Below are 54,081 nucleotides of genomic sequence, written 5' to 3' on the forward strand. Positions count from 1 at the left end.
TGGTGGGCGGGGTCGTGGTCGGCGGCGGAGTGGTGGGCTCCTCGCACCCCGGCTCCGGCTCCTCGCCCGGCTCCGGCTCCTCGCACTCGCCCGGGGGCTCGTCCGGATTCGTGGGCGGGGTCCACGGCGGAGAGGTGGGCGGAGTGGTCGGCGGAGTCGTGGTGGGCGGGGTCGTGGTCGGCGGCGGAGTGGTGGGCTCCTCGCACCCCGGCTCCGGCTCCTCGCCCGGCTCCGGCTCCTCGCACTCGCCCGGGGGGTAGGTCGGAGGAGTGGTGGTGGGCGGGGTGGTCGTGGGCGGAGTCGTGGTGGGCGGGGTGGTCGTGGGCGGAGTCGTGGTGGGCGGGGTGGTGGTGGGCGGAGTCGTGGGAGGCTCCGTCGGCGGGTGGGTCGGCGGGTGCGTGGGCGGCTGGGTCGGCGGGTGCGTGGGCTCCTCGCCGTAGCCGCCGTCGGGTTCCTCCGTCGCGTGGGCGCAGAGGTCTCCGACGGCCGACGCCACGTAGCCGCCCAGGTCCATGCCGGCACCGCAGACTTCCGGCGAGAGGGGGGCGTGGGCCTGGCCGTTGCCGGGCCCGGGGGTGTCGCCCGTACCGGGGTGCGCGTTCGCGGCCAGGGCGAAGCCGCCGGTCAGCGACAGCAGACCGGTCGCTGCCGCCGCGGTGAGTACTTTCCTGCTGATGATGGACCGCATACCGCTCTTCCTCGGGAGAAAGGGAGAGACCGGCGAGGATCCCCCCTCGCTCCGTCCGGCCGTGTCCCCCGCGGACGTTCGCGTGGGACGGTCCCGAGAGTAGGGAGCGGCACACCGTGTGGTGTCCAGGCCACACGGCGACCGGTCAGAAAATCATTCGATCAGCCGCCGAGCGGGTTGACCGGGAGGCCGCCGACCAGCGGGAGCCCCTTGCCGGTCTGGTTCAGCTGGGTCGCGGTGTCGGTGACGGACTTGACCGGGGAGCCCTCGGTGGTGCTGCTCAGCACGTCCGACTTCAGCCCGTTGGCGGCGATCGCCTCCAGGCCGCCGTTCAGGCTGGTCGGCGTCAGCGCCTGCTGGGCCATGGCGGGGGCGGCGGCACCCAGGGCCATGAGGGAACCGGCGACGACCGCGGCGACCTTGGTGGGCTTCATGGGGAGAATCCTTCCTCTGCTCTTTCAACTCACGTTCCGCACAGGCTTCTTGGGGAATTCCCGTACGTCGTTCCGTCTTCTGTAACGAGAGGTTCGCTCCCCGGAAACTCCAGGAGGAAGGATTTCTCGACACTGCACCCGATCGAAGGGGACCGGTGCTATTTCCGGATGACCGGGCGCACACGTGCCCGTACCGGCCAGGCGGGGAGGCCGGACCGGTACGGGGCGGGGTGGTGCGGGCGGGTCAGCGGACCGGCAGCGGCGGCTTCACCGGCAGCTCGGGCGCGGCCACCGGCGGCTTCACCGGCGCGTCGACCGGCAGGTCCGGCGCCTCGACCGGCGGGTCGACGGGCAGCGGCGGGGCCTCGACCGGCAGTGCCGGGAGCGCGGGCAGGCCCGCCAGGTCCGGCGCGGGCAGGCCGCTGCCGAGCACGGTGGCGACGGCGAGGTTGACCAGCGAGGTCAGCGTGGCCGTGACCTGAGGGACGACACCGGCGGCGTCCCCGGAGGTGACGGCGGCCAGCAGTCCGGCGACGGCCTTCTCCACGGAGGCGAGGGCGTCGTCCACGAGGTCCTCGGGCGCGGCCTTCCCCGCCTTGGCGGCCGCGGCCCCGGCCGCGACGGGCAGGGTGACCGGCGGCTTCACGGGAAGCCCGGCCGGAGTCTCCACGGCGGGCGGGGCGACCGGAGCCCCCACGGCCGGCGGGGCGACCGGGGCGTCGACGGCCGGCGGCGTCACGGGGGCGTCCACGGCGGGCGGGGCGACCGGCGGCTCCGGGAGGGCCGGGGTCTCCGGCACCGGGGCGGGGGCGGCCTCCTTGGCCCGGTCGACGGCGGCCTGGATCTTGCCCTTCAGGGCCTCGGCGTCGGCGGCGGGGACCTGGCCGCCGTCGGCCCGGAGGGCCGCCGTGACGAGTTCGGTCACGGGGGTGGTCACCCCGCCGACGTCCGCGAGGGCCTTGGTCTGGGCCAGTAGGGCGGCCGCGTCGGGAAGCGGGGCGTGAGCGGCCCGGTCGGCCGCGGGGGACGGGTGGAGCTCGCCGGCGACGGCGGGTCCCGCCGTGCCGAGGGTGAGGGCGGCGGATATCGCCAGGGCGGTGAGGCGGCGTGAAGCCAGGGGACGCATATGTGTTCCTTTTCCTTATGCGTCGGACAACTGCCCTCCCACGGTGCCTGCGGGTATAGCCCTCCGCAACCGCTGCGCTACGGAGCGCCACGTCTCCGTTCGGGTGAATCCGTCCTCCCGGCTGCCCCTCCTGGGGGCGTACGCCGTTGCACCGGACGGCGCACAGGCGTGCGCCCGAACGAGTACCGCCCCAGTGACCACAAGGAAAAAGCCGGTGCGCCCACCCTCGGGGTGGGCGCACCGGCTTCGGAAGGACCGACCCGACGTGCGAGATCAGGCGTTGACGCAGGCGTTGCCGAAGGCCGGGTTCAGCGCGCCGATGACGCTCACGGTGTTGCCGCAGACGTTGACCGGGACGTGGACCGGGACCTGCACGACGTTGCCGGAGCCGACACCGGGGGACTTCACGGCGGCGGCCTCGGCGCCGGCGTCGGCGAAGGCGGCACCGGCGGCACCGGCGACCGCGGCGGCGGCACCCACGGTCAGAACGGCGGCCTTGGCGATACGGGACATGGAGAAGTTCTCCTCGATCGATTTCCAACTCGGACTGCGCGGACTGTTCGGCCCGGCTCCCTCAACAACGCCCCGGATTTTCATCGGTTGCTCTCCCGAACGGGTGACGTTCAACCGATCTTTGGGCCACCCGGGGGTCATTCGAGCGCCGGGCCGAAGAAAGGCGCAACACGCTCAACGAGGAACCGGCCGCGCGGATACGGGAGTTAGCGTTTCCGGGCATCTAATGCTTACTATCGCCCGGCGCCGGGGTTATAACGTTCCCGAGCGTTGCTTCCGGGCCCGCCGCGCGTTCACCCATTTCGTGCGGACGACACCTCCCCCTGCCCCGGTCTTCACGGGTCTTCCCTTCCTTCTCTCATCAAAGCGGAGAACCTGTATGCGGAATTCAGCGGTTCTTGCTGTGCGTCGCAGCGTGTGGTGCGCCCTTTCGTGCGCGGTTCTGTCCGCCGCGCCGCTCGCCGCCGCCGCCGCGCCGCCCGCGCCGGGGGAGGCGGCCCGCGTCCCCTTCGCCGCGCGCTACCAGGCCGAACTCCACGGCGGGATCGTGCGCGCCGCCAACACCGCGGCGAAGGGCGCCCGGGGCACCGAGACGGCCAACGACGGGGCGGCGATCGCCTACGTCGACGTGGACGACGACCCCCGCACGTACAACTCCAGCCGTGCCGAACTGCGCGTGCCGGCCGGGGCCCGGATCGCCTGGGCCCGCCTGTACTGGGGCGGGAACCTGCGGGTGGGCGAGCAGAAGCCGCCGGAGGACAGCGGCCGGGTGCTGGTCGCGGAGCCCGGCGGGCGGTACAAGGCGGTCCTCGCCGACACCCTGGTCGGCCACCGCGCGGGGGACGGCGCCGACGCCTTCCAGGCCTCCGCCGACGTCACCGAGCTGGTCCGGTGGGCCGCGCCGGGGCAGTGGACGGTCGCGCAGGTGAACGTCGCCATGGGCCGCAGCGCGGTGGGCGGCTGGGGCGGCTGGACGCTGGTCGCCGCGTACGAGAAGGACGACGAGCCGCTGCGCCGGCTGAGCGTCTGGGACGGGTTCGAGACGGCCGGCCCGCGCTCCGGCGAGCTGCGCGTCGCACTCGACGGGCACCGTTATCCGAAGGGCGCCGAGGGACGGCTCGGAGTGATCGCCTATGACGGCGACCGGGGAACTCGCGGTGATTACCTGGAGGTGCGGACGAGCCGCGGGAAGTCCACTCCGATCGGCGATTCCGCCAATTCCGTGAACGACGTCCTGAACTCCAGCATCACCGAATTCGGCAAGGCCGGGACCACGCGCTTCCCCGCCGCCGGGAACACCCTGGGGTACGACTCCGACGTCTTCGATCTGCGGGGGGCGCTGCGCAGCGGGGCCGACGGTGTCCATGTCCGGCTCGGCAGCCGTCAGGACACCGTCTGGCTCGGTGCGCTCTTCCTGCAGGCGGACGTACGGCGCTGACGTGCGGGCCCCGATCGAGGCGGACCCCGGGTCCGTCACCGTCCTGCACGCGGTCCAGCCCGGCGACGGCGGCGTCGCCCGGGTCGTCGTGGACCTGGTGCGCGCCCAGCGCGCGGACGGGCTGCGTCCCGTCGTCGCCTGCCCGCCCGGCACGGAACTCGCCGCGGAACTGCGCGCCGGGGGCGCGGAGGTCCGCGACTGGCGGGCCGGCCGCGACCCCGGTCCGGCGCTGTTCCGGGAGACCCGCGACCTGGCCCGGGTGGTGCGCGCCGTCCGGCCCGGGCTCGTCCACGCGCACTCGGCGAAGGCGGGCCTGTGCGCCCGACTCGCGGTGCGCGGGCGGGTCCCGACCGTCTACCAGCCGCACGCCTGGTCCTTCGAGGCCGTGACCGGCACCACCGCCGGGCTCGCCCGCCGCTGGGAGCGGTTCGGCGCCCGCTGGGCCGACCGGATCCTCTGCGTGAGCGAGGCGGAGCGGCGTACCGGCGAGGCGGCCGGGGTCGAGGCGGCCTGGTCGGTGGTGCGCAACGGCGTGGACGTGGCGCGTTTCGCGACCGACGGGCCCGCCGGGAATCCGGCGCCGACCGTGGTGTGCGTGGGCCGGCTCTGCCGGCAGAAGGGCCAGGACGTGCTGCTCGCCGCCTGGCCCGCGGTCCTCGCCGAGGTGCCGGACGCGCGCCTCGTGCTGGTCGGCGACGGGCCGGACGGCGAGCGGCTGCGGGCCGCCGCCGGTCCTTCGGTGCGGTTCACCGGCGCCGTCGGCGACACCGTCCCCTGGTACCGGGCGGCGGACGTCGTCGTGCTGCCGTCCCGCTGGGAGGGCATGGCGCTGGCGCCGCTGGAGGCGATGGCGGCGGGCCGGCCGGTCGTCGTCACCGACGTCGACGGGGCCCGCGAGAGCCTGCCGCCCGGCCACGAAGCCCCGTGCCTGGTCCCCTCCGAGGACCCGGCCGCCCTCGCCGCCGCTCTCGGCCGCCTCCTCGGCCGGCCGGAGCTGCGGCACCGCCTGGGCCGTGAGGCCCACGAGCACGTCCTCAGCAGTTTCGATGTGCGGCGCACCGGCGCGGCCGTCGCGGAGATCTACCGCGAGCTGGCCGGAGTGCGGGGCACCGAGCACAGAGAGCCGATTGCGCAGTGACCACGGAAAGTACGAGCGTTCCCTCCTCACCCGGCCCGTGGCCGGTCGCGGGTCCGGCCTTCGGGCCGGCCTCGCTCGCCCCCCGGCGGCGGCTGCCCGGCCGGCTCGCGCTGCCGCGCCACCGGGCGCACGCACGGCCGGGCCCCCGGGCGGGCGCGCTGCGGGCGGTCGACTGCCTGGCCGTGCTGGCCGGCGGCGCGCTGCTCGCCCCCGTCCACCAGGACCCGCGGCTGCTGCTGCCGGTCGCCGCGCTGCTGCTCGTCCTCGACGGGCGCGGCGGGCTGTACCGGCCGCCGATGCACGTGCGGCTGCTGGACGAGCTGCCCGTGCTGGCCTCCCGGGCCGGGGTGGTGTGGTGCGTGGCGGCGGCCGGGGCCGCGGCCTGGTCGCCGGAGCTGGCGATCGGTCCGCTGCGGCTGTGCGGGGCGTACGCGGCGCACGTCGGGGTCGCGGCCGTGGTGCGGGCGGTGCTGCTCGCGCGCGGGCGGCGGATCGCCCGGGAGCGGCCGCGGTCGGCTCTGGTGGTGGGCCCGCCGGCGGCGGCCCGCCGGTTCGCGGCGGCGGCCCTGCAGCACCCCGAGTACGGGATGCGGCCGGTCGGCGTGGTGGGGCTGCCGGACGGGACGGTCGGTGAGCAGCGGCCGCTGGAGCCGGGGCTGCCGCTGCTGACGACGGCGGAGGAGATCCGCCGGGCGGTCATCCAGAACACGGTCCGCGAGGCGGTGTTCCTCGTCGACGAGCCGGAGCTGGTGACGCTCTTCCAGCACTACGGCTGTACGACCTGGCGGGTCGGCGGGGAGCGGCACGGGGGGCCGATGGGCGAGCACGTGTGGGGGTACGCCCGGCGCCGGCTGGTCCCGGCGACCGAGCGGCGCGGGGCGCGGGCCAAGCGGGCGCTGGACATCGCGCTGGCGGGTCCGGCGCTGGCGCTGGCGCTGCCGGTGCTCGCGCTGTGCGCGCTGGCGGTGCGGATCTCGGACGGGCCCGGCGTGCTGTTCCGGCAGGAGCGGGTGGGCCAGCACGGTCGGCACTTCACGCTGCTGAAGTTCCGCACGCTGCGGCCGTCCGACGAGACGGAGTCGGCGACCCGGTGGAACGTGGCCGGGGACCAGCGGATGAGCGCGGCCGGCGGCTTCCTGCGGAAGTCCTCGCTGGACGAGCTGCCGCAGTTGTGGAACGTGCTCCGCGGTGACATGAGCCTGGTGGGGCCGCGGCCCGAACGTCCTTACTTCGTCGCCCAGTTCAGCAAGATCCACGCGGGGTACGCGGCCCGCCACCGGATGCCGGTCGGGCTGACCGGCCTGGCGCAGGTGCACGGGCTGCGGGGCGACACCTCGATCGAGGACCGCTGCCGCTTCGACAACCACTACATCGACCACTGGTCGCTCTGGCAGGACGTCTGCATCCTGGTCCGCACGGCGGCCGGTCTCGTCCGACCGACGGGGAGCTGAGGATGGCCACGGCCGTGACGACGGCGCCGGTCCTCGCGGGGACGCCGGGCGCCCGGGACTGGGCCCGGCGGGCCGGGGCGCTGTCCCCGGTGCTCGCGGTGATCGCGCTGCTGCTGGTGCCGGGGCCGGACGGGGCGGGGGGCGGGACGGGGGGCACCGGCACGGTCGCCGACGCGGCCTCGGGCCTGCTGGTGCTGGTCTGTCTCGTGCGGGTCCTGCGCGACGGGGCGCGGCCGCTGACCCGGACCGCCGCGGTGGTCCTCGGGCTGCCGGTGTTCGGGGTCTGCCTGGCGGCGGTCACCTCGAACGACCCGGCGTCGAGCCTTCCGGGCGTGGCCCGTTACGTGCAGGTGTTCGTGCTGGTCCCGGCGGCGGTGCTGCTGATGATCCGCGACCGGCGGGACTTCGCGGTGGTGGCGTGGGGGCTGGTGGGGCTGGCGCTGCTCCAGGGCGCGGTGGGCGTCGGGCAGTACCTGACGGGGACGGGGGCGTCGTACCAGGGCGAGGACGTCCGGGCGGTGGGCACCTTCGGGGCGACCGACGTGATGGGCATGGCGACGGTGGTCGCGTACGGGCTGGTGATCGTCACCGGGATCGCGCTCGGTTCGCCGGCCGGCCGGACGCGGACCGTCGCGCTGGTCTGCGTCGGGCTGCTCGTGGTGCCGCTGCTGCTGTCGTTCAGTCGGGGCGCGTGGATCGCGACGGTGCTGGCCTGCGGGATCCAGCTGCTGCTCGGCGGGGTGCGCCGGGCGGCGCGGGTGGTGCTCGCGGTGGGGGCGCTGGCGGTGGTGCTGGTCGGCGGCCTCGGGCTCGGTTCGCAGATGGTGGAGGAGCGGGTCACGAGCATCACGCGGGTGACGGCGGCGCCGGACCAGTCGGTGACGGACCGGTACACGATGTGGGCGGCGGCCGGGCGGATGTGGCGCTCCGAGCCGCTGACCGGGATCGGCCTGAAGGGCTTCCCGCACTACCGGGACTCGCACGCCTCGGTGGCGCTCTCCTCCGGCAGCGACACGGCCGGCGCGGGCGCGGGCTTCCAGCGGCAGCCGCTGCTCTCGCCGCACAACATGTACCTGCTGGTCCTCGCCGAGCAGGGACTGATCGGGCTGCTCGCGCTGGCGGGGAGCTGGCTGGCGCTGCTGGTGGGCGCGCTGCGGCGGAGGCGGGCGGGTGCGGAGTGCGCGCTGGTGGCGAGCGGGCTGCTCGCCTGGCAGCTGATCGACTTCTTCTACGCGGACATCGGCGGCCCGTCGACGGTGCTGATGTCGGTGGTCTTCGGCCTGGCGGCCTGGTGGGCGCTCTCGCCCGGCCCGGAGGCGCCGGCGGGGGTGCGCGGTGCGTGACCCGTGGGCCGGTCCGCCGGATCCCACGGACGCGTACGCCGCGCCGCCGGGGCCCGGCGGTCCCGCCGCCCCGCCGTGTCCCCCGCGCGGCGAGCCCCTGACCGACCCCTGGTCCCCCATGCCTCCGGACGCCACGGACTCCCCGTGCGCCCCGGAGGCCGCCGTGCTGCCGGGGGGCGGTGCGGCGGGGGCGTCCCCGGCGGGTCTCACCGGGGCCCGGCGGATCGCCGTCCACCGTCCGGTGGGCCACACCCCGACGGCCGACGTGTGGGCGCCCGCCCCGGTCGCCACGGTCACGGCGCCGCCCCGGGCGGTCACGGCCGTCTCCGCGCCCCCGCGGACCGGGCGGCGGGCGCACGCCCGGGTCAGGGCGCGGGCGGCGGGCGGCCAGGGGCGCGGGTTCCTCGCCAGGGCGGCGGCGGTGACGGCGGCGCTCACGGCCGTCGGGGCGGTGCTCGGGCTCGTACGGGACCAGATCCTGGCCGGGTACTTCGGCGCCGGTGCGGAGACGGACGCCTTCCTGGTGGCGTGGACGGTGCCGGAGTTCGCGTCGACGCTGCTCATCGAGGACGCGATGGCGCTGATCCTGGTGCCGGCCTTCTCGCGGGCGCTCGCCCGCCGTTCGGGGTCGCTCTCGGGGGATCCCGTACGGGACCTGGTCCGGGGGACGCTGCCCCGGCTCGCCCTGACGGTGGGGGTCGCCGCGGCGGTGCTGGTCGCGGCCGCCCCGGCGGTGGTCTCGCTGCTCGCGCCGGGGCTCTCCGATCCGGGGCTCGCGGTGGACTGCACCCGGCTCACCGCGACCTGTGTGCTCACCTTCGCGCTGGTCGGTTACTGCTCGGCGGCCCTGCGGGCCCACCACGTCTTCCTGCCGCCGGCCGCGATCTACGTGGCGTACAACGTCGGCATCATCGGCACGATGGTGCTCCTGCGCGACCCGTGGGGGGTGCGGTCGGCCGCCGCCGGCGTGGCGGTGGGCGGGGTGTTCATGGTGCTGGTGCAGGCGCCGTCGCTGCTGCGGGCGCTGCGGGCGCGGCCGGTGCCGTCGCGGGAGCCGGAGGCGCCGGCGGCGGCACCGGGCGGGGACGGCCGGCTGATCGTGCTCGGGCTGATCGCGCCGGTGGTCGCCTTCTCGCTGACCCGGCAGTCGCAGACGCTGATCGAGCGGTTCCTCGCCGCGCCGCTGCCGTCCGGGGCGATCTCGCACCTGAACTACGCGCAGAAGATCGCGCAGATGCCGATGATCCTCTCGCTGATGCTGTGCACGGTCAGTTTCCCGGTGGTCGCGCGGGCGCTGGCCGCGGGCGATCCGGAGGGGGCGCGGCGGCGGGTCGAGCGGGACCTGCTGCTGGCGGCCGTGGTGGTCCTGGTGGGGGCCTCGGTGGTGATCGCCGCAGCCCCGAAGATCGTCGAACTACTGTTCCAGCGAGGTGAGTTCGACCGCGGGGACACCGTCGCCACGGCCGCCGTCATGCGGGTCTACGCGCTCGGGCTGCTCGGCCAGACCATGGTCGGCGCCCTCGTGCGCTGCTACTTCTCCGCCGCCCGCCCCCTCTGGTACCCGGCCGCCGCGATGGCCGCCGGCCTCGCCGCCACCGCCGCCGCCGGAGTGCCGGGCGCGGCGGCCTGGGGCGCCGTCGGCATCGCCGCCGCCAACGCCCTCGGCATCACCCTGACCGCCGTGCTGCTGCTGCGCGGCGCCCACCGGCAGACCGTCCCGGTCCGGTCCGACCGGCTCGGCGAGGGCCTGCTGCGGCTCGCCGCGGCGGCGGCCGGGGCGACCGGCGCGGGCTGGCTCTGCTCGGTGCCGATCGGCCCGCCGGCGCTCTCCCTCACCGTCGCGTGCCTCGTCGTCGCCGGCGTCTTCCTGACCTTCATCGCCTGCGCCGCCAAGGCGCCGGAGATCCCTCCCCTCCCCCACCGCTCACTCCGACGCCGAAGGACCGCCCATGCCCGCCCCCACCGCGCTGCGCCGTCTGCTGCCGAAGCCTCCCCTGTGGGCGAAGCCGCCCCTGTGGGTGGCGATGTACCACTCGATCACGGACACCGCTGACGATCCGTACCGGGTGACCGTCTCCCCCGTCCGCTTCGCCCGCCAGCTCCACTGGCTCGGCGACCGGGGCCTGCGCGGGGTGTCGGTGCGGGAGCTGCTCGCCGCGACCGCCGAGGGGCGCGCGAAGGGGCTCGTCGGCCTCACCTTCGACGACGGCTACGCCGACTTCCTCGACTCGGCGCTGCCGCTGCTGCGCCGGCACGGCTTCACCGCCACCGTGTACGTCCTGCCGGGGCGGCTCGGCGGCGTCAACGACTGGGACGCCGAGGGCCCGCGCAAGGAGCTGCTCACCGAGGAGGGCATCGAGCGGATCGTCGGCGCCGGGATGGAGATCGGCTCGCACGGCCTGACCCACCGCCGGCTGACGGAGGCCGACGACGCCACCCTCGCCGACGAGACCCGGCGCTCCCGGGCCCTCCTGGAGGAGATCACCGGCGGCCCGGTGGACGGCTTCTGCTACCCGTACGGGGCGGTCGACCCGCGGGTGGTCCGCGCCGTGCGCAAGGCCGGGTACGGCTACGCCTGCGGCATCGACCCCGGCCCGCTGACCTGCGCGTACGCCCTGCCCCGTATCCACATCGGCGAGGACGACACCTCGTGGCGGCTCACCGCGAAGCGGGCCCTGCACCCGCTGCGCCGCCGCCACCCCGCCGAGCTGCTCCCCGCCCAGGCGGCCCCGGCCGCGGCGGTGCTGGGATGAGCGGGCCGAAGGTGCTGCACGTCATCACGGGCCTCGGCATCGGCGGCGCCGAGCAGCAGCTGCGGCTCCTGCTGCGCCACCTCCCCGTCCAGGGACGGGTGGTGACCCTCACCAACCCGGGCCCGGTCGCGGTCGGCATCGAGGCCGACGGCACCCCCGTCACCCACCTCGGCATGACCGGGAACCGGGACCTCGGCGCGCTGCCCCGGCTCGCCCGGATGATCCGCGAGGGCGGCTACGACCTCGTCCACACCCACCTCTACCGGGCCTGCGTCTACGGCCGGCTCGCCGCCCGGCTCGGCGGGGTCCGCCGGGTCATCGCCACCGAGCACTCGCTGGGCACCTCGCAGATCGAGGGCCGCCCCCTGTCGGCGGGCACCCGCGCCCTCTACCTGGCGTCGGAACGGCTGGGCACCTCCACGGTCGCGGTGTCGGCGAGCGTGGCCCGCAGGCTCGCCGAGTGGGGGGTGGCGCCGGACCGGATCGAGGTCGTGCCGAACGGCATCGAGACCGGCCGCTTCGCCTTCGTCCCCCGCGCCCGCCGCCTCACCCGCGGGGTCCTCGGCATCCCCGAGGACGCGTTCGTGGTCGGCGGCGTCGGGCGGCTCGCGCCCGGGAAGCGCTTCGACCGGCTGATCCGGGCCGTGGCCGCGGTGCCCGGCGCCCGGCTCCTCCTCGTCGGCGACGGCGAGCGGCGCGAGGAGCTGCGCGCGGTGGCCCGCGAGTGCGGCGCCGCCGGCCGCGTGCTGTTCTTCGGCGCCTGCGAGGACCCGCCGGCGGACGGGCCCGCCGGGCCGATGCTCCCCGAACTCCTCGCCGCCATGGACGTCTTCGTCTCCACCTCGCCGGACGAGACCTTCGGCCTCGCGGTCGTCGAGGCGCTCGCCGCGGGACTGCCCGTGCTGTACGTGGCGTGCCCGGCCGTCGAGGACCTGCCGGCGGACGCGGCGCCGGGCGCCCGCCGGATCGGGGAGTCCGTGCCCGAGCTGATCGGCGCCCTGCGCGCGCTGCGGGCCGGGCACGGCCCCCGGCCCGTACGCCTGCCCGCCCCGGCCGCCGCCCGCCACTACGACATCGCGCACAGCGCCGACCGGCTGATGACCCTCTACGACCAGGCCCTGCACGGCCGCCCCGCCCCGTGAACACCTCCCCGAAGCCCCTGCCCGTCCCAGCGAGAGAGCCCGTCATGACCCCCACCCCACCCCGCGCCGTCCGCCTGCCCGCCCGACTGCGCTCCCCCGGACGCTGGGCGGTGCTGCCCGCCGCCGTGGCCGCCGGGGCCGCCCTCGGCGGCGGCTACGGGGCCCTGAAGACCCCAGAGTACGCCGCCACCAGCCACGTCATCGTCGTGCCCGGCGAGAAGTCCGACCCGGCGGCCGCGCTCGGCTTCGCCCAGGCGTACGGACGGGTCGCCACCGACCTCGCGGTGACCGGCGACGCCCAGGTGTGGGCGGGCGTCAGCGCCGCCACGCTCCGCGAGAGCGTGCAGGCGGAGACCTCCCCGGACGCGCCGATGATCTCCCTCACCGCCCGCGCCGCGAAGCCCGCGCAGGCGGTGGCGATCGCCGACGGGGTGGCCCGCGCGCTGGTCCTCAACTCCACGCACGTGGCGGGCAGCACGGGCGTGAAGGTCGTCCAGTTCTCCCGCGCGACCAAGCCGGCCGCCCCGGTGTCGCCGTCCGCGCCGCTCTCCGCCCTGGTCGGCGCCTGCGCCGGCGGGCTGCTCGGCGGGCTCGCGCTGCTCGTCCGGCCGAAGCGGGCCGGCGGACGCGGCGAGGGCCGCCACTCCCGCCCCGGGACGGCCGCCGGCGCCTCCGTGCCCGCGCCCGCCGCCCACCAGCCGGAACCGGAGGCGGTGTGACCACGGGAAGAACACTGCGGACCGAACTCTGCCGTGACACAAGCGACTTCGGGCGGCTGGCGGCCGAGTGGACGGCGCTGTACGGGCGCTGCTCCTCGGCCACGCCGTTCCAGTCCCACTCCTGGCTGCACTCCTGGTGGCTCTCGTACGGACGCCCCGGCGCGCTGCGGGTGGTGCTCGTACGGGACGGGGACGGCACGCTCCTGGCGGCTGCGCCCCTGATGCGGGCGCGCGGGCCGCTGCCGGTGCTGACCCAGCTCGGCGGCGCCATCACCGACTTCACCGACGTCCTCCTCGACGACGGGCGCCCCGAGGCGGCGGCCGCGCTCGCCGGCGCCGTCGCCCGCGCGGCCCGGGGCGCGGTCGTCGACCTGCGGGAGGTGCGGCCCGGCGCCGCCGCGGAACGGGTCTTCGCGCACTGGCGCGGCCCGCGCCGCCGGCTCCCCGACTCGCTCTGCCTGGAGCTGCCCGCCGTCCCCATGGAGGGCCTGCTCGAACGGATCCCCTCAGGGAAGGCCCAGCGGGTCCGGGCCAAGCTGCGCAAGCTCGACGCGCTCGGCATCGACGCGCACGTGGTGACCGGCCCCGACGTGCCGGCCGCCCTCGACCGGCTGCTGGCCCTCCACCAGCTCCAGTGGCGGGGCCGCGGGGTCACCGCCGAGCACACCAGCGAGCGGTTCGCCCAGCACCTGACCCGGGCGGTCCGGCCCATGGTGGAGCGCGGCGACGCGATGGTCACCGAGTTCCGGCTCGGCGGGGACGTGGTCGCCGCCGACCTCACCCTGATGTCCCCGCGCCTCGCCGGCGGCTATCTGTACGGCGCCGACCCGGTGCTGCGGGAGCGGAAGGTCGACGTCGCCGCGATGCTGCTGCGGCACGGGGCCCGCGAGACCAGCGCGGGCGGGCGGGCCACGCTGAGCATGCTGCGGGGCAGCGAGCCGTACAAGCAGCACTGGCGGCCGGAGCCGGTCCGCAACCGGCGGCTGCTGCTCACCGGCCGCGGCACGGCCCCGCTGCTCTGGCTCCACGCCGGCGCGGCCGACGCGCGCCGCTGGGCGGCCCGGCAGGCGCGGGAGCGGGCCTGGGCCGGCCGGCTCCTCGCCCGCCTCCCGGGCCGCGCGCCCGCGTCCGCACCGGGCGGCTGACCGTCAGAACGGCCAGACGCCGTTCAGCGTCCCCTTCCAGTCCAGGCCGAGGCCGAGGCCGGGCTTCGGCTCGGCCTTCCACCCCGTCTCCTTCGGCACGCACACCGGCCCGCCGATCCAGCTCTCCACCCAGTCCCCGAGCTCGACCTTCCAACAGTCGGGCTTGGGTTCCGGCTTGGGCTCGGGCTTCGGTTCCGGCTTCGGTTCCGGCTTGGGCTCGGGCTTCGGTTCCGGCTTGGGTTCCGGCTTGGGCTCGGGCTTCGGTTCCGGCTTGGGTTCCGGCTTCGGCTCGGGCTTCGGCTCAGGCTTCGGTTCCGGCTTGGGCTCCGGCTTCGGCTCAGGCTTCGGCTCAGGCTTGGGCTCGGGCTTCGGCTCGGGCTTCGGCTCGGGCTTGGGCTCAGGCTTCGGTTCCGGCTTGGGCTCAGGCTTCGGTTCCGGCTTGGGCTCCGGCTTCGGTTCCGGCTTGGGCTCAGGCTTCGGTTCCGGCTTGGGCTCCGGCTTCGGCTCAGGGACAGTCGGATCCACCGGGTCAACCGGGTCGACCGGGTCAACCGGGTCAACCGGATCCACCGGATCCACCGGATCCACCGGATCCACCGGATCCACCGGATCCACCGGCACCGACGGCTCCGCCCCGTACAGCATTTCGCGGAACACCCGTGAGGACTGCGGATTGTCGTCGCACTGCCAGACGCCGTGCGGGCAGTAGTCCGTGATGGTGTGGTAGAGCGGTTTGTGCTGCCGGATCCATTCCAGCATGCGCCGCATGTACGTCGGATTGTCGCCGTTCCGGAAGAGCCCCCATTCCGGATAGGAGATCTGCTTTCCGTGCTCGGCGGCGAAATCGACCTGCTTCTGGAGCCCGTACGGCTCGTTCACGTGCCGGTCGAAGTCGGCGCCGGGCGGCTGGTCGTAGGAGTCCATGCCGATGATGTCGACGACGTCGTCGCCCGGGTAGCACTCGGTCCACGGCACCGCGTCCCGGCCCCGGCTCGGGTTGAAGTCGAAGCGGAACTTCCCGCCGGGCACGGACCGCATGGTCGTGACGATCCGGTTCCAGTACTTCTTCCACGCGTCGGGGTCGGGCCCGCACCGGTGGGTGTACGTGGTGCCGTTCATCTCCCAGCCGAGGACCACGATGGTGTCCAGCGCGCCGGCCTCGACGAGCCGGCGGGCGAGCGTGCGGAAGTGGTGGTCGTAGTAGCCCGCGGCGCCGAGCTGGAGCCGGCGGCGTACCTCCTGGTCGGGGACCCCGGCCTCGTTCCGCTCCAGCATGGGGACGTTGAGGACGAACATCCGGTCGCGCTTGGCGTTGCGCCAGTCGGCCCACGCGTCGAGGAAGCCGGGCGGGCCCTCGATGTTGGACCAGAGGTCGCCGGGCAGGTACGTGTGGCCGACGCGGAGTTCACGGCCCCCGAGCCAGCGCTCCAGCTGGCCGATCCGGGTCACCCCGAGCGAACCGGAATCGAGGAAGGCCCCCATGGCCGTGGCGGCGGGGAGAGTCGGGCCGGGGTCCTCGGACGTCGGCGGCGCGGCGGCGTGGGCGGGTGCCGACAGCACGACCGAACCCGAGACGAGGAGGCCGGCGGTGATCACCCCCAGCCATGTACGTCTTCTTCTTCTCGGTGTTCCTCCGACAGATTCCATGGCCGCTCCTTCGCACGCACGCCATTTGATGCCCAGTCAATCCGATACTCCGAAAGTATTCCTAATGAGCCGACCGTGAACTCGGCTTCCCTCCGCTCCATAGTCCATTAGAGGATTTCATCGCCCAGTTGGGGCACCCGAGATGAAGGGGCCATGCCCGTGCCGCCTTTCGACACCCGCGTACCCGCAGTCCTCGTACGGCTCGACCGGAACCCCTTCCACCACGGAACCCTGGGCGCGGCCCGCTCCCTGGGCCGCGCGGGGATCCCCGTCCACGCGGTCGTCGAGGCGGACGACAGCCCCGTCGCCCGCTCGCGGTACGTCCGCTCGGTCCGCCCCCGGCCCGCCTCCGCGGCCTCCACGGAGCTGGCCGCGCTGCTGCTCCGGACCGCCGGGGAGATCACCGACGCTCCGTCAGATCCCGTGCTGGCCGTGCCGCTGGACGACGTCAGCGCCCTCGCGCTGGCCCGCCGCCGCACCGAACTGGCGGGCAGGATCCTGCTGCCCGCGCAGACCGAGGAGCAGCTGCTTCGGGTCGCGGACAAGGCCGCGCTCGCCGTGACCTGCGCCGAGCTGGGCCTGCCCCACCCCCGTACCGAGATCCCCACCAGCGCCGACGAGGCCGCCGCCATGGCGTGGGCGCTCGGGCTGCCGGTGATCGCCAAGTGGAGTCGCCCCTGGCTGCTGCCGGCCGGGGCCGGGCTGCGCAGCACGGCGGTCCTCCGCTCCCTCGCCGAGGTGCGGGAGCTGTACGGCCGCACCCCGCAGGCCGGCAGCCGGCTGCTGCTCCAGGAACGGCTGCCGCCGGGCCGGGACCTCGACTGGTTCTTCCACGGGTACGCGGACTCCGCGGGCCGCTGCGCCGTCGGAGCCACCGGCCGCAAGGAGCGGTCCTGGCCGGACGCGGCCGGGCTCACCGCCGTCGGCCGCTGGGCGCCCAACCCGGAGGTGGACCGGATCTCCCGCGAGCTGCTCGACGCCCTCGGCCACCGGGGCGTGTGCGACCTCGACTTCCGGCTCGACCGGGCCACCGGCGCCTACCACCTGCTCGACTTCAACCCGCGCCCCGGCGCCCAGTTCCGGCTCTTCGCCGACCGGCAGGGGCTCGACGTGGTGCGCGCCCTGCACCTGGACCTCACCGGGCGGCCGGTGCCGCCGCACTCCCCCGCGTACGGCCGCCGGTTCGTCGTCGAGAACTACGCGGCGCTCTCGCTGCTCGCCTCCCCGGGCCGCCGGTACGCCCCCGGGCCGGGCGACGGGCGGCAGCCCGCCGAGCGCGCCTGGTTCGCCGCCGACGACCCGGCGCCCGCTCTCGCGATGGGCCGCGCCTGGCTCGCCCACCTGCTGCGCCGGGCCCTGGCGGCGCTCCGCCGGCGGCTCGCGGCCGGCCGCCCCCGGCACCCGGCCGCCCTGCCGGGCCAGGCGACCCGCACCTCCTCCACCCAGCTCACCCGGCGATGAAGACGGAAGACAGGACGGCGAACGCGATGGCGAAGACGAATCGGCTGCTCGACCTGGTGGTCGTCGGGGCCGGCCCCTACGGCCTGTCGGTGGCCGCGCACGCGGCGGCCGGCGGCCTCGGCCCGGTCACCTTCGGCCGGCCCATGGAGTCCTGGCACGCCATGCCCTCCGGGATGTTCCTGAAGTCCGAGCCGTGGGCCTCGCACCTCTCCGACCCGGCGGGGTCGTACGGGCTCGACGCCTACGCCGCCGCCCGGGGGGTGCGCGCCGAGCACGGCGTGCCGCTCCCGGTCTCCTTCTTCGCCGCCTACGGCGAGTGGTTCGCCCGGCGGGCCGTCCCCGGCGTCGACGAGCGGCTGATCGTCTCGGTGGCGCCCGCCCCGGAGGGCTTCGCCGTCACCACCGAGGACGGCGAGTCGCTGCGGACCCGCACGGTCGCCCTCGCCGTCGGGGTGCTCCCCTTCCTGGAGGTCCCCGGCCCGCTCCGGCACCTCCCCCGCCGGTACGTCACCCACTCCAGCCACCACGGCGGGCTCGACGCCCTCGCCGGGCGGGACGTCACCGTCGTCGGCGCCGGGCAGGCCGCCCTGGAGACCGCCGCGCTGCTCGCCGAGGCCGGGGCCGGGGCCGTACGGATCGTGACCCGGGCGGACCGGCTCCGCTGGAACACCCTGCCGCCCGCCCTCCACCGGGGCCCGTGGGCCGCTCTGCGCGCCCCGCACACCGGGCTCGGCTGCGGCTGGACCAACAAGCTGTACGCCGACGCCCCGGGCGCCTTCCGGCGGCTGCCCGCCGCCACCCGGGCCCGGCTCTTCGACTCGGCGCTCGGCCCGGCCGGCGCCTGGTGGCTGCGCGAACGGTTCGCCGCCGTCACCGACGTCCGGCTCGGGCACCGGATCGCCGCGGCGGCCGTCACCGGCGACGGGCGCCTCCGGCTGGACGTCGAGGGCCCGGACGGGGCCGGGGTCCTGGAGACCGACCACGTGGTCGCGGCCACCGGCTTCGTCCCCTCCCTCGACCGGGCCGGGGTCCTGGACCCGGCGCTGCGGTCCGCGCTGCGCACGGTCGGCCCGGCGGGCGCCCCCGAGACCGGCGCCCTCTTCGAGTCGTCCTGGCCTGGCCTCTTCCTGGCCGGTCTGCTCACCGCCCCCTCGTACGGCCCGTCCATGCGCTTCGTGTTCGGCGCGAAGTACACGGCGGACCGCCTGGTGCGCGGGGTGCGGCGGCGGCTGCGCGCCGGGACCGGCGGGGGTGGCGCGGTGGGGCGGCCGCGCAGCGGCGGACGGGCGGCCGGGGTGCGGGCGTAGACGGCTCCGGCCCCGGGGAGCGATGCGCTCCCCGGGGCCGGGTGCTGCCGCCCTCGCGGTCGCGGCGACCCGCGTCAGTCGTTGACGCAGACGTTGCCGAAGGCCGGGTTCAGCGCGCCGATGACGTTGATGCTGTTGCCGCAGGCGTTGATCGGGATGTGGATCGGGATCTGAACGACGTTGCCCGAGAGGACACCCGGCGAACCGATGGCGGCACCGTGCGCGTCGGCGTCGGCGAAGGCGGGGGTGGCCGCGCCCATGGCCATGATGACTCCGGCGATGACGGCGGCGGCCTTCTTGCAGTTCATTTCGTCTGGCTCCTATTCCGCGGCGGAAGATCGGCTTCCGCCACACACACGGACAACGACACCCTCCCTCGGAGGAAACCGGGAATTCCGTCCCGCGCCCGGCATTCACTCCGTTGCGCGCACGACACAGGGCCGGAGGAAGGAAATTCCTCCGGCCCTGCGGTGCGCTGCGGGATCAGCTGTTGCCGATGCCGTTCCCGGAGAGGACCGGGATGTCCTCCAGGACGTGCGACAGCGGCTCGTCGCCCTTGGCCTGGGTCGAGTTCTCCGCGCACTGCTGGTTCTGCGGGGAGGACAGGACGTTGACGTCCTGGACCGCGACCGGCACGAGGACGCCGATGACCGAGCCGACGTTGCCCTTGACCGGGGCGCCCAGGCAGAGCTTGTTCAGCGAGCCCTGGACGGCGGAGAACTGCGGGCTCATGTTGCCGGCGGTGGTGGAGTTGCCGAACGCCTGGTGGGCGCCGTTCCCGGAGAGGGAGGTCGTGCCGCCGTCGTTGGCGATGGCCATCGCGGGGGCGGCGGCCGCGGCGGCGACGCCGACGGCCGAAGCGGTGACGGCCGCGGCCGCCATCATCTTCTTGATCACGGTGAATCCGTTCTGTTCCCACCAATCGACGTGATTGATGCGACCGGATCAACTGCGGCCGGGAGGGGAGGTTCCGGCGCTTCACCCGATCGACTGGGAACCGCGGCGAGCGCTGCCGCGTGCGCTCCGCCATCGGGGTGACAGGGCGGAACCCGTGGCTCCGGGGCGAGTTGACCAGGGGGCTCCCTGCACGGAGCCGGTTCTAGAAGGGAACTACCGTGATCAAGAAGGTCATGGCCACCGCGGCCGCCGCCGCCTCGATCGTCGGCGCCTCCGCCGCCGCGGCCACCCCCGCCCTCGCCATCGCCGACGACGGCGGCACCACCTCCAAGAGCGGCAACTTCGCCCACCAGGAGTACGGCAACTCCGCCACCTACGGGAACATGAGCCCGCAGTTCGCGCTCGTCCAGGGCTCCCTGAACAAGCCCTGCATCGGCCTGCCGGCGAAGCTCAACGCCGGTTCGCTCGTGGGCCTGATCCCGATCAGCGTCCAGGACGTCAACGTCCTGTCCTCCCCGCAGAACCAGCAGTGCGTCGAGAACTCGACCCAGGCCAAGGGCGACGAGCCGCTGTCGCACCTGCTGGAGGACATCCCGGTGCTGTCGGGCAACGGCGTGGCCAACGGCTGACGTTCCGCCTCCCCGGCGACGCGTCCGCACGCCGAGGGGCCGCCCCGCCGGGGCGGCCCCTTCGCGCGTACGGGCCCGGCTAGCGCGGCCAGACGGGGGTGGACATCAGCCGCTCCCACTCCCGGTCCGGCACGCCCGGCACCGCCCGTCCCGCCTGCACCCACTGGGTCACCAGGGCGGAATAGACGGGGAATTGCCGGGTGGACCGGATCGGGTCGGCAGTCGGCGGCTCGCTCACGTACCGGCTCTTCGGAATGAAGGCCATCCGTTCCCATTTCCCGGGATTACCGGAATCCGGCGGCGCCATCCTCGCTCCTTCCGCTGCTATTCCCGCATCATTACACAAGCCTCGCAACGGAGTGATTCAAGCGCCCGATGTCGCGTCGCGTACCTGTGTGCGAGCGGGGTCGAAATAGCGTGCGGGCATGAGATTCCCGCGTCCGTGGCGACTGCTGATCGCTCCGGCGGCGCTTCTCGCGCTCGCCCCCGGAGCCCTCGCCTCCGCCCTCGGCGGACCCACCGAACTCCCGTCCCCGGCACGGGGACTGAACCTGCTCGTCGTCGGCGTCGACTCCCGCGCGGGCCTCACCGCCGAGGAGAAGGAACGTTTCCGGCTCGGCGGGAAGGGCTGCGACTGCACCGACGTGATCATGGTCGTGCACGTGTCCGAGGGGAACGACCGGGTCAGCGTGGTCTCGCTGCCCCGCGACTCGCTCGCCGAACTCCCCGGACCGCACACCGACCGGCGGACCGGCAAGGTCCACGACGCCCACCTCGCGAAGGTCAACGCCGCCCGTGCGGAGGGCGGTTCGGCGCTGGCGATCGAGACCGTGGAGGCGCTGACCGGACTCGACGTGCACCGCTACCTGGAGATCGACTTCCGGCGCTTCATGGACACCGTCGACCGGGTCGACGGCGGCGTGCCGGTCTGCACGGCGAAGCCGCTGAAGGACTCGGCGACCGGACTCGACCTGGCGGCCGGCACCACCCGGCTGGGCGGCGGCGAGGGGCTGCAGTACGTGCGCTCGCGGAAGGCCGACGGGGAGATGGACTTCGGCCGCATGCGCAAGCAGCAGAAGTTCCTCGTCAACACGCTGGACCGGATCCGGTCCGGCGGGATCCTCCAGGACCCCGCGCGGCTGCGCGCGCTCGCCTCGACGCTGCACGGCACCGCCGCCGCCGAGCGCGGCCTCTCGGCCGCCGAACTCCTCGAACTCGCCGGCCGGCTGAAGGCGGTCGGCCCCTCCCGCACCGAACTCGCCACGGTGCCCGTGCGGGGCTTCAACCCGCTCGTCGAGGGGGTCGGGTCCACCGTCGGCTGGGACGAGGAGGGGGCGGCGGAGGTCTTCGCACGGCTCCGCGCCGACCGCCCGCTGCCGCCCGGCGACGCCGTCGCGCCCAGCGAACTCTCCGTCGCCGACTACGAGCCCGTCCGGGGATCTTCGCTCATCTGCCCGTAGGCCGTCCGGTGGACTTACCGGAACCTCCGCGGCTCCGACCAGTTGATCAGCACGGCTCGGCACTCAGCGCGAGCCAGTCATCCGAAAGGCAAGAACATGAAGAAGCTCCTCGCGACCGCTGCGGTGGCTGTTTCGGTCGTCGGCGCGACGGCCGGGCAGGCGCTCGCGATCGCCGATGACGGTGGCACCACCTCGCTCTCCGGTAACGGCGCGCACCAGGAGTTCGGCAACTCCGCCACCTACGGCAACATGAGCCCGCAGTTCGCGCTCGTCCAGGGCTCCCTGAACAAGCCGTGCGTGGGCCTCCCGGCCAAGGTCAACGCCGGTTCGCTGATCGGCGCCATCCCGATCGCGGTCCAGGACATCAACGTCCTGTCCTCCCCGCAGAACCAGCAGTGCGTCGAGAACTCCACCCAGGCCAAGGGTGACGAGCCGCTGTCGCACATCCTCAGCGACATCCCCGTGCTGTCCGGCAACGGCGCCGGCAACAGCTGAGCGACCCCGCTCGGCCACGGCGCGGCCCCGTCGCCCCTCTCCGGAGGGACGGCGGGGCCGTGTCCTTTCGGGGCCTCAGCGGAGCAGCCGGGCCAGGGCGTCCGGGTCGGTGACGGGTGCGTCGCAGGTGAAGTGACGGCAGACGTACGCGGCGGGTGACCCGGCGACCAGGGGGCGGTCCCGCAGGAGCGGGAACTCCTCGCCGTCGGGGGCTCCGGCGGCGAGGACCGCGCCCGGGGTGGTCGCCCTCAGGGCCGTACGGCGCAGCTCCTGGAAGCCGGGGTCGGCGGCGGTGCCGACCACGGCGATCTCGCGGGGGCCGTCGAGCAGGGCCTCGGCGACGGCGAGGCCCCAGCCGATGAAGCGGGGGGCGCGCGGGCCGAGCGCCTTGACCACGCCGAGGGCACCCTCGGCGGCGGCCCGGTGGGCCCGGGAGCCGGTGTGGGCCGCGTACGAGAGCAGGGCTCCGGCGGCGGCGGTCCAGCCGGACGGGGTGGCGTTGTCGGTGGGGTCCTGGGGGCGCCGGATGAGGGCCTCGGCGTCGTGGGCCGTGTCGTACAGCGCGCCGCCCTCGCCGGTGAAGCGGACGAGGACGTGGTCCAGGAGGAGGCCGGCGAAGTCCAGCCAGGCGCCCTCGCCGGTGACGGCGGCGAGGGCGAGGAAGCCTTCGGCGGTGTCGGCGTAGTCCTCCAGGACGCCCGCGTTGGCGCCGGCCCGCCCGTCCTTCGAGGTGCGGGTGAGCCGGCCGCCGTCGTCGAGGTGGAGCCGGACCAGCAGGTCGGCGGCCTCGGTGGCGCGCTCGACCAGGTCGGGACGGTCGAAGAGGGCGCCGGTCTCGGCCAGGGCGGCGATCGCGAGGCCGTTCCAGGCGGCGACGACCTTGTCGTCGCGGCCGGGACGCGCGCGCCGCTCGCGGGCCGCGTGCAGCCGGGTGCGGATGGAGGCGATCCGGCCCGCGTCGGCCGGGCCCGCCTCCTGGGGGAGCTGGAGGACGGAGCTGCCGTGCTCGAAGGTGCCGTCCTCGGTGACGCCGTAGTGGGCGGCGGCGAGGGCGGCGTCCTCCGCGCCGAGGACCTCCGCCAGCTGGGCGGGGGTCCAGGCGTAGTAGGCGCCCTCCGCGTGCTTCCCGGTGCCGTCGTCGGAGTCCGCGTCGAGCGCGGACGCGAAGCCGCCCTCGGGGGTGCGCAGCTCGCGGACCATGAAGTCGGCGGTCTCCAGGGCGACCCGGCGGGCGAGGTCGCTGCCGGTGGCCTTCCACAGGTGGGCGTAGACGCGGCAGAGCAGGGCGTTGTCGTACAGCATCTTCTCGAAGTGCGGGACGACCCAGGCGCGGTCGACGGAGTAGCGGGCGAAGCCGCCGCCGAGCTGGTCGTAGATGCCGCCGCGGGCCATCGCCTCGCAGGTGTCGGCGGCCATCTGGAGGGCGCCCTCGGAGCCCGTGCGGGCGTGGTGGCGGAGCAGGAACTCCAGGACCATCGACGGCGGGAACTTGGGGGCGCCGCCGAAGCCGCCGCGGGCGGCGTCGTACTCGCGGGTGAGCCCGAGCAGCGCGGCGGCCGACTCCTCCTCGCCGGGAAGGCCGTCGCCGGCGACGGCGAGGGAGCGGCCGGCGAGGTCCTTCACGATCCGCTCGGCGACCTCGGCGACCTCGCCGCGGCGGTCGGCCCAGGCGGCCCGGACGCCGTCGAGTACCTCGGGGAAGGACGGCATGCCGTGGCGGGGCTCCGGCGGGAAGTAGGTGCCGAAGTAGAAGGGGGCCGCGTCGGGCGTGAGGAAGACGGTCATCGGCCAGCCGCCGTGCCCGGTCGCGGCCTGGACGGCCTCCATGTACACGGCGTCGACGTCCGGCCGCTCCTCCCGGTCGACCTTGACGGCGACGAAGTGCTCGTTGACCAGCGCGGCGATCCCCTCGTCCTCGAAGGACTCGTGGGCCATCACGTGACACCAGTGGCACGAGCTGTAGCCGACGCTGAGGAGGACCGGGACGTTTCGGCGGCGGGCCTCTTCGAACGCCTCGGGGGACCAGGGCCACCAGTCGACCGGGTTGTCGGCGTGCTGGAGGAGGTAGGGGGAGGTCTCATGGGCCAGTCGGTTCGGCATGGCCCTATCCTGCCCTGCCGTCGCGGGCGCGCAGGGAAGACCGGCCCGTCCGGGTGGTTCGGGCGCACGGGGGCCCGGGGTGCGCCTCGCGGGCCGGCGAGAGGGGCCCTGGGGCGCGCCTCGGGGTCCGGGGAGGGCGGGGCCTCGGGGCCGGCCGAGGGGGCCCGGGGCGCCCCGTGGTGTGGTGGGGGCGCCCGGGGCGGGGGGTCAGGAGGCGGCCGGGGCCTTCTTGCCGGGGGTGGTGCCGGGCTCGGCGGACGGGTCCGGGGTCTCCTCGAAGGAGATGCTGTTCATGTGGCGGTTCATCGACTTCATCAGCGCCCAGACGGCGAGGGCCAGGACGGCGAAGACGACGAACCCGAGGACGCCGGGCGTCACCTTGTTCTTGTCCAGCTCCTCGGCGAGGGGGACCAGCTGCGTCAGTGCGAGGTGTGCGCTCATGTCAGGCATTGTCGCGGATGCCCGCGAAGAGATCTTCCTCGGGGAGGGAGGTCGGGACGAGCGACTTGCTGAGCTCGTACTCCTCCGTGGGCCAGACCTCCTTCTGGATCTCCATGGGGACGCGGAACCAGCCGCCCTCGGGGTCGATCTGGGTGGCGTGGGCGATCAGCGCGCGGTCGCGGGTCTCGAAGAAGTCGGCGCAGGGGACGAAGGTGGTGAGCGTCCGCTCCTTGCGCTCGAACTCCGCCCAGCGCTCCAGCCACTCGCCGTACGGGGACTCCAGGCCGCGGTCGAGGAGGGCGCGGTGGAGGGCCTCGGTGCGGGGGCGGTTGAAGCCCTGGTTGTAGTAGAGCTTCTGGGGGGTGAAGACCGGGCCGTACTCGGCCTCGGGGAACTTCTCGGCGTCGGCCGCGCCGTCGAAGGCCACCATCGTGATCTTGTGGGTCATGATGTGGTCGGGGTGCGGGTAGCCGCCGTTCTCGTCGTAGGTCGTGATGACCTGCGGACGGAAGGAGCGGATCTTGCGGACCAGCTCGCCGGCCGCGTGGTCCACGTCCTGGAGGGCGAAGCAGCCCTCGGGGAGCGGGGGCAGCGGGTCGCCCTCGGGAAGGCCGGAGTCGACGAAGCCGAGCCACTCCTGCTCGACGCCCAGGATCTCCCGGGCCTCGTCCATCTCCTTGCGGCGGACCTCGTGGATGTTCTCCTCGATGTAGGGGTCGCCCTGGAGCTTGGGGTTCAGGACCGAGCCGCGCTCGCCGCCCGTGCACGTCACCACCAGGACGTCCACCCCCTCGGACACGTACTTGGCCATGGTCGCCGCGCCCTTGCTCGACTCGTCGTCGGGGTGGGCGTGAACGGCCATCAGTCGCAGCTGCTCAGTCAAGACTCGATCCTCAGTGATTCGACGCGGAGGGGGGTCTCTATAGTGACGGAATCGGGGGGACGAAAATTCCGTGGCCCCCGCCCCGAGAGGACCGAACCATGAGCGCCGTGGACGAGCAGCTGCCCGAGGGGCGCTACGGGCGCTCGGCGGACGAGCGGGCCGACCGGAAGCTGAGGATCGCCGGCGCGGTCCTCGGGACGCTCTTCCTGGCCATGATCGGCTGGTTCGGCTGGCACTACGTGGTCGACAACAGGATCAGCGCCGAGATGATCAAGTTCGACGTGGTGAGCGACTCCCAGGTGCAGGTGCACCTGGAGGTCCGCAAGGACGAGGGCGTCGAGGGCGTGTGCACGCTCCGCTCCCGCTCCGAGGACGGGGCCGAGGTGGCCCGCAAGGACGTCGTGGTCGACGAGCCGGGCGGCCGGGTCGACCGGGTCTACTCCCTCCGCACCACCGCCCGCGCCACCAGCGCCGAGCTGCTGGGGTGTACGGCGCGGTAGCGGTGGGTAGGGGAGGGGGAGCGAGTCCCGGCGGGTCGCCCCGGTGACCTGGACCGACGCCATCCCGATGGTTTATGTCCTCCCGCTTTCCGCCACTCATTGTTAGGCTCGTGCTTTCGCCCACCCGGGAGCGACCGTTTTCCGGGTAGGGCGTTGATTTGTATTCCCAGTACCTACGAGGAGCACCTGTGACCCAGACCAGCGACAACGTCACCTGGCTCACCCAGGAGGCGTACAACAAGCTCAAGGACGAGCTTGAGTACCTGTCTGGTCCCGCGCGTACCGAGATCGCCGCGAAGATCGCCGCCGCGCGCGAGGAGGGCGACCTGCGCGAGAACGGCGGGTACCACGCGGCCAAGGAGGAGCAGGGCAAGCAGGAGCTCCGGGTCCGCCAGCTGACCCAGCTGCTGCAGAACGCCAAGGTCGGCGAGGCCCCGGCGGACGACGGCGTCGTCGAGCCGGGCATGGTCGTGACGATCGCCTTCGACGGCGACGAGTCCGACACGATGACCTTCCTGCTCGCCTCCCGCGAGTACGCGAGCGGTGACATCGAGACCTACTCGCCGCAGTCGCCGCTCGGCATCGGCGTGAACGGCAAGAAGGCCGGCGACGACGCCGAGTACGAGCTGCCGAACGGCAAGAAGGCCATGGTGAAGATCCTCAGCGCGAAGCCGTACACCGGCTGAGGCTCCCCCTTCCGCACGTCCGAAGGGCCGGTCCCCCCGTGGGGCCGGCCCTTCGGCGTGCGCGCGCTCAGGCGGAGGCGGAGCGGTACTTGCGGACGGACAGGGTGCGGAAGACGGCGATGATCAGCAGCGACCAGAGGAGCGAGGCCCAGACCGGGTGCTGCATGGGCCAGGCGTCGGACTGGACGACACCGGGGTTGCCGAAGAGCTCGCGGCAGGCCTGGACGGTGGCGCTGAAGGGGTTCCACTCGGCGATGGGGCGGATCCAGTCGGCCATCTGGCTCGGGTCGACGAAGGCGTTGGAGACGAACGTGACCGGGAAGAGCCAGATCAGGCCGCCGGAGGTGGCCGCCTCGGGGGTGCGGACGGAGAGGCCGATGAGGGCGCCGATCCAGGAGAAGGCGTAGCCGAGGAGGAGCAGGAGGGCGAAGGCGCCGAGGGCCTTGGGGACGCCCTCGTGGATGCGCCAGCCGACGAGGAGGCCGACGACCGCGAGGACCACGACGGTGAGCGCGGTCTGGACGAGGTCGGCGAGGGTGCGGCCGGTGAGGACGGCGCCGCGGGCCATCGGCAGCGAGCGGAAGCGGTCGACGAGGCCCTTGCTCATGTCGTCGGCGATGCCGGCGCCCGCTCCGGCGGTGGCGAAGGTGACGGTCTGGGCGAAGATGCCGGCCATCAGGAAGTTGCGGTAGACGACCGGGTCGGTGTTCCCGCCGACGCTCATGGACCCGCCGAAGACGAAGCTGAACAGGATCACGAACATGACCGGCTGGATGAGGCCGAAGATGACCATCTCCGGGATCCGGGTCATGCGGATCAGGTTCCGGCGGGTGACGACGAGCGAGTCCGCGATCGACTGGGCGATGCCGCCGCGGGGCGCGGGGACGTGCGGGGCGGTGTCGGTGAGGGTGCTCACGCGGCCGGCTCCTTCCGGTGCTTGCGGGGCTTGCCGGGCGGCCGGCCCGCGCCGCTCCCCCCGTCCTCCCCGTCCCCCGCGTCCTCCTCGTCCTGTCCGAGTGCGGCGGCGTGGCCGGTGAGGGAGATGAAGACGTCGTCGAGGGTGGGGCGGCGCAGGCCGATGTCGTCGATCTCGACGCCGATCGCGTCGAGGTCGCGGATGACCTCGGCGAGCAGCTTGGCGCCGCCGGTGACGGGGACGGTGAGCCTGCGGGTGTGGTCCTCGACGGAGACGTCGTCGAGGCCGCGGTCGCCGGGGCCGTAGCGGGCGAGGACGCCGCGGGCGGGGGCGATGGCGTCGCGCTCGTGGACGACGACCTCGACGCGCTCGCCGCCGGTGCGGTCCTTGAGCTGGTCGGAGGTGCCGCGGGCGATGACCTTGCCGCGGTCGACGACGGCGATGTCGTGGGCGAGGTGGTCGGCCTCCTCCAGGTACTGGGTGGTGAGGAGGAGGGTGGTGCCGCCGGAGACGAGTTCCTTGATGACCTCCCACAGGGCCTGGCGGTTGCGGGGGTCGAGGCCGGTGGTCGGCTCGTCCATGAACATCACGGGCGGGGCGACGACCAGGGCGGCGGCGAGGTCGAGGCGGCGGCGCATGCCGCCGGAGTAGGTCTTGGCGGGGCGGTCGGCGGCGTCGGCGAGGTGGAAGCGCTCCAGGAGCTCGCCGGCCCGCTCCTTCGCGGCGCGGGCCTTCATCTGGTAGAGCTGTCCGACCATCTGCAGGTTCTCGCGGCCGGTGAGGTACTCGTCGACGGCGGCGAACTGGCCGGAGAGGCCGATGGAGCGGCGGACCTCGTTCGGGTGCCGCAGGACGTCGACGCCGGCGACCGTCGCGGTGCCGCTGTCGGGGCGGAGCAGGGTGGTGAGCACCCGTACGGCGGTCGTCTTCCCCGCTCCGTTGGGGCCGAGCAGGCCGAGGACGGTGCCCTCGGGCACGTCGAGGTCCACGCCGTCCAATGCGGTGACGTCGCCGAAGGTCTTCACCAGTCCCTCGGCGTGGATCGCGCCTGGCATGTCCACACTCCCGGATCATTTCGGGCATTTCTGCCGATCCTAGGGCAGCGTGGAGGGGCCCGCTCAGGCCAGGACCGTGTAGCCCGCCTCCCGCAGCGCCGCCTCGACCTCCCGGCAGTGCTCCGGCCCCTTCGTCTCCAGGTGCAGCTCCACCTCCACCTCCGTGAGGCCGAGCCGCGGGTCCGTCCGCACGTGGCTGACGTCGAGCACGTTCGCGTCGACCACGGTCAGCACCGCCAGCAGCGTCGCCAGCGCGCCCGGCCGGTCCGCCACCCGCAGCCGCAGGCTCAGGTAGCGGCCCGCCGCCGCCATGCCGTGCCGCAGGATCCGCTGGAGCAGCAGCGGATCCACGTTCCCGCCCGAGAGGACGGCCACGACCGGGCCGCGGAAGGACTCCGGGTCGCTCAGCAGCGCCGCCACCGGGCTCGCCCCGGCCGGCTCCACCACCAGCTTGGCCCGCTCCAGGCAGAGCAGCAGCGCCGAGGAGAGCGCGTCCTCCGAGACCGTCCGCACCTCGTCCACGTACTCCTGGACCAGCCCGAACGGCACGTCGCCGGGCCGGCCCACCTTGATCCCGTCGGCCATCGTCACCGGCGACTCGACCACCACCGGGTGCCCGGCGGCCAGCGAGGGCGGATAGGCCGCCGCGCCCTCCGCCTGCACGCCGACGATCCGCACGTCCGGGCGGACCGACTTCACCGCGAGGCCGATCCCGGCCGCCAGGCCGCCGCCGCCGATCCCGACGACGATCGTGCGGACCTCCGGGCACTGCTCCAGGATCTCCAGGCCGACCGTGCCCTGGCCGACGATGACGTCCGGGTGGTCGAAGGGGTGGATGAAGACCGCGCCGGTCTCCCGCGCGTACTCCTGCGCGGCGGCCAGCGTCTCGTCGACCACGTGCCCCTGCAGCCGCACCTCGGCGCCGTAGTCGCGGGTCGCCGCGACCTTCGGCAGCGGGGCGCCGACCGGCATGAAGACCGTCGCCCGCACCCCGAGGAGCCGTGAGGCGAGCGCCACACCCTGCGCGTGGTTCCCGGCCGAGGCGGCGACCACCCCGGCCGCCTTCTCCTCCGGCCGGAGCCCGGCGATCCGCACGTACGCGCCGCGCAGCTTGAACGAACCGGTCCGCTGGAGGTTCTCGCACTTGAGCAGGACCGGCGCCCCCACCAGCGAGGACAGGTGGCGGCTGCCCTCCAGCGCGGTCGTCCGGGCCACCCCCGCGAGCATCTTCTGCGCGCCGCGCACGTCGTCGAGCATCAGCCGGTGCAAGGGGTGTGGCGTACCGAAGGTCATGACCCCAAGTCTCGCAGCTCACCGGGGTCGCGGCCGCGCGGGCCGCGGGCCGGCGACGGGTTTGCGCACGGCCGGTACGGACCCCCGCCCGTCCGCGTACTCTGTCCCCCACACCGACCACCCCCGTACGAGAGAGCCCCCCAGCCATGCCCACATCTCAGGACATGACGACTGAGCTCGACCCCGGTCTCCTCGATGCCCTCCAGCACCAGGTGGCCGTCTTCGCCCGCAGGGCCGAGCAGACCCGCCTCGGCGGCACGGGCCAGCTCCGCAACTCCATGGACCGGGCCGCCTACCTCCTCCTCAACCGCCTCGACCGGGAAGGACCGATGGGCGTCAAGGCGCTCGCGGCGGGCATGGGGATCGACTCCTCGACCGTCACCCGCCAGGTCGCCCCGCTCGTCGACTCCGGGCTCGTCAAGCGCACCTCGCACCCCGAGGACGGCCGCGCCGTCGTCCTCCAGCTCTCCCCGCGCGGCCTCGACCGCCTGGAGGAGGTCCGCTCCTCGCGCCGCACGCTGATGGCGGAGGTCACCGACGGCTGGACGCAGGACGAGCGCGCCTCCTTCTGCTCCCTGCTCACCCGCTTCAACGCGGCGCTCTCCGCCCGCCAGGCAGGCGGCGCCCCGACGCAGGGCTGACGCAAGGGGGTTGACCCCGCTTCGTCCCCGCCCGCTAGATGGGGGCGTGGGCACCCAGCGGAGCCGGTACGAACACGCCGCCCGCGCCGAGGAGTTCGCCTCCTTCGTGGCGGGCGCGGCGGCGCGGCTGCTGCATGTCGCCACCCTGCTCACCGCCGAGACCCGGACCCGCAACCCGTACGCCCGCGCCCTGCTGACCGCCGCCCTCGCCCACGCGTACGCGGTCCGCGACCGGGGCCGCGACGAGGATCCGTACGCGCTCACCCGGGACGACCTCGCGCTGCGCTTCGCGCGGACCGCCTGGCGGCACCGCACCGGCCACGGCGGGACCCTCGCCGCCCTCACCCCTCGGGAACGGCTGGTGCTCGTGCTGCGCCTGTACGAGGGCGTGCCCGAGGAGCAGACGGCCGCGCTGCTCGGCCTGCCCGAGGCGCGGATCCGGGCGGTGTACGCGCGGGCGGTGGCCCGGATGCGGGCGCGGGGCCCCGGCGGGAGGGCGGCGGCGTGAGGTACGGCGACAAGGAGGCGGCCGTCCGGCGGCTGCTCGACACGCCCCACCCGCCGGTCCCCCGGGACCTCGCGGCGCGGGCGGCGGCCCGGGGCGGCCGGGTGCGGCGGCGGGAGCGGGTGGTGCGGAGGATCGGCGGGGTGCTGGCCGGGCTGGCCGCGCTCGGCTTCACGGTCTGGGCGGCCGAGGTCCGGCCCTGGGAGCGGCCGCCGGCCGCGACGACGCCGCCGTTCGCCGGGCCGTGAGACCGGTCCTAGCCTGGAAGGGAGGGGCGGGCCGGACCACCATCGCGGGAGGCCGCCATGACCAGGAAAGCCGCCGACTGCCGGGACACCCCGAGCGTGTCGGGCTGCACCCTCTACATCTCCGGCGAGGAGGAGGAGGTCGTGCGTGCCGCGTCCGAGCACGCGGTCTCCGTCCACGAGCACGCGGACACCCCGGAGCTGCGGGAGGAGGTCCGGGCGTCCCTGAAGGACGCGCTGCCCGGTTCCTGAGCACGCCCGGGGCCCGGGTGCGGGATCACCGCACCCGGGCCCCGGCGGACGGGCCGGCCCCCGCGTACGGGGCGGCCCGGCGGACGGATCAGCCCAGTGCCTCGCGCAGGTCCGCGATGAGGTCGTCGACGTTCTCGATGCCGACCGAGAGGCGGACCAGGTCGGCCGGGACCTCCAGGGCCGAACCGGCGACGCTGGCGTGCGTCATCCGGCCCGGGTGCTCGATCAGCGACTCGACGCCGCCGAGGGACTCGCCCAGGGTGAAGAGCTTCGCGCGGTCGCAGACGCCGACCGCCGCCTCCTCGCCGCCCTCGACGCGGAAGGAGATCATGCCGCCGAAGGACCGCATCTGCTTCGCCGCGACCTCGTGGCCCGGGTGCTCGGCGAGCCCCGGGTAGAGCACCTGGGTGACCTTCGGGTGCCGGGTCAGGAAGTCGGCGACCTTCGTCGCGTTCTCGCTGTGCCGGTCCATGCGGACGGCCAGCGTCTTGATGCCGCGCAGCACGATCCACGAGTCGAACGGGCCGGCCACCGCGCCCATCGCGTTCTGGTGGTACGCCAGCTCCTCGCCCAGCTCCGCGTCGGCCGCGATCAGGGCGCCGCCGACGACGTCCGAGTGGCCGCCCATGTACTTGGTGAGGGAGTGCACGACGACGTCCGCGCCGAGCGCCAGCGGCTGCTGGAGGTAGGGCGAGGCGAAGGTGTTGTCGACGACCAGCTTCACGCCGGCCTGCCGGGCCACGCCCGCGACGGCCTCGATGTCGGTGATGCCGAGCAGCGGGTTCGACGGCGTCTCGACCCAGATCAGCTTGGTGCGGTCGGTGACGGCGGACCGGACGGAGTCGACGTCCGAGGTGTTCGCCACGGAGAAGTCGACGCCCCAGCGCTGCACCACCTTGGCGAAGAGCCGGAAGGTGCCGCCGTACGCGTCGTTCGGGATGACCACGTGGTCGCCCGGCGCGAGGAGCGTGCGCAGCAGGCAGTCCTCGGCGGCCAGGCCGGAGGCGAAGGCGAGGCCGCGCCGGCCGCCCTCCAGGGCGGCGAGGTTCTCCTCCAGGGCGGTACGGGTCGGGTTGGCGCTGCGGCTGTACTCGTAGCCGCCGCGGAGCCCGCCCACGCCGTCCTGCTTGTAGGTGGACACCTGGTAGATGGGCGGGACGACCGCGCCGGTCAGCGGGTCGGCGGTGTTGCCCGCGTGGATGGCGCGGGTCTCGAAGTTCTGGTGGTTGTGCTGGTCGCTCATGGTCAGGAGCGTAGTGCCGGGGCACCCCCACCGCCGCGATTCGTCCACGACGGCGTCCTGGACAATGGACACATGGAGATTCTCTGGTTCCTGATCGCCCTGGGCCTGCTCTTCGGCGTCCTCGGCCCCTATCTGCTGCGCCGCCGCGGCGGCGGCATCCAGCAGGTCGCGCCCGGCACGCCGGACGCCGCCGACCCGGACGCGTACGGATTCGTCCGTCAGGAGGAACTGGACGTGCGGCTCCCCGGGCCGGACCGCGATCTCCTCGACGTCCTCGACGTCGTCCAGGCCACCCAGGACTGGCGTGCCGCCGCGCAGCTGCTCGCCGGCACGGACAAGGAGGGCGAGGTCCGCTGGCAACGCGTCCAGGCGTTCGCGGGCGCGGCCTCCCTGGAGCTGGCGGAGAAGCCGGGCGTCGGCGGGGCCTGGCTGCGGGCCTGGCGCTCGGACGCGCCGAAGGACCCGGGCGCCGCGGCGGTGCACGCGGAGTTCCTGGTGCAGCAGGCGTGGCGTTCCTCCGCGGCCGGCTCCGACGACTTCCGGATCATCCTGGAGGAGGCCCGGAAGGTCTCCGAGGAGGCCGCGCTGCTCGCGCCGGGCGACCCCGTCCCGTACCTCACGCAGCTGGCGGTGGCGCGCGGACTCGGCTACAGCCACGAGCAGTTCGACCAGGTGTGGGCGAAGGTCATCGACCGGGCGCCGCAGCACATGGGCGCGCACCTGGCGGCGCTGCACTACTGGTGCGAGAAGTGGCACGGCTCGCGCGAGGAGGCCGACCACTTCGCGACGACGGCCGCCGCGCGGGCGCCGCGCGGCTCGCTGCTGGCCGCGCTGCCGCTCTTCGCGGTCTTCGAGCATGTGCCGGACGTGGTGCTGGTGCAGGACTTCTACCGCACGGCGGTGGTGAGCCGGGCGATGGAGGGCGCGCTGTACGCGGTGCACTCGGCCCGCCCCGACGACCCGATGCTCGCGCACGTGCGGCACCTGCTCGTGTACTTCCTGGTGCGCGGCGAGCGCTGGGCCGAGGCGATGCACCAGCTGGTGCACGTGGACGGGCACGTGGGCGCGGTGCCGTGGACGCTGAGCGACGACCCGGCGGCCGAGTACACCCTGCACCGGAACCTGGCGGTGGCCGGGTACGAGTCGAACGGCGGGAACCCGGCGACGCTGCGGCGGTGACGCCGCGGCGGTGACGGGCCGGCGGGGAACAGCGGTGTGCGCGCGGGTGTTGTGAGGACTGCCGAACGCCGAGGAGAGATGCCCCATGTTCCTGTCCCGCACCCCCGTCCTGCCCGCCCCGGAGCAGGCCCTGCGCGGCCGTCCGGAGCCGGAGTTCTCGCTGCCCGAGCGCCACACGGTGCTCGGCAACCCGCTGTCCGGCCCGTACCCGGAGGGCCTGGAGACGGCCGACTTCGGGCTCGGCTGCTTCTGGGGCGCCGAGCGGAGGTTCTGGCGCACCGAGGGCGTCTGGACGACGCTCGTCGGCTACCAGGGCGGCTACACGCCGAACCCCGCGTACGAGGAGGTCTGCTCGGGCCTCACCGGGCACACCGAGGTGGTCCGGGTCGTCTTCGACCCGGCGGTGGTCCCGTACGAGACGCTCCTGAAGGTCTTCTGGGAGTCCCACGACCCGACGCAGGGCTTCCGCCAGGGCAACGACGTGGGCACCCAGTACCGCTCCGCCGTCTACACCCACTCCCCCGCCCAGGCTGCGGCGGCGGAGGCGTCCAGGGCCGCCTACCAGAAGGTCCTGACGGCCGCGGGCCACGGCGAGATCACCACCGCCGTCCTGCCCGCCGAGGACCGGCCGTTCTACCCGGCGGAGCCCTACCACCAGCAGTACCTGGACAAGAACCCGGCGGGCTACTGCGGAATCGGCGGCACGGGCGTCTCGTGCCCGGTCGGCGTGGCGCCGGCGGAGTAGGCGGCGCGCAGGGCCGCGGCCGTCGCGGCCGGCGCGTACCCCTCCGGGGTGCCGTCGACCAGCAGGACGTCGCCCGCCATGTGACGGGTCCGCAGGGGCAGCAGGGCCTGGTACGGCTCGGAGTCGTACCAGGCCCTCGCCTCGTCGTAGGACGGGAAGGCGATGACGACGACGGCGCCCGGCCACTCCCCTTCGAGCACCTCGCGGCGGGGCGCTCCGTGCACGAGGAAGCGCCCGCCGAAGGGGTCCAGGGTGGCCTGGATCCCCTCCATGTAGTCGAGCACCTCGGGGTCGAGGACGGGCTTCGGGCTCAGGTTCGCCATCGCGTACGCGGTCATGGGAACAGCGTGCCGGGGTGCGGCGGCGGGGTCGATTACCCCGGGGGTCATCCTCCGGCGGCGGGCGCCGGGGACGGGGCGGCGCCGCAGGTGGAGAGGGAGCACCAGCGGCGGCGGCCCGTCGCGTCCTGGAAGAGCCAGCCGCAGTCGGCGCCGGGGCAGGCGCGGAGGGTGAGGCGGGCGGGGGTGGTGAGGAGGTCGGCGGCGGCCCGGGCGGTGGCCAGCAGCGGGAGGCGCAGGCCGGCCGACGGGGGCAGCCGCCAGTGGGCGAGGCCGTCGGTCCCGGCGGTGAGGACGGCGGTGGCCGCCGCCTCGCCGGCCGTGGCGGCGACGGCGCGGAAGGCGCGCCCGTCGGCGGGGTCGGTGAGGCAGGCGTAGAGGGCGGTGCGGAAGGCCCTGGCCTCGGTCAGGGCGGCGGCGGCCTCGTCGGGACGGGCCCGGGCCAGGTCGAGGAGCGCGTCGACGACGGTGTCGTCGGCGAGGTCGAGGTGGCCGGCCCAGACGGCGAGGGTGGCGTAGCTCCGGAGCCAGTCGGAGCCGGGGGTCCCGGGGCCGCGGTGCCAGCCGGCGTAGGTGTTGCAGAACTCCAGCGCGGGGTGGCCGCCGGTGGTCCAGGGGAGCCAGTGGTCGCGGACGCGGACCGCGTAGAGCGGGGCCGGGGGGCGGTCGAGGCGGGGGTCGGCGGCGAGGATCCGCTCGTGGAGGGTGGTGAGCGCCGGACCGGGGTCGATGCCGAGTTCGCCGGCCAGGTGGTCGCGGGTGGTCCGGTACGTCTCCAGCGCCTCGGCCTGACGGCCGTCCCGGTAGAGGGCGGTCATCAGGGCGGCCACCAGGCGTTCGCGGTCGGGGTGGGCGGCGGCGAGCGGGGCGAGGTCGGCGAGGACACGGGTGTGCAGGCCCATGGTGAGGTGGGTCTCGGCGCGCTGTTCGAGGGCGGTGAGGCGGAGTTCGGCGAGTCGGCCGCCGAGCCGGGCGCGCCTCTCGGGGTCGAGGGTGCCGTCGAGGAGGGGGCCGCGCCAGAGCGCGAGGGCGCGGTCGTGGCAGCGGAGCCGTTCGCCGGGGTCGCCGGCGTGCGCGGCGCGGCCGAGGAGGTCGAGGAACTCCCGTACGTCCACGGTGTGTCCGTCGGTCTCGACCGCGTAGCCGTCGTGCCGGGTCGAGACGGTGACGCCGTACGGCCGGAGCGCGGCCCGCAGCCGGCCGACGTAGGTGTGCAGGGTGGCGCGGGCGGCGGGGGGCGGGGCGCCGTCCCACAGCAGACCGGCGAGGCGGGCGGTGGGGACGGCCCGGCCGGCCTCCAGCAGGAGGAGGGCGAGCAGGCACCGTTCCTGGCGGCGGATGCCGAGCGGCACGGGCCGTCCTTCGTGGCGGGCCTCGAAGGGCCCGAGGAGGGCGAAGTCCATGGTGCGGGCACCCTACGGGGGCGGTGGTCAGGTTGTGGTCAGGGGGCGGGCGTTGGCTGGGGACGTCCGCATCCGCCGTTCCGCACCGAGGAGTTCACCATGCGCAGGTCCGCCCTGGCCCTGGCCGTCTGCGGCGTGCTCGCCGCCCCGCTCGTCACCGCCGCCCCCGCCTCCGCGGCCGTCGCCCCGGGCCCGTGGGAGCCGGTGCCCTCGCCGTCCTGGTCGTATCCGGCCGGGGCGCGCTGCGACGTCGCCGTGCACGGCGGGCCGGTCGTCGACGAGGTGGTGCGGCGCACCCTCGCGACGTACGAGGACGGCACCCGGGTCGTCGAGTACAAGGGCACGCTCGTGGTACGGGTGACCAACTCGGCGACCGGTGCCTCCCACGACGCGGACGCGAGCGGCCGGGCGGTCGTGGTGGTGCGCCCGGACCGCTCGCAGAGCTGGTACGTCACCGGTCCGATCCTGGCCGGCTTCGGCGAGGGCGGGGGGAACGTGGTGCGCGGGCTGTACACCGTGGACGGGACGTACACGCTGGAGGTCTCGGCCACCGGCTACAAGACCCTGGGCCTGCTGCACGGCTCGGTCGAGCCGCTGTGCGACAAGGTGTCCTGAGCGCGGCGGGCACGGGAAGGGCCCCCTCCGGAGTGGAGGGGGCCCTTCTCGTGGATCGGGCGGGGCGGGTCAGGCCGCCGAGCCGGCCTTCCAGGCCGACCAGTCCATGTTCCAGCCGTTGAGGCCGTTGTCCGGGGCGATCGTCTTGTCCTTGGAGTTCTTGACGATCACGACGTCGCCGATCATCGACTGGTCGTAGAACCAGGCGGCCATCTGCTTGGGGTCGCCGGCGCCCTTGACGTCGGCGAGGCCCACGCAGCCGTGGCTGGTGTTCACGGAGCCGAAGATGGAGCGGGAGCCCCAGTAGTTGCCGTGGATGAAGGTGCCGGAGGTGGACAGGCGCATGGCGTGCGGCACGTCCTTGATGTCGTACTCGCCCTTGCCGTCGGAGTCGGTGAAGCCGACGGTGGCGCCGTTCATCCGGGTCTCCTTGAACTTCTCGGAGATCACCATCTGGCCGTTGTAGGTGGTGTTCTCCGGGGAGCCGGCGGAGATCGGGATGGTCCGGATCACCTTGCCGTCGCGGACGACGGTCATCGTCTTCTTCTCGACGTCGACGGTGGAGACCTGGCTGCGGCCGACCTTGAAGGTGACGGTCTTCTGCTGGACGCCGAAGACGCCGTCGGCGCCCTCGACGCCGTCGAGGTCGAGCTTGAGGGTGACCGTCGAGCCGGCCTTCCAGTAGTCGTCCGGGCGGAAGTCGAGGCGCGTCGAGTTGAACCAGTGGCCGACGACCTCCTGGCCGGAGCTGGAGGAGACGGTGATGCCGCCCTGGACGGCCTTCTTGTCGGTGATCGCCTTGTTGAAGTTGATCGAGACCGGCATGCCCACGCCGACGGTCGAGCCGTCCTCGGGGGTGAAGTTGCCGATGAAGCTGTTCTCCTTCGACACGGTGGTGAAGGAGGAGTTCTCGTGCGCCTCCAGGCCCTCCGCGTCGACGGCGGTGGCGGCGATCTTGTAGACGGTGGCGCGCTCCAGCTGGCCGGCCGGCTTCCAGGAGAGGCCGTCCGCCGCTATCTCGCCCTTGACCTCGGTGCCCTCGGCGGAGGTCATGGTGACCTCGGTGAGCTTGCCCTCGGTGACGGCGACCTTGGCGGCGTTGTTGATGGAGGCGTTCTGCGAGCCGTTCTCCGGCGAGATCGTGATCTGCGCCTTGGAGGTCTTCTGCTCGGCGGCCTCGTCGACCTGGGCCTGGGAGGTGGCGGTGGGCGAGCCGGACCCGGCCGGGCCCGACGCGTCGTCGTCGTTGCACGCCGAGAGCACGAGTACGCCGCTGAGCACGGCCGCCGCGGCTGCCAGGCTCCTGCGGCGCTTGCCGACCGTCATCACACGCTTCTCCATCGTCGCCGATTCCCTGTCAATCCATCAGAACACCCGTGCCACCCCTCCGGTTCCGGACGGGGGCGGTTTGTGGGGAAGACCACTGAGCGGCACCGGGCCCCACCGATCGACACGCAACGGCGGAGCGTCCGGTTCCCGGCGTCCCGGGACCGGGACGCGGAACGGCCCCGGGACGGCGTCCCGGGGCCCGCGGACGGGGCGGCCGGCGCCGCCCCTACCGCCGGTCAGGCGCGCTCGTCGTCTTCCTCGTCCCCATCTTCCTCGTCCAGCTCCCACTCCATCGCATCGGGGTCGTACTCGATCTCCTCGCTGCTCCAGGCGGCCTGGACGAGCTCGACGCCGGGCAGGCCGCGGACCAGGTCGAAGGGCTCCACCAGGTAGGCGAGGGCCTCGGAGGGGTCCTCCCGGACGGCGGCCCGGGCGTGCTCGCGCTCCTCGGCCGGCATGAACTCGTCGGAGTCGATCCGCTCCTCCGCGGCGGCGGTCAACTCGGCCGGTCCGTCGATCTCCAGGACGATGTCGACGCGGAGCCGGACGTGGCGGGGGGCGGTCTCGGTGCCGGCGGTGGCGGGGGTTTCGGAGGTGCTCATGGCTGGGAGCGTAGGGTCTGTCCGGCCTCGGCTTTCCCACGACCCGCTGGGTTCACTAGCATCGGCGCACCGCGGGCTTCCCGCGGGGCTTTCCGTGAGGGAGAACGAGATCCGCGTGCCCGCCGCCCGACGTCCGCTGCTGACCGCCACCGCGGCGGGGACCCTGCTGTGCGCCCTGTGGTTCGTCCCGTCGGCGAACGCCTCCGACACCGCTCCCGGGGCGGCCGTACGGAGCGGGAGCACCGGGCCCGCGACCGGCCGGCTCGCCGAGACCGGGGGGCCCGACACGACGGCGTACGTGCTCGGCGGGACCGGTTTCCTCGGCGTGGGCGCGGGCTTCGTGGCGCTGGCGATGCGGCGGCACGGGCGCGCGTCCTAGGAACGGCGGAAGGGCCGCCCCCGGGTGGGGGCGGCCCTCGGGCGCCGGGGCGGGCCGGGTCAGGCCAGCGGGCCGGTGACCGGCTCGACGGCGGCGACCAGGCGGCCCTCGCGGACGAAGGCGTCGGCGGCGGCCAGGTCGGGCGCGAGGAAGCGGTCCGGGCCGGGGCCCTCGACGCCGGCGGCGCGCAGGGCGTCGATGGCGGCCCGCGAGGCGGGGGCGGGGGTGAGGCCCTCGCGCAGCTCGATACCGCGGGTGGCGGCGTACAGCTCGACGGCGATGATCCGGGCGAGGTTGCCGACGGCGGTGCGCAGCTTGCGGGCGGCGGACCAGCCCATGGAGACGTGGTCCTCCTGCATGGCGGAGGAGGGGATGGAGTCGGCGGAGGCCGGGACGGCGAGCCGCTTCATCTCGCTGACCAGGGCGGCCTGGGTGTACTGGGCGATCATGAGGCCCGAGTCGACGCCGGCGTCGTCGGCGAGGAAGGGCGGCAGGCCGTGGCTGCGGTTCTTGTCGAGGAGCCGGTCGGTGCGGCGCTCGGCGATGGAGCCGAGGTCGGCGGCGGCGATGGCGAGGAAGTCGAGGACGTACGCGACGGGGGCGCCGTGGAAGTTGCCGTTGGAGCGGACCTCGCCGTTGCCGAGGACGACCGGGTTGTCGACGGCGGCGGCCAGTTCGCGCTCGGCGACGAGCAGGGCGTGGGCCATCGTGTCGCGGCCGGCGCCGGCGACCTGCGGGGCGCAGCGGATCGAGTAGGCGTCCTGGACGCGGGGGGCCTCGCCGGCCTGGAAGTGGCCGGTGAGGCCGGAGCCCTTGAGGACGGCCAGCATGTTGGCGGCGGAGGCGGCCTGGCCGGGGTGGGGGCGGATGGCGTGGAGTTCGGGTTCGAGGACCTTCTCGGTGCCGAGGAGGGCTTCGAGGGAGAGCGCGGCGGTGACGTCGGCCGACTTGTAGAGGACGTCGAGGTCGGCGAGGGCCATGATCAGCATGCCGAGCATGCCGTCGGTGCCGTTGAGGAGGGCGAGGCCCTCCTTCTCGCGCAGGACGACGGGCTCGATGCCGGCGGCGGCGAGCAGTTCGCCGGCGGGCTGCACGGTGCCGTCGGGGCCCTCGGCGTCGCCCTCGCCCATGAGCGCGAGGGCGCAGTGGGAGAGCGGGGCGAGGTCGCCGGAGCAGCCGAGGGAGCCGTACTCGTGGACGACCGGGGTGATGCCGGCGTTGAGGACGTCGGCCATGGTCTGCGCGACCTCGGGGCGGACGCCGGTGTGGCCGGAGGCGACGGTCTTGAGCCGCAGGAACATCAGGGCGCGGACGACCTCGCGCTCGACGCGCGGGCCCATGCCGGCGGCGTGCGAGCGGACGATGTTCCGCTGGAGCTGGGTGCGCAGCTCGTGGTCGATGTGCCGGGTGGCGAGCGCGCCGAACCCGGTGGAGACGCCGTAGACGGGCTCGGGCTTGGCGGCGAGGGCGTCGACGACGGCGCGGGAGGCGGCGAGCGCCTCGACGGCGCCGGCCGACAGCTCGACGCGGGCGCCGTGACGGGCGACGGCGATGACGTCCTGCGGGGTCGTGCCGGACGTGCCGAGAACGACTGTCTGCATATCCATATTCAGCACCCTACGGATTGAAGACCGACCTGTCACTAGGCAATGTGTCACTGGCCCCCACCGGCACGGACCCTTACGGCTCCGGGGGCAGCCCCACCGTCGGGGCGTCGCGGAAGCGGCGGCGGTCGCGGGCGCCGGGCGGGGCGTCGGCGAGGCGGACGACGGTGCCGTCGCGGCCGGCCACGACCGGCTTCGACGAGCGGGCGGCCTTGGCCTGGTACTGGGCCGCGTCGGCGAGGCGGAAGAGGCGGCGGGCGGACTTCAGGGGGCCGATGGGGTCGCCGGTGGAGGCGACGCCGCAGGCGACGCCCTCGCCGAGCTCCAGCTCCGCGGCGCGGACGCACAGCTCCTCCGCCACGGCGACCACCTCGTCCGCCGTCGGGCCGACGGCCAGCAGGCAGAACTCGTCGCCGCCGAGGCGGGCGGCGAGGGCGCCGGGCAGCCGGGCGCCGCAGCGGGAGAGGACCGAGCCGAAGCGCTCGAGGAGGCGGTCGCCGACGGCGTGGCCGTGGGTGTCGTTGACGCGCTTGAGACCGTTGAGGTCGCAGACGACGAGGCTGACGACCGAGCCGTCGGCGCGGTAGCGCTCGATGGCCTCGTCGAGGCGGGAGTCGACCGCGCGGCGGTTGGCGAGCCCGGTGAGGGGGTCGGTGAAGGCGAGCTTGCGGACCTCCTCCAGCCGCTCGGCCTGGGCGATGCCGGCCGCGACGACCGCCGCGAGGACGTTGGCGAAGTCGGCGTCCTCGGTGGTGAAAGGTTTCGCCCCGTCGGGACGGGCCACGTACAGCTCACCCCAGGCCCGGCCGTGCAGCACGATCGGGGCGACCACGCAGCAGCGGCGGCCGCGCCGCCGCAGGCCCTCCACCCGGCCGGTGACCCGGGGCGCGTCGGCCGTCTCGATCCAGGCGTGCGGACCGGCGCCGGTCGCCCACCGCTCGTGGAGGAACTCGGTGATCTCCGGGAACTGGTGCACCGGATACGTCTCCGCGTCCGGGAACTCCTCCTCGCCGACCGCCCGGTCCCCGGCGTTCACCAGGACCCGCAGCCGCCCGTGGTCCCGCTCCCAGACCGACAGGGCGCCGAAGCTCCCGCCGAGCCCGGCGCACGCCCCCAGGGCCGCGGCCCGCCAGAACTCGCGCGGGGTGTGCGCCGCCGCCATCCCCTGCGCCAGCGCCACCACGGCCCGCAGCCGCACGTCCTCTCCCATTCCTCCAGCTTAGGGAGGTTTGATCCGTTTTCCCTTCCGAGACGTCACGGAAAGTTACATTTCGTAGAAAGCGGGATCAATCAGTCACTCTCCGGGCCAGGACGGCTTCCGCTTCTCGTTGAAGGCCGCCACGCCCTCGGCGCGGTCGCCCGAGAAGGCCACCGAGCGCCAGGCCGCGTCCTCGACCTCCAGGCCGGCCCGCAGGTCCAGGCCCTGGCCCAGCCGCATCGCCTTCTTCGCCGCGCGCAGTCCGACCGGCGAGTTCGCGGCGATCCGCCCGGCCAGCTCCAGGGCGGCCGTGCGGGCGTCCTCCGCGACCACGTCCACCAGGCCCAGCTCCGCGGCCTCGGCGGCCTCCACCCGGCGCGCCGTGAAGACCAGCTCGGCGGCGCGCGCGGCGCCCACCCGGCGCGGCAGCAGCTGCGTACCGCCGCCGCCCGGGATGACGCCGACGGAGACCTCGGGGAGACCGACGACGGTCGTGGCGTCGGCGACGATCAGGTCGCAGGCGAGCGCCAGCTCGTAGCCGCCGCCGAGGGCGAAGCCGTGCACGGCCGCCACGGTCGGCATCGGCAGCTCCAGGACGCCGGTGTAGGCCGCGCGGGCGGTGGGCCGCTGGCGGACCAGCTCGGCGTCGGTGAAGGAGTTGCGCTCCTTCAGGTCGGCGCCGACGCAGAACGCCCGGTCGTTCGAGGAGGTGAGGACGGTGACCCGGACCTCCCGGTCGGCGGCGAGCGCCGCGCAGGCCTCGCCGATGGAACGGGCCATCTCGGAGGAGACCGCGTTCATCGCCTTGGGCCGGTCGAGGACGAACTCGGCGACGTGCCCCTCCTTGCGGACCAGCACGAACTCACCAAAACGCTGCTCGGACATCTCCTGCGCCCTCCCGGTTAACGACGGTTCACATCTGCACCGGGAGGGATCTTAGGTCGGGCGGCGGTTCAGGAGCCAGGGCTCCACGACGCCGAGGCCGCGGACGGACCGCTGCCACATCGGCTGGAGCGCGAAGCGGTACGTCTCCGGGGCCCTGCCCTCCTTCTCGGCGCGGGCGGCCTGCTCCGCCGCCTCGGCCTCGGAGACGGGCACCTCGCCGGTGCGGGTCAGCTCCTCGGCGAAGGCGCTGTCCACCAGGACGGCGTCCTTCGGCGCTATCGAGGTGAGCCGGCTGGCGAGGTTCACGGTGGTGCCGAAGACGTCGCCCATCCGGGTCGTCACGGTGCCGAAGGCGATGCCGACCCGCAGCGCCGGCATGGTCTCGTCCTGGCTGAGGGTCTCGATCAGGCGCAGCGCGATCTCGGCGGCGATGCCGGCGTCGTCCGCCGCGTAGAGCACCTCGTCGCCGAGGGTCTTGATGAGCCGGCCGCCGTGCGCGGCGACCAGGTCGGCGCAGGTGGTCTCGAAGGCCTCGACCAGCTCGCCCAGCTCCTCCTCCTCCAGGCGGCGGGTGAGGCGGGTGAAGCCGACGAGGTCGGCGAAGCCGACGGCGAGCCGGCGGTCGACCATCTCCTCGTCGTCGGCGGCCTGCGCGACCCGGCCGGTGGCGGCGGCGAGCTGCCGCCGCCACACGTAGATCAGGAACTCCTCCAGCTCGGGCAGGAGCAGCTCGACCAGGGGGTAGGTGACCTCGGCGCGGGTCATACCGGGCTCGGGCGGCTCGGTCAGGCCCTCCAGGAAGGAGTCGATCTGCCATTCGGCCAGTCGGGCGGTGGTCTGCCCGGTGGAGCGGGCGACCTGCACCGCCATCGGCTCGCTGAGCAGCCCCGCCTCGACGAGGCCGGCGAGCCGCCGCAGGGCGAGCACGTCGGCCTCGGTGAGCGCCTTGGCCTGTCCGATGTCGGCGAAGCCCATGGCCCGCCAGAAGCGGGAGGCCAGCTCCATGGAGACGCCTGCGGTGCGGGCGGCCTGGAAGGGGGTGTAGCGGCGGTCCGCGCCGAGGATGAGCTGTTCGAGGCGGATGGCGAGCGGGTCGTCGGTCGGTTCGACCGTGTGGTCGACGGCGTGGTGGGGGGTGGGGTACGCCGAGGTGCCGGCGGCCTCGGCCGCCCCGGACGGCCCGTCGGACCGGCCCTCACCCTCGTTCGCGTCGTCGACGGTCACCGGCCGCCTCCTGCCCGTTCCCTGCCGCTGCCCACTGTCCTGCCGATCTGTTCGCCTGGATCGCGCTCCACGATACGACAGGTGTGGGCTGGCTCACGCCGGAACGGTCCGGGGTGCTCAGCCGGTGGCGCGCAGGTGGACGATGTCGCCCGCGCCGACCGCTTCCGTGCCGCCGCCCTCGGTGGCCACCACCAGGCGTCCGTCGCCGTCCAGGGCGACCGCGTCGCCCTCCAGCACCCGCTCGCCCGGCAGGTCGGCGCGGACCCGGCGGCCGAGGGTGGCGCAGCCGGCCGCGTAGGCGGCCTGGACGCCGGAGGCCTCGGGGTCGCCGTCGGCCCGCACCCAGGCGCCGTACCAGTCGGCGAGTGAGCGCAGGACGGCCCGGAGCAGGGTGTCGCGGTCGGTGGAGACGGCGCCGGCCAGGAGGAGGGAGCCGGCCGTGGGGACGGGCAGCTCGTCGGCGCGCAGCGAGACGTTGACGCCGAGCCCGACGACGACGCCGTCCTCGCCGGCCCGCTCGGCGAGGATCCCGCCGGCCTTGCGCTCCTCGCCGTCCACGGTGACCAGGAGGTCGTTGGGCCACTTGAGGGAGACGTCGGTGCCGGCGGCCTTCACCAGGCCGGTGGCGGCGGCCACCCCGGTGAGCAGCGGGAGCCAGCCGAGCCGGTGCGCGGGCACGTCGGGCTTGAGCAGGACGGAGAGGAAGAGCCCGGACCGGGCGGGGGCGCTCCAGGTGCGGTCGAGCCGGCCGCGCCCGGAGGTCTGCTCCTCGGCGACGAGCACGGCCCCTTCGGGCAGTTCGGCCGCCCGCGCGGCCAGGTCGGAGTTGGTCGACCCGGTGCTCCTCACCACGTCGAGCGAGCGCCACAGTCCGTCCGGGAGGAGGAGGGCCTGGCTCAGCACGCGGGCGTTGAGCGGGGGGCGTTCGAGGTCGGACCACGGTCCGCCGGAGGTGTTGGGGGACGTCATGCAAGCCAGAGTAGGTGTGGCAAAGACCGCAGTGCCGAACCGTATCGCCGTCGATACGCTACGGGTCAGTAGGCCACCAGTAGCCCATTCGCAGCCAACGAACCCCCCGTGACCAGGCAGGGAGCCGCATCCCGATGTCCGAGCCGGCAGAGCAGTACGAGATCGACATTCACACGACCGCGGGCAAGATCGCGGACCTCAGGCGTCGCATCGACGAGGCCACGCACGCCGGCTCCGAACGCGCGGTGGAGAAGCAGCACGCGAAGGGGAAGCTGACGGCGCGCGAGCGCATCGCCCTGCTGCTCGACGAGGGCTCCTTCGTCGAGCTGGACGAGCTGGCCCGGCACCGCTCCACCAACTTCGGCCTGGAGAGGAACCGGCCGTACGGCGACGGCGTCGTCACCGGCTACGGCACGGTGGACGGCCGTCCGGTCGCCGTGTTCTCGCAGGACTTCACGGTCTTCGGCGGGGCGCTCGGCGAGACGTACGGCCAGAAGATCATCAAGGTGATGGACTTCGCGCTGAAGACCGGCTGCCCGGTCGTCGGCATCAACGACTCCGGCGGCGCCCGCATCCAGGAGGGCGTGAGCGCGCTCGGGATGTACGGCGAGATCTTCCGCCGCAACACCCACGCGTCGGGCGTGATCCCGCAGATCTCGCTGGTCGTGGGGCCGTGCGCGGGCGGCGCGGTGTACTCCCCCGCCATCACGGACTTCACCGTGATGGTGGACCAGACCTCGCACATGTTCATCACGGGTCCCGACGTCATCAAGACGGTGACCGGCGAGGACGTGGGCTTCGAGGAGCTGGGCGGCGCCCGGACGCACAACTCGACCTCGGGCGTGGCGCACCACATGGCGGGGGACGAGAAGGACGCCATCGAGTACGTGAAGCAGCTGCTCTCGTACCTGCCGTCGAACAACCTCTCGGAGGCCCCGGCCTTCCCGGAGACGGCGGAGACCGAGGTGTCGGACGAGGACCTGGAACTCGACGCGCTGATCCCGGACTCGGCGAACCAGCCGTACGACATGCACAAGGTGATCGAGCACGTCGTGGACGACGGCGAGTTCCTGGAGACCCAGGCGCTCTTCGCGCCGAACATCCTGACCGGCTTCGGCCGGGTGGAGGGCTTCCCGGTCGGCATCGTGGCCAACCAGCCGATGCAGTTCGCCGGCTGTCTGGACATCAACGCCTCGGAGAAGGCCGCGCGCTTCGTGCGCACCTGCGACGCCTTCAACATCCCGGTGCTGACCTTCGTGGACGTGCCGGGCTTCCTGCCGGGCGTGGACCAGGAGTACGGCGGCATCATCCGGCGCGGCGCGAAGCTGATCTACGCGTACGCCGAGGCGACCGTCCCGCTGATCACGGTCATCACCCGGAAGGCCTTCGGCGGCGCGTACGACGTCATGGGCTCCAAGCACCTGGGCGCGGACCTGAACCTGGCGTGGCCGACGGCGCAGATCGCCGTCATGGGCGCGCAGGGCGCGGTGAACATCCTGCACCGCAGGACGATCGCCGAGGCGGAGGCGAACGGCGAGGACGTCGAGGCGGTGCGGGCGCGGCTGATCCAGGAGTACGAGGACACCCTGCTCAACCCGTACATCGCGGCCGAGCGCGGTTACGTCGACGGGGTGATCCTGCCGTCGGAGACCCGGGCGCAGGTCGTGAAGGGTCTGCGTCAGCTGCGGACGAAGCGGGAATCCCTGCCTCCGAAGAAGCACGGCAACATCCCGCTCTAGCCCTCGGGAGGGACAGCACGATGATCAAGGTCGTACGAGGCAACCCGACGCCCGAGGAGCTGGCCGCCGCACTGGCGGTGGTCCAGGCCCGGGCCGCGGCCACGGCGGCGGCGGCCGCGCAGGGCGGCGGCCCGGCGGTGCCGGAGGGCTGGTCGGACCCGTCGCGGATCGCGCGTTCGGTCCGTCCGCGGCCGGGCCCGCGGGCCTGGGCGCGGTCCTACTGGCCGGTCTGACCGGTCCGGACGGTGTGACGTGGGCGAAGGCCGGACCCCGTGTGCGGGGGGTCCGGCCTTCGTCGTGCGCGCTCAGCGGCGCCGCAGGAGGAGCGCCGGGACGAGGACCGCCACCAGGACGAGGGCGGCGTTGACGGCGACGGCGCGGGCGATGCCGTCCGGGAGCGTGGCGGCGGTGACGACGACGGCGCTCATCACCGGGGTGCCGAGGGTGATGCCGACCTGCTGGGTCATGGTGGCGATGCCGGTGGCCATGCCCTGCTCGCCGTCGGGGAGGCCGGAGGTGGCGGTGACCATGAAGCCGACGATGGCGAGCATGTTGCCGACGCCGCCGGCGAAGGTGGCGGCGAGCAGCAGGCCGTACGTGCTCCGCCCGTCGCCGATGCCGAGGAGGGCGAGGGTGGCGGCGGCCTGGAGGAGCCCGCCGGCGACGAGGGCGGCGCGGGGCGAGAAGCGGCCGAGGAAGCGGGGGGCGAGCAGGCCGCCGAGGACGGTGCCGGCGCCGAGGACGCCGAAGGAGAGGCCGGCGGCGAGCGGGGAGAAGCCGAGCACGTCCTGGAGGTGCAGGGTCATCAGGAAGACCAGCGAGGTCTCGGTGGCGAAGGCGGCGAGCCCGGCGAGGTTGCCCCAGACCACGGTGCGGCGCCTCAGGACCCGGAGGGGGACGAGGGGGGCGGCGGAGCGGCGCTCGACGAGGGGGAAGGCGGTGAGCAGGACGGCGGCCGCGGCGAGCGGCAGCAGGGCGCCGGGGGCGGTCCAGCCGTGCTCGCCGGCGGCGGTGAGGCCGAGGACGAGGGCGAGGAGGCCGCCGGTGACGGTGACCGCGCCGGGGACGTCGAGTCGGGGGCGTTCGGCGGGGCGGCTCTCCTTCAGGACGGCGGGGGCGACGAGGAGGACGGCGAGCGCGACCGGCACGTTGACGAAGAAGGCCCACCGCCAGGAGAGCAGGTCGGTGAGGACGCCGCCGAGGACGGCTCCGGTGGTGAACCCGGCGGACATCAGGGCGCCGTTGAGGCCGAGGGCCTTGTCGCGGAGCGGGCCCTCGGGGAAGGCGGAGGTGAGCAGGGAGAGGCCGGCGGGGGTGACGGCGGCGGTGGCGAGGCCCTGGGCGACGCGGGCGGCCATGAGCAGTTCGGGGGTGGTGGCGAGGCCGCCTGCGAGGGAGGCGGCGCCGAGGACGGCCATGCCCGCGAGGAAGACGCGGCGGCGGCCGAGGAGGTCGGCGAGGCGCCCGAAGAGGAGGGTGAAGCCGGCGGCGGAGAGGGCGAAGGCGGTGGCGATCCACTGGAGGCCGCCGAGGGAGAAGCCGAGTCCTTCGCCGACGACGGGGAGGGCGACGTTCAGGATCGAGAAGTCGACGGCCAGCATGAACTGGGCGACGAGGAGGACGACGAGGACGAGCCGCATCCGTCCGTCCATGCGGACGGGCGCGGCCGGGGCGGGGCGTGCTGCGAGCGCGACCATGACGGGACCCCTTAATGGGAGACTGGTTCCGTTAAGATGGGCGAGACGCTAGCAGACTCCGGCGCCTTAACGGAACAGGAGACCCATTTGAACGAGAACAGCGGGACGCGCGAGAGCGGCGGGACGCGCGGGGACGAGAGCGCGGGCGGGAGCGGCGGGACGCCGGACCCCTCGTCCGGACCCGGCACCCGACGGCCCGGAGGCCGTACTGCGAAGGTGCGCCGGGCGGTCCTCGACGCCACCCAGGAGGCCCTCGCCACCGGCGGCTTCCCCACCCTGAACATGGATCAGATCGCGGCCGCCGCCGGCGTCGGCAAGACCACCGTCTACCGCCGCTGGGGCTCCCCCGTCGGCCTGGTCGCCGACCTCCTGCGCGACATGGCCGAGCAGTCCGTGCCCGCCGCCGACACCGGCAGCCTCGCCGGCGACCTGCGGGCCAACGCCGACCTCGTACGGGAGACCCTCACCGATCCGCGGATGGGCGCCGTCTTCCGCGCGGTCCTCGCCGCCGCCGCCTGCGACGCGGAGTGCGCCCGGGCCCTGAGCGGCTTCTACCGCACCCGGCTCGCCGCGTGGGCGCCGGTCGCGGAGCGGGCGGCGGCCCGCGGCGAACTGCCCGCGGGCACCGACCCGACGGAGCTGCTGCGGGCCGTCTCGGCGCCGCTCTACTACCGCTTCTCCGTCACGTACGAGGAGCTGTCGCCCGCCGACGCCGAGCGGGCCGTCACGGCGGCCCTGGCCGCCGCGGCGGCGGGCGCGTACGCCTCCTGAGCGGGATTCCGGGAGCGCTTGAGTATCCGTACTCAGGCGCCCCGCCGCCCCGCACCGCACCATCGGGAACATGCTGTGGTCCGACCCCGAGAACAAGCCGCCGAAGTTCCTGCGCGAGGCGCAGGAGATGCTGCGCCGGTCGGGCGTGGTGCTGGCGCTGGCCATGGTCGTCCTGATGCTCGTGATGGGCGCGCGCTGAGTACGCTGCCCCCATGACTGCTGATCACCCGGGCGGCACGCCCCGCCGCCTCGTCCTCGCCTCCGCCTCCCCGGCCCGGCTCGGCCTGCTCCGCCAGGCCGGCCTCGCCCCCGAGGTGATCGTCAGCGGGGTGGACGAGGACAAGGTCCACGCCCCGACCCCGGCCGAGCTGGCGCTGTCCCTGGCGGAGGCCAAGGCGGCGCACGTGGCGGCCCGCCCCGAGGCGAGCGGCGCGCTGGTGATCGGCTGCGACTCGGTCCTGGAGCTGGACGGCAGGGCGCTGGGCAAGCCCGCCGACGCCGCCGAGGCGACCGCCCGCTGGCAGGAGATGCGGGGCCGCGTCGGCGTCCTCCAGACCGGCCACTGCGTGTACGACACGGCGGCCAAGCGGTACGAGTCGGCGACGGCCTCGACCGTGGTCCGGTTCGGCGAGCCGACGGACGCGGAGATCGCGGCCTACGTGGCGAGCGGCGAACCGCTGCACGTGGCGGGCGCCTTCACGCTGGACGGCCGCTCGGCGCCGTTCATCGAGGGCATCGACGGCGACCCGGGCAACGTGATCGGCCTGTCGCTGCCGCTGCTGCGCCGGCTCCTCGCCAGGCTCGACGTGGGCATCACCGACCTCTGGACCGCCTGAGCCGGACCGGATCCGGCCGGTCCGGCCGAGTCCGCGTCAGGCCTCGGCCGGCTCCGGGGCCCCGGCGCGCGCCGGGGCCCCGGGCTCCTTGCCGTACGCCACCAGGGTGAGCACGACGAGGGCGACGACGGTCATGAGGGCGGCGAAGGCGGTCCAGCCGACCAGGGCGGCGGCGACCGCGGCGAGGAGTCCGTGGACGACCGCGCAGCCGATCAGCAGGCCCCGCCCGAGCCGGCCGGGGCGCCGGTCGCGGACGCCCGCGACGAGGGCGGTGAGGGCGCAGAGGAGCAGGGCGAGGCCGGAGCCGATGCCGAGGGCCCAGGTGCCGGTGACCATGTGGTCGGGATCGAGTCCGTCGAGGGACATCGACTGGACCTCGACGAACCGGGCCATGACCGCGTTGAGCCCGACGACGGCGGGCGCCTCCACCAGGAGGACGGCGGCCGTGACGCATGCGATCGGTCTGCGGGCCACCTCGGCCACCCCCTGAATGCGACTGTTACCGACAGTACGGTCGACAGCGCGAAGGCTACTGGCCGGTAAACGTCGGGACAAGGGTTCGCGCGTCATGGCCGAAGGGCGACGTTCCGGCAAAGAATCATTCCGCCATTCGTAGGGACTCCACAAAGAAACCCGAATGGCGACTGGCCCCGCGAACAGAGACCTGCGCCACACCTCAGGGCTACTGTGCCGTAAAGGAACCCTGCGTACCGTGGTGCGACAAGGGATTTCACGACCCGAGCGAGCCCCCGACGACACTCCGTGTGGGCAAGCTCACCCGTGGGGACGGGTCGAGGGGCCGTGTCGGCAGTCCCTAAACTCAGCTTGTTTTCAAGGAGGGAGCCATCGTGCGCAAGGTGCTCATCGCCAACCGTGGCGAAATCGCTGTTCGTGTCGCCCGTGCCTGCCGGGATGCCGGGATCGCCAGCGTAGCCGTCTACGCGGACCCGGACCGGGACGCCCTGCACGTCCGCGCGGCCGACGAGGCGTTCGCCCTGGGCGGTGACACCCCGGCCACCAGCTACCTGGACATGGCCAAGGTGCTCCAGGCCGCGAAGGACGCCGGCGCGGACGCGGTCCACCCCGGCTACGGCTTCCTCTCCGAGAACGCGGAGTTCGCCCAGGCCGTGATCGACGCCGGTCTCACCTGGATCGGCCCGCCGCCGCAGGCGATCCGCGACCTCGGCGACAAGGTCGCCGCCCGTCACATCGCCCAGCGCGCCGGGGCCCCGCTCGTCGCGGGCACCCCGGACCCGGTCTCGGGCGCGGACGAGGTCGTCGCCTTCGCCGAGGAGCACGGCCTGCCGATCGCCATCAAGGCGGCCTTCGGCGGCGGCGGCCGCGGCCTCAAGGTCGCCCGCACCCTCGAAGAGGTGCCGGAGCTCTACGACTCCGCCGTGCGCGAGGCCGTCGCCGCCTTCGGCCGCGGCGAGTGCTTCGTCGAGCGCTACCTCGACAAGCCGCGCCACGTCGAGACCCAGTGCCTCGCCGACCAGCACGGCAACGTGGTCGTCGTCTCGACCCGTGACTGCTCGCTCCAGCGCCGCCACCAGAAGCTCGTCGAGGAGGCGCCCGCGCCGTTCCTGACGGACGAGCAGAACGCGCAGCTGTACGCGGCGTCGAAGGCGATCCTGAAGGAGGCCGGCTACGTCGGCGCCGGCACGGTCGAGTTCCTCGTCGGCATGGACGGGACGATCTCCTTCCTGGAGGTCAACACCCGCCTCCAGGTGGAGCACCCGGTCACCGAGGAGGTCACCGGCATCGACCTGGTCCGCGAGATGTTCCGGATCGCCGACGGCGAGGAGCTCGGCTACGGCGACCCGGCCATGCGCGGCCACTCCTTCGAGTTCCGCATCAACGGCGAGGACCCGGGACGCAACTTCCTCCCGGCCCCCGGCACGGTCACCCTCTTCCAGCCGCCGACCGGCCCGGGCGTCCGCCTGGACGCGGGCGTCGAGTCCGGCTCGGTCATCGGCCCGGCCTGGGACTCGCTGCTCGCGAAGCTGATCGTCACCGGCGCCACCCGCGAGCAGGCTCTCCAGCGCGCCGCCCGCGCGCTCGCCGAGTTCAAGGTCGAGGGCATGGCCACGGCCATCCCGTTCCACCAGGCCGTCGTGGTCGACCCCGACTTCACCGCCGACCCGTTCCGCGTCCACACCCGGTGGATCGAGACGGAGTTCGTCAACGAGATCAAGCCGTTCGCCCCGGCCGGTGCCGACGCGGAGGACGACGAGGCCGGCCGCGAGACCATCGTGGTCGAGGTCGGCGGCAAGCGCCTGGAGGTCTCCCTCCCGTCGTCGCTGGGCATGTCCCTGGCGCGCACGGGTCTGGCCGCCGGTGCCAAGCCGAAGCGCCGCGCCGCCAAGAAGTCCGGCCCGACGGCCTCGGGCGACACCCTCGCCTCGCCCATGCAGGGCACGATCGTGAAGGTCGCGGTCAAGGAGGGCCAGGAGGTCAAGGAGGGCGATCTGATCGTCGTCCTGGAGGCCATGAAGATGGAGCAGCCGCTCAACGCGCACAAGTCCGGCACCGTCACGGGCCTGAGCGCCGAGGTCGGCGCGTCGGTGACGTCCGGCGCCGGCATCTGCGAGATCAAGGCCTGACGGCCCGTCCGATCGCGTGGAAGGGCCCGCAGGCAGCCGCCTGGGGGCCCTTCGCCGTATCCGGCGGAAGGGGCGGCGGCTCACTGCGTCGGGGTCGTGCGGGACGGGACCGGGTCGTACGGAGGCGGCGCCAGGGCCGTACGGTTCGGAGCCCGGCCGTGCGGGGCGGGGGCTCAGCGGCGGCGGAGGTCCGCCACCCGGGCCGTGCGCTCCAGGGGTTCGGCGCCGAGGCCGCCGGGACCGGGGCCGCGGAACTGTCCGCCGGGCATCCTGCCGCCGCGCTGCACGGGCAGCGGCACGTCACGGCGGCCCCGGACGCCCGGGGGCAGCTGCTCGGCGGCGGGGACGCCGCCCTGCCCGGTGCCGGCCACGGCGATCTGCACGCCCTGGTCGGCGAGGGCCTGGAGCTCGGTGGCGGCCCGCTCGTCGTGCGGCGGAGGCTCGTCGGTGACCAGGCGGGTGATCACGTCCGTCGGCACCGTCTGGAACATGGTGTCGGTGCCGAGCTTGGTGTGGTCGGCGAGGACGACGACCTCGGCGGCCGCCTGCACCAGCGCCCGGTCCACGCTCGCGGAGAGCATGTTGGACGTGGAGAGGCCGCGCTCGGCGGTGAGCCCGCTGCCGGAGAGGAAGGCGCGGGAGACCCGCAGCCCCTGGAGCGACTGCTCGGCCCCGCTGCCCACGAGGGCGTAGTTGGAGCCGCGCAGGGTGCCGCCGGTCATGACGACCTCCACCCGGTTGGCGTGCGCCAGGGCCTGGGCGACGAGCAGCGAGTTGGTGACCACGGTGAGACCGGGCACCCGGGCGAGCCGGCGGGCCAGCTCCTGGGTGGTGGTCCCGGCGCCGACGACGATGGCCTCGCCCTCTTCGACCAGGCTCGCGGCGACGTCGGCGATGGCCGTCTTCTCCGCGGTCGCGAGATGGGATTTCTGCGGGAAGCCGGATTCTCGCGTGAATCCGCCCGGCAACACCGCACCGCCGTGCCGGCGGTCGAGGAGTCCTTCTGCCTCCAGGGCCCGTACGTCGCGGCGCACGGTCACTTCGGAGGTCTGGACGACGCGGGCGAGCTCGCGGAGCGACACGGCCCCATTGGCTCGCACCATTTCGAGGATCAACTGGCGACGTTCTGCAGCGAACACGAAACTGACAGTAACGTGCGGCGCGGATCCTTTTCAGCACTATGGGCCGGATTGCGGAAGATGCACACGGGCGGGGCTCCCAAGTGGTATAGGAAGCCCCGCCCTTGATCCGTTCCGCGCCTGGACTATGCCCCGTCTTGCCGGGGGTTGTCCGAGTCGGCGAACCGTTCCCGCAGGCGGGGGCGGTGTTCGCCGCTCCGGGCGCCCCCGCCCCGCGGGAGGTCAGCCCTCGCCCGAGGTCTTTCGGGTGTGCAACTGCCGTGCCACTTCCGCGATCGAG

General features: G+C 74.2%; 57 protein-coding genes and 1 pseudogene (1 of these 58 only partly in view). 30 read left to right on the plus strand and 28 right to left on the minus strand.

The window, feature by feature from the left end; translation table 11 throughout:
* The 4 genes from ACFW6A_RS17070 to ACFW6A_RS17085 all read right to left on the minus strand — a co-directional run.
* The coding region (locus ACFW6A_RS17070) for a hypothetical protein (protein ID WP_386641259.1) at positions 1–514 on the minus strand (514 nt) is incomplete at its 3' end.
* A 335-nt stretch (positions 515–849) separates the two neighbouring features.
* Complete coding sequence (locus ACFW6A_RS17075; protein WP_351844552.1) at positions 850–1,122, minus strand: hypothetical protein; 273 nt, start codon at positions 1,120–1,122, stop codon at positions 850–852.
* Positions 1,123–1,366: 244 nt separating this feature from the next.
* A complete protein-coding gene (locus ACFW6A_RS17080) occupies positions 1,367–2,248 on the minus strand; it encodes a hypothetical protein (RefSeq protein ID WP_386641262.1) in 882 nt (293 codons plus the stop codon).
* 273 nt (positions 2,249–2,521) lie between these two features.
* Positions 2,522–2,761, minus strand: a complete 240-nt coding sequence (locus ACFW6A_RS17085) for a chaplin (RefSeq protein ID WP_351844556.1) — start codon at positions 2,759–2,761, stop codon at positions 2,522–2,524.
* 379 nt (positions 2,762–3,140) lie between these two features.
* Here ACFW6A_RS17085 and ACFW6A_RS17090 point away from each other — a divergent pair, with 379 nt between their 5' ends.
* From ACFW6A_RS17090 to ACFW6A_RS17130, 9 genes are all read left to right on the plus strand, one after another.
* Complete coding sequence (locus tag ACFW6A_RS17090) at positions 3,141–4,199, plus strand: DUF3344 domain-containing protein (protein WP_386641265.1); 1,059 nt, start codon at positions 3,141–3,143, stop codon at positions 4,197–4,199.
* On the plus strand, positions 4,165–5,337 hold the full coding sequence (locus ACFW6A_RS17095; protein WP_386480447.1) for a glycosyltransferase: 1,173 nt from the start codon (positions 4,165–4,167) through the stop codon (positions 5,335–5,337). Before ACFW6A_RS17090 ends, ACFW6A_RS17095 begins: the two co-directional genes overlap by 35 nt.
* Positions 5,334–6,788, plus strand: a complete 1,455-nt coding sequence (locus ACFW6A_RS17100) for an exopolysaccharide biosynthesis polyprenyl glycosylphosphotransferase (RefSeq protein ID WP_386641269.1) — start codon at positions 5,334–5,336, stop codon at positions 6,786–6,788. The genes ACFW6A_RS17095 and ACFW6A_RS17100 overlap by 4 nt, the downstream gene beginning before the upstream one ends.
* A 2-nt stretch (positions 6,789–6,790) precedes the next feature.
* The gene (locus ACFW6A_RS17105) at positions 6,791–8,131 is read left to right on the plus strand and encodes an O-antigen ligase family protein (RefSeq protein WP_386480450.1); all 1,341 of its coding nucleotides are present in this window, start codon (positions 6,791–6,793) and stop codon (positions 8,129–8,131) included.
* A gap of 118 nt (positions 8,132–8,249) precedes the next feature.
* The gene (locus ACFW6A_RS17110; protein ID WP_386641272.1) at positions 8,250–10,184 is read left to right on the plus strand and encodes a lipid II flippase MurJ; all 1,935 of its coding nucleotides are present in this window, start codon (positions 8,250–8,252) and stop codon (positions 10,182–10,184) included.
* Positions 10,081–10,884 (plus strand): polysaccharide deacetylase family protein, encoded by an 804-nt coding sequence (locus tag ACFW6A_RS17115; RefSeq protein ID WP_386641275.1) that lies wholly within the window; start codon positions 10,081–10,083, stop codon positions 10,882–10,884. The genes ACFW6A_RS17110 and ACFW6A_RS17115 overlap by 104 nt, the downstream gene beginning before the upstream one ends.
* On the plus strand, positions 10,881–12,026 hold the full coding sequence (locus ACFW6A_RS17120) for a glycosyltransferase (protein WP_351844569.1): 1,146 nt from the start codon (positions 10,881–10,883) through the stop codon (positions 12,024–12,026). Before ACFW6A_RS17115 ends, ACFW6A_RS17120 begins: the two co-directional genes overlap by 4 nt.
* Before the next feature lie 44 nt (positions 12,027–12,070).
* A complete protein-coding gene (locus ACFW6A_RS17125; RefSeq protein ID WP_351844570.1) occupies positions 12,071–12,745 on the plus strand; it encodes a lipopolysaccharide biosynthesis protein in 675 nt (224 codons plus the stop codon).
* A complete protein-coding gene (locus ACFW6A_RS17130; RefSeq protein WP_386641278.1) occupies positions 12,742–13,890 on the plus strand; it encodes a GNAT family N-acetyltransferase in 1,149 nt (382 codons plus the stop codon). Before ACFW6A_RS17125 ends, ACFW6A_RS17130 begins: the two co-directional genes overlap by 4 nt.
* 632 nt (positions 13,891–14,522) lie before the next feature.
* On the opposite strand, the pseudogene ACFW6A_RS17135 reads toward ACFW6A_RS17130, so the two are convergent.
* Positions 14,523–15,537: pseudogene (locus ACFW6A_RS17135) on the minus strand (glycoside hydrolase family 26 protein); the annotation flags it as partial.
* Positions 15,538–15,690: 153 nt separating this feature from the next.
* On the opposite strand from ACFW6A_RS17135, the gene ACFW6A_RS17140 reads away from it, so the two are divergent.
* Positions 15,691–16,998, plus strand: a complete 1,308-nt coding sequence (locus tag ACFW6A_RS17140; RefSeq protein ID WP_386480465.1) for an ATP-grasp domain-containing protein — start codon at positions 15,691–15,693, stop codon at positions 16,996–16,998.
* Positions 16,999–17,042: 44 nt separating this feature from the next.
* Complete coding sequence (locus tag ACFW6A_RS17145) at positions 17,043–18,305, plus strand: FAD-dependent oxidoreductase (RefSeq protein WP_386641364.1); 1,263 nt, start codon at positions 17,043–17,045, stop codon at positions 18,303–18,305.
* A gap of 74 nt (positions 18,306–18,379) precedes the next feature.
* Here ACFW6A_RS17145 and ACFW6A_RS17150 read toward each other — a convergent pair whose 3' ends face one another.
* Together ACFW6A_RS17150 and ACFW6A_RS17155 are read right to left on the minus strand one after the other, a co-directional pair.
* A complete protein-coding gene (locus ACFW6A_RS17150) occupies positions 18,380–18,613 on the minus strand; it encodes a chaplin (protein WP_351844578.1) in 234 nt (77 codons plus the stop codon).
* Positions 18,614–18,788: 175 nt separating this feature from the next.
* Positions 18,789–19,202: a rodlin gene (locus ACFW6A_RS17155; RefSeq protein WP_351844580.1), complete on the minus strand. Its 414-nt coding sequence runs from the start codon at positions 19,200–19,202 to the stop codon at positions 18,789–18,791.
* A gap of 218 nt (positions 19,203–19,420) precedes the next feature.
* On the opposite strand from ACFW6A_RS17155, the gene ACFW6A_RS17160 reads away from it, so the two are divergent.
* Positions 19,421–19,831 carry a rodlin gene (locus ACFW6A_RS17160; RefSeq protein ID WP_386641282.1) on the plus strand — a complete coding sequence of 137 codons (411 nt, stop codon included), beginning with the start codon at positions 19,421–19,423 and terminating at the stop codon, positions 19,829–19,831.
* 79 nt (positions 19,832–19,910) lie between these two features.
* Here ACFW6A_RS17160 and ACFW6A_RS17165 read toward each other — a convergent pair whose 3' ends face one another.
* Positions 19,911–20,096 (minus strand): hypothetical protein, encoded by a 186-nt coding sequence (locus ACFW6A_RS17165; RefSeq protein ID WP_351844584.1) that lies wholly within the window; start codon positions 20,094–20,096, stop codon positions 19,911–19,913.
* A gap of 160 nt (positions 20,097–20,256) precedes the next feature.
* Between ACFW6A_RS17165 and ACFW6A_RS17170 the strand changes: the two genes are divergently transcribed.
* Together ACFW6A_RS17170 and ACFW6A_RS17175 are read left to right on the plus strand one after the other, a co-directional pair.
* Positions 20,257–21,291 (plus strand): LCP family protein, encoded by a 1,035-nt coding sequence (locus ACFW6A_RS17170; RefSeq protein ID WP_386641285.1) that lies wholly within the window; start codon positions 20,257–20,259, stop codon positions 21,289–21,291.
* A 96-nt stretch (positions 21,292–21,387) separates the two neighbouring features.
* Positions 21,388–21,786, plus strand: coding sequence for a rodlin (locus ACFW6A_RS17175; RefSeq protein WP_351844588.1), 399 nt, complete (start codon positions 21,388–21,390; stop codon positions 21,784–21,786).
* A 75-nt stretch (positions 21,787–21,861) separates the two neighbouring features.
* Here the strand turns inward: ACFW6A_RS17175 and ACFW6A_RS17180 are convergent, their stop codons facing one another.
* The 3 genes from ACFW6A_RS17180 to mca form a co-directional block, all read right to left on the minus strand.
* The gene (locus ACFW6A_RS17180) at positions 21,862–23,886 is read right to left on the minus strand and encodes a thioredoxin domain-containing protein (RefSeq protein WP_386641288.1); all 2,025 of its coding nucleotides are present in this window, start codon (positions 23,884–23,886) and stop codon (positions 21,862–21,864) included.
* A gap of 207 nt (positions 23,887–24,093) precedes the next feature.
* A complete protein-coding gene (locus ACFW6A_RS17185; RefSeq protein WP_351844592.1) occupies positions 24,094–24,336 on the minus strand; it encodes a hypothetical protein in 243 nt (80 codons plus the stop codon).
* Positions 24,329–25,210, minus strand: coding sequence for a mycothiol conjugate amidase Mca (gene mca / locus ACFW6A_RS17190; protein ID WP_351844594.1), 882 nt, complete (start codon positions 25,208–25,210; stop codon positions 24,329–24,331). Before mca ends, ACFW6A_RS17185 begins: the two co-directional genes overlap by 8 nt.
* A gap of 98 nt (positions 25,211–25,308) precedes the next feature.
* On the opposite strand from mca, the gene ACFW6A_RS17195 reads away from it, so the two are divergent.
* A complete protein-coding gene (locus ACFW6A_RS17195) occupies positions 25,309–25,710 on the plus strand; it encodes a DUF4307 domain-containing protein (protein ID WP_386641290.1) in 402 nt (133 codons plus the stop codon).
* A 188-nt stretch (positions 25,711–25,898) separates the two neighbouring features.
* Positions 25,899–26,396: a transcription elongation factor GreA gene (greA, locus tag ACFW6A_RS17200; protein WP_031013045.1), complete on the plus strand. Its 498-nt coding sequence runs from the start codon at positions 25,899–25,901 to the stop codon at positions 26,394–26,396.
* Positions 26,397–26,463: 67 nt separating this feature from the next.
* On the opposite strand, the gene ACFW6A_RS17205 is transcribed toward greA, so the two are convergent.
* The 3 genes from ACFW6A_RS17205 to ilvA all read right to left on the minus strand — a co-directional run bounded on the left by ACFW6A_RS17205 (position 26,464) and on the right by ilvA (position 29,660).
* Positions 26,464–27,312, minus strand: a complete 849-nt coding sequence (locus ACFW6A_RS17205; protein ID WP_386482095.1) for an ABC transporter permease — start codon at positions 27,310–27,312, stop codon at positions 26,464–26,466.
* Positions 27,309–28,367, minus strand: a complete 1,059-nt coding sequence (locus ACFW6A_RS17210; protein WP_351844601.1) for an ATP-binding cassette domain-containing protein — start codon at positions 28,365–28,367, stop codon at positions 27,309–27,311. Before ACFW6A_RS17210 ends, ACFW6A_RS17205 begins: the two co-directional genes overlap by 4 nt.
* 63 nt (positions 28,368–28,430) lie before the next feature.
* Complete coding sequence (ilvA, locus tag ACFW6A_RS17215; protein ID WP_351844603.1) at positions 28,431–29,660, minus strand: threonine ammonia-lyase; 1,230 nt, start codon at positions 29,658–29,660, stop codon at positions 28,431–28,433.
* Positions 29,661–29,806: 146 nt separating this feature from the next.
* Here ilvA and ACFW6A_RS17220 point away from each other — a divergent pair, with 146 nt between their 5' ends.
* From ACFW6A_RS17220 to ACFW6A_RS17235, 4 genes are read left to right on the plus strand one after another with little or no spacing between them, the layout of a single operon-like run.
* Complete coding sequence (locus ACFW6A_RS17220; RefSeq protein ID WP_351844605.1) at positions 29,807–30,301, plus strand: MarR family transcriptional regulator; 495 nt, start codon at positions 29,807–29,809, stop codon at positions 30,299–30,301.
* Positions 30,302–30,347: 46 nt separating this feature from the next.
* Positions 30,348–30,809: a sigma factor-like helix-turn-helix DNA-binding protein gene (locus ACFW6A_RS17225; protein WP_351844607.1), complete on the plus strand. Its 462-nt coding sequence runs from the start codon at positions 30,348–30,350 to the stop codon at positions 30,807–30,809.
* Positions 30,806–31,054: a hypothetical protein gene (locus tag ACFW6A_RS17230; protein ID WP_386641293.1), complete on the plus strand. Its 249-nt coding sequence runs from the start codon at positions 30,806–30,808 to the stop codon at positions 31,052–31,054. The genes ACFW6A_RS17225 and ACFW6A_RS17230 overlap by 4 nt, the downstream gene beginning before the upstream one ends.
* 57 nt (positions 31,055–31,111) lie before the next feature.
* Positions 31,112–31,303: a DUF1059 domain-containing protein gene (locus ACFW6A_RS17235; protein WP_351844611.1), complete on the plus strand. Its 192-nt coding sequence runs from the start codon at positions 31,112–31,114 to the stop codon at positions 31,301–31,303.
* An 88-nt stretch (positions 31,304–31,391) separates the two neighbouring features.
* Here the strand turns inward: ACFW6A_RS17235 and ACFW6A_RS17240 are convergent, their stop codons facing one another.
* The gene (locus ACFW6A_RS17240) at positions 31,392–32,546 is read right to left on the minus strand and encodes a cystathionine gamma-synthase (RefSeq protein WP_351844613.1); all 1,155 of its coding nucleotides are present in this window, start codon (positions 32,544–32,546) and stop codon (positions 31,392–31,394) included.
* Positions 32,547–32,618: 72 nt separating this feature from the next.
* Here ACFW6A_RS17240 and ACFW6A_RS17245 point away from each other — a divergent pair, with 72 nt between their 5' ends.
* Together ACFW6A_RS17245 and msrA are read left to right on the plus strand one after the other, a co-directional pair.
* Positions 32,619–33,725, plus strand: a complete 1,107-nt coding sequence (locus ACFW6A_RS17245; RefSeq protein WP_386641296.1) for a hypothetical protein — start codon at positions 32,619–32,621, stop codon at positions 33,723–33,725.
* An 85-nt stretch (positions 33,726–33,810) separates the two neighbouring features.
* Entirely contained in the window at positions 33,811–34,470 is a 660-nt protein-coding gene (msrA, locus tag ACFW6A_RS17250) for a peptide-methionine (S)-S-oxide reductase MsrA (RefSeq protein WP_386482106.1), read from the plus strand.
* Here the strand turns inward: msrA and ACFW6A_RS17255 are convergent.
* Together ACFW6A_RS17255 and ACFW6A_RS17260 are read right to left on the minus strand one after the other, a co-directional pair.
* Positions 34,410–34,808 (minus strand): DUF1330 domain-containing protein, encoded by a 399-nt coding sequence (locus tag ACFW6A_RS17255; protein WP_386482110.1) that lies wholly within the window; start codon positions 34,806–34,808, stop codon positions 34,410–34,412. The genes msrA and ACFW6A_RS17255 overlap by 61 nt on opposite strands.
* Before the next feature lie 47 nt (positions 34,809–34,855).
* Positions 34,856–36,211, minus strand: coding sequence for a BTAD domain-containing putative transcriptional regulator (locus ACFW6A_RS17260; RefSeq protein ID WP_386641299.1), 1,356 nt, complete (start codon positions 36,209–36,211; stop codon positions 34,856–34,858).
* A 99-nt stretch (positions 36,212–36,310) separates the two neighbouring features.
* Between ACFW6A_RS17260 and ACFW6A_RS17265 the strand changes: the two genes are divergently transcribed.
* On the plus strand, positions 36,311–36,826 hold the full coding sequence (locus tag ACFW6A_RS17265) for a hypothetical protein (RefSeq protein ID WP_386641302.1): 516 nt from the start codon (positions 36,311–36,313) through the stop codon (positions 36,824–36,826).
* 69 nt (positions 36,827–36,895) lie between these two features.
* On the opposite strand, the gene ACFW6A_RS17270 is transcribed toward ACFW6A_RS17265, so the two are convergent.
* Together ACFW6A_RS17270 and ACFW6A_RS17275 are read right to left on the minus strand one after the other, a co-directional pair.
* Positions 36,896–38,167, minus strand: coding sequence for an Ig-like domain-containing protein (locus tag ACFW6A_RS17270; RefSeq protein ID WP_386482119.1), 1,272 nt, complete (start codon positions 38,165–38,167; stop codon positions 36,896–36,898).
* A gap of 224 nt (positions 38,168–38,391) precedes the next feature.
* Entirely contained in the window at positions 38,392–38,757 is a 366-nt protein-coding gene (locus ACFW6A_RS17275; protein ID WP_351844623.1) for a hypothetical protein, read from the minus strand.
* Positions 38,758–38,872: 115 nt separating this feature from the next.
* On the opposite strand from ACFW6A_RS17275, the gene ACFW6A_RS17280 reads away from it, so the two are divergent.
* Positions 38,873–39,136 carry a hypothetical protein gene (locus ACFW6A_RS17280; RefSeq protein ID WP_351844654.1) on the plus strand — a complete coding sequence of 88 codons (264 nt, stop codon included), beginning with the start codon at positions 38,873–38,875 and terminating at the stop codon, positions 39,134–39,136.
* Positions 39,137–39,195: 59 nt separating this feature from the next.
* Here the strand turns inward: ACFW6A_RS17280 and hutH are convergent, their stop codons facing one another.
* The 5 genes from hutH to ACFW6A_RS17305 form a co-directional block, all read right to left on the minus strand.
* Entirely contained in the window at positions 39,196–40,737 is a 1,542-nt protein-coding gene (gene hutH, locus ACFW6A_RS17285) for a histidine ammonia-lyase (RefSeq protein WP_351844656.1), read from the minus strand.
* Between the two features lie 79 nt (positions 40,738–40,816).
* Complete coding sequence (locus tag ACFW6A_RS17290; RefSeq protein ID WP_351844625.1) at positions 40,817–41,950, minus strand: GGDEF domain-containing protein; 1,134 nt, start codon at positions 41,948–41,950, stop codon at positions 40,817–40,819.
* An 84-nt stretch (positions 41,951–42,034) separates the two neighbouring features.
* Positions 42,035–42,823 carry an enoyl-CoA hydratase-related protein gene (locus ACFW6A_RS17295; protein WP_351844627.1) on the minus strand — a complete coding sequence of 263 codons (789 nt, stop codon included), beginning with the start codon at positions 42,821–42,823 and terminating at the stop codon, positions 42,035–42,037.
* A 51-nt stretch (positions 42,824–42,874) separates the two neighbouring features.
* Complete coding sequence (locus ACFW6A_RS17300) at positions 42,875–44,047, minus strand: adenylate/guanylate cyclase domain-containing protein (protein WP_351844629.1); 1,173 nt, start codon at positions 44,045–44,047, stop codon at positions 42,875–42,877.
* A gap of 117 nt (positions 44,048–44,164) precedes the next feature.
* The gene (locus ACFW6A_RS17305) at positions 44,165–45,016 is read right to left on the minus strand and encodes a biotin--[acetyl-CoA-carboxylase] ligase (RefSeq protein ID WP_351844631.1); all 852 of its coding nucleotides are present in this window, start codon (positions 45,014–45,016) and stop codon (positions 44,165–44,167) included.
* A 134-nt stretch (positions 45,017–45,150) separates the two neighbouring features.
* Between ACFW6A_RS17305 and ACFW6A_RS17310 the strand changes: the two genes are divergently transcribed.
* Both ACFW6A_RS17310 and ACFW6A_RS17315 read left to right on the plus strand, forming a co-directional pair.
* Positions 45,151–46,755, plus strand: a complete 1,605-nt coding sequence (locus tag ACFW6A_RS17310) for an acyl-CoA carboxylase subunit beta (RefSeq protein ID WP_351844633.1) — start codon at positions 45,151–45,153, stop codon at positions 46,753–46,755.
* A gap of 20 nt (positions 46,756–46,775) precedes the next feature.
* Positions 46,776–46,988 carry an acyl-CoA carboxylase epsilon subunit gene (locus ACFW6A_RS17315; protein ID WP_043227015.1) on the plus strand — a complete coding sequence of 71 codons (213 nt, stop codon included), beginning with the start codon at positions 46,776–46,778 and terminating at the stop codon, positions 46,986–46,988.
* Positions 46,989–47,060: 72 nt separating this feature from the next.
* Here ACFW6A_RS17315 and ACFW6A_RS17320 read toward each other — a convergent pair whose 3' ends face one another.
* Positions 47,061–48,452, minus strand: a complete 1,392-nt coding sequence (locus ACFW6A_RS17320) for an MFS transporter (RefSeq protein ID WP_351844636.1) — start codon at positions 48,450–48,452, stop codon at positions 47,061–47,063.
* Between the two features lie 87 nt (positions 48,453–48,539).
* Between ACFW6A_RS17320 and ACFW6A_RS17325 the strand changes: the two genes are divergently transcribed.
* From ACFW6A_RS17325 to ACFW6A_RS17335, 3 genes are all read left to right on the plus strand, one after another.
* A complete protein-coding gene (locus ACFW6A_RS17325) occupies positions 48,540–49,223 on the plus strand; it encodes a TetR/AcrR family transcriptional regulator (RefSeq protein ID WP_351844638.1) in 684 nt (227 codons plus the stop codon).
* Between the two features lie 70 nt (positions 49,224–49,293).
* On the plus strand, positions 49,294–49,422 hold the full coding sequence (mmpB, locus tag ACFW6A_RS17330; protein ID WP_351844640.1) for a morphogenic membrane protein MmpB: 129 nt from the start codon (positions 49,294–49,296) through the stop codon (positions 49,420–49,422).
* A gap of 13 nt (positions 49,423–49,435) precedes the next feature.
* Positions 49,436–50,059 carry a nucleoside triphosphate pyrophosphatase gene (locus ACFW6A_RS17335; RefSeq protein ID WP_351844642.1) on the plus strand — a complete coding sequence of 208 codons (624 nt, stop codon included), beginning with the start codon at positions 49,436–49,438 and terminating at the stop codon, positions 50,057–50,059.
* 36 nt (positions 50,060–50,095) lie between these two features.
* On the opposite strand, the gene ACFW6A_RS17340 is transcribed toward ACFW6A_RS17335, so the two are convergent.
* Positions 50,096–50,533, minus strand: coding sequence for a hypothetical protein (locus tag ACFW6A_RS17340; RefSeq protein ID WP_386484539.1), 438 nt, complete (start codon positions 50,531–50,533; stop codon positions 50,096–50,098).
* A gap of 374 nt (positions 50,534–50,907) precedes the next feature.
* Between ACFW6A_RS17340 and ACFW6A_RS17345 the strand changes: the two genes are divergently transcribed.
* Positions 50,908–52,662 (plus strand): acetyl/propionyl/methylcrotonyl-CoA carboxylase subunit alpha, encoded by a 1,755-nt coding sequence (locus ACFW6A_RS17345; protein WP_386641306.1) that lies wholly within the window; start codon positions 50,908–50,910, stop codon positions 52,660–52,662.
* 173 nt (positions 52,663–52,835) lie between these two features.
* Here the strand turns inward: ACFW6A_RS17345 and ACFW6A_RS17350 are convergent, their stop codons facing one another.
* On the minus strand, positions 52,836–53,765 hold the full coding sequence (locus ACFW6A_RS17350; protein ID WP_229916572.1) for a DeoR/GlpR family DNA-binding transcription regulator: 930 nt from the start codon (positions 53,763–53,765) through the stop codon (positions 52,836–52,838).
* Positions 53,766–54,023: 258 nt separating this feature from the next.
* Positions 54,024–54,081 carry the end of an NAD(P)H-quinone dehydrogenase gene (locus ACFW6A_RS17355; protein WP_351850592.1) on the minus strand. 1,382 nt of this gene lie beyond the right edge of the window, so the window shows 58 of its 1,440 coding nt (coding positions 1,383–1,440); the start codon falls outside the window, past its right edge — the gene reads right to left on this strand; its stop codon occupies positions 54,024–54,026.

The organism is Streptomyces sp. NPDC058758 (assembly GCF_042746075.1).
Taxonomy (GTDB): Bacteria; Actinomycetota; Actinomycetes; order Streptomycetales; family Streptomycetaceae; genus Streptomyces.

Excerpts from the sequence above, each read along its gene's own strand:
- ACFW6A_RS17075 (WP_351844552.1), bottom strand. The coding sequence starts at position 1,122 with ATGAAGCCCACCAAGGTCGCCGCGGTCGTCGCCGGTTCCCTCATGGCC.
- ACFW6A_RS17080 (WP_386641262.1), bottom strand. The coding sequence starts at position 2,248 with ATGCGTCCCCTGGCTTCACGCCGCCTCACCGCCCTGGCGATATCCGCC.
- ACFW6A_RS17085 (WP_351844556.1), bottom strand. The coding sequence starts at position 2,761 with ATGTCCCGTATCGCCAAGGCCGCCGTTCTGACCGTGGGTGCCGCCGCC.
- ACFW6A_RS17090 (WP_386641265.1), top strand. The coding sequence starts at position 3,141 with ATGCGGAATTCAGCGGTTCTTGCTGTGCGTCGCAGCGTGTGGTGCGCC.
- ACFW6A_RS17105 (WP_386480450.1), top strand. The coding sequence starts at position 6,791 with ATGGCCACGGCCGTGACGACGGCGCCGGTCCTCGCGGGGACGCCGGGC.
- ACFW6A_RS17110 (WP_386641272.1), top strand. The coding sequence starts at position 8,250 with ATGCCTCCGGACGCCACGGACTCCCCGTGCGCCCCGGAGGCCGCCGTG.
- ACFW6A_RS17115 (WP_386641275.1), top strand. The coding sequence starts at position 10,081 with ATGCCCGCCCCCACCGCGCTGCGCCGTCTGCTGCCGAAGCCTCCCCTG.
- ACFW6A_RS17120 (WP_351844569.1), top strand. The coding sequence starts at position 10,881 with ATGAGCGGGCCGAAGGTGCTGCACGTCATCACGGGCCTCGGCATCGGC.
- ACFW6A_RS17125 (WP_351844570.1), top strand. The coding sequence starts at position 12,071 with ATGACCCCCACCCCACCCCGCGCCGTCCGCCTGCCCGCCCGACTGCGC.
- ACFW6A_RS17140 (WP_386480465.1), top strand. The coding sequence starts at position 15,691 with ATGCCCGTGCCGCCTTTCGACACCCGCGTACCCGCAGTCCTCGTACGG.
- ACFW6A_RS17150 (WP_351844578.1), bottom strand. The coding sequence starts at position 18,613 with ATGAACTGCAAGAAGGCCGCCGCCGTCATCGCCGGAGTCATCATGGCC.
- ACFW6A_RS17165 (WP_351844584.1), bottom strand. The coding sequence starts at position 20,096 with ATGGCCTTCATTCCGAAGAGCCGGTACGTGAGCGAGCCGCCGACTGCC.
- ACFW6A_RS17170 (WP_386641285.1), top strand. The coding sequence starts at position 20,257 with ATGAGATTCCCGCGTCCGTGGCGACTGCTGATCGCTCCGGCGGCGCTT.
- ACFW6A_RS17175 (WP_351844588.1), top strand. The coding sequence starts at position 21,388 with ATGAAGAAGCTCCTCGCGACCGCTGCGGTGGCTGTTTCGGTCGTCGGC.
- ACFW6A_RS17180 (WP_386641288.1), bottom strand. The coding sequence starts at position 23,886 with ATGCCGAACCGACTGGCCCATGAGACCTCCCCCTACCTCCTCCAGCAC.
- ACFW6A_RS17185 (WP_351844592.1), bottom strand. The coding sequence starts at position 24,336 with ATGCCTGACATGAGCGCACACCTCGCACTGACGCAGCTGGTCCCCCTC.
- ACFW6A_RS17195 (WP_386641290.1), top strand. The coding sequence starts at position 25,309 with ATGAGCGCCGTGGACGAGCAGCTGCCCGAGGGGCGCTACGGGCGCTCG.
- ACFW6A_RS17210 (WP_351844601.1), bottom strand. The coding sequence starts at position 28,367 with ATGCCAGGCGCGATCCACGCCGAGGGACTGGTGAAGACCTTCGGCGAC.
- ilvA (WP_351844603.1), bottom strand. The coding sequence starts at position 29,660 with ATGACCTTCGGTACGCCACACCCCTTGCACCGGCTGATGCTCGACGAC.
- ACFW6A_RS17220 (WP_351844605.1), top strand. The coding sequence starts at position 29,807 with ATGCCCACATCTCAGGACATGACGACTGAGCTCGACCCCGGTCTCCTC.
- ACFW6A_RS17235 (WP_351844611.1), top strand. The coding sequence starts at position 31,112 with ATGACCAGGAAAGCCGCCGACTGCCGGGACACCCCGAGCGTGTCGGGC.
- ACFW6A_RS17240 (WP_351844613.1), bottom strand. The coding sequence starts at position 32,546 with ATGAGCGACCAGCACAACCACCAGAACTTCGAGACCCGCGCCATCCAC.
- ACFW6A_RS17245 (WP_386641296.1), top strand. The coding sequence starts at position 32,619 with ATGGAGATTCTCTGGTTCCTGATCGCCCTGGGCCTGCTCTTCGGCGTC.
- msrA (WP_386482106.1), top strand. The coding sequence starts at position 33,811 with ATGTTCCTGTCCCGCACCCCCGTCCTGCCCGCCCCGGAGCAGGCCCTG.
- ACFW6A_RS17255 (WP_386482110.1), bottom strand. The coding sequence starts at position 34,808 with ATGACCGCGTACGCGATGGCGAACCTGAGCCCGAAGCCCGTCCTCGAC.
- ACFW6A_RS17260 (WP_386641299.1), bottom strand. The coding sequence starts at position 36,211 with ATGGACTTCGCCCTCCTCGGGCCCTTCGAGGCCCGCCACGAAGGACGG.
- ACFW6A_RS17265 (WP_386641302.1), top strand. The coding sequence starts at position 36,311 with ATGCGCAGGTCCGCCCTGGCCCTGGCCGTCTGCGGCGTGCTCGCCGCC.
- ACFW6A_RS17270 (WP_386482119.1), bottom strand. The coding sequence starts at position 38,167 with ATGGAGAAGCGTGTGATGACGGTCGGCAAGCGCCGCAGGAGCCTGGCA.
- ACFW6A_RS17275 (WP_351844623.1), bottom strand. The coding sequence starts at position 38,757 with ATGAGCACCTCCGAAACCCCCGCCACCGCCGGCACCGAGACCGCCCCC.
- hutH (WP_351844656.1), bottom strand. The coding sequence starts at position 40,737 with ATGCAGACAGTCGTTCTCGGCACGTCCGGCACGACCCCGCAGGACGTC.
- ACFW6A_RS17290 (WP_351844625.1), bottom strand. The coding sequence starts at position 41,950 with ATGGGAGAGGACGTGCGGCTGCGGGCCGTGGTGGCGCTGGCGCAGGGG.
- ACFW6A_RS17295 (WP_351844627.1), bottom strand. The coding sequence starts at position 42,823 with ATGTCCGAGCAGCGTTTTGGTGAGTTCGTGCTGGTCCGCAAGGAGGGG.
- ACFW6A_RS17305 (WP_351844631.1), bottom strand. The coding sequence starts at position 45,016 with ATGACGTCCCCCAACACCTCCGGCGGACCGTGGTCCGACCTCGAACGC.
- ACFW6A_RS17310 (WP_351844633.1), top strand. The coding sequence starts at position 45,151 with ATGTCCGAGCCGGCAGAGCAGTACGAGATCGACATTCACACGACCGCG.
- ACFW6A_RS17315 (WP_043227015.1), top strand. The coding sequence starts at position 46,776 with ATGATCAAGGTCGTACGAGGCAACCCGACGCCCGAGGAGCTGGCCGCC.
- ACFW6A_RS17320 (WP_351844636.1), bottom strand. The coding sequence starts at position 48,452 with ATGGTCGCGCTCGCAGCACGCCCCGCCCCGGCCGCGCCCGTCCGCATG.
- mmpB (WP_351844640.1), top strand. The coding sequence starts at position 49,294 with ATGCTGTGGTCCGACCCCGAGAACAAGCCGCCGAAGTTCCTGCGCGAG.
- ACFW6A_RS17335 (WP_351844642.1), top strand. The coding sequence starts at position 49,436 with ATGACTGCTGATCACCCGGGCGGCACGCCCCGCCGCCTCGTCCTCGCC.
- ACFW6A_RS17350 (WP_229916572.1), bottom strand. The coding sequence starts at position 53,765 with ATGGTGCGAGCCAATGGGGCCGTGTCGCTCCGCGAGCTCGCCCGCGTC.